General features: G+C 37.2%; 56 protein-coding genes and 1 other RNA gene (1 of these 57 running past the window's edge). 48 read left to right on the forward strand and 9 right to left on the reverse strand.

Going from position 1 to position 57671, the window contains the following annotated elements:
• The 16 genes from KQI94_RS02600 to KQI94_RS02675 all read left to right on the forward strand — a co-directional run.
• A partial coding sequence (locus tag KQI94_RS02600) for an NAD(P)/FAD-dependent oxidoreductase (protein WP_216454312.1) occupies positions 1–1012 on the forward strand: 1012 nt, incomplete at its 5' end.
• A 313-nt stretch (positions 1013–1325) separates the two neighbouring features.
• Positions 1326–3749 carry a DNA translocase FtsK gene (locus KQI94_RS02605; RefSeq protein ID WP_002369164.1) on the forward strand — a complete coding sequence of 808 codons (2424 nt, stop codon included), beginning with the start codon at positions 1326–1328 and terminating at the stop codon, positions 3747–3749.
• A gap of 130 nt (positions 3750–3879) precedes the next feature.
• Positions 3880–4581: a GntR family transcriptional regulator gene (locus KQI94_RS02610; protein WP_002356983.1), complete on the forward strand. Its 702-nt coding sequence runs from the start codon at positions 3880–3882 to the stop codon at positions 4579–4581.
• Positions 4582–4698: 117 nt separating this feature from the next.
• The gene (locus KQI94_RS02615) at positions 4699–5448 is read left to right on the forward strand and encodes an ABC transporter ATP-binding protein (RefSeq protein WP_002381711.1); all 750 of its coding nucleotides are present in this window, start codon (positions 4699–4701) and stop codon (positions 5446–5448) included.
• Positions 5438–7267, forward strand: a complete 1830-nt coding sequence (locus tag KQI94_RS02620; protein ID WP_002390372.1) for an ABC transporter permease — start codon at positions 5438–5440, stop codon at positions 7265–7267. Before KQI94_RS02615 ends, KQI94_RS02620 begins: the two co-directional genes overlap by 11 nt.
• Before the next feature lie 124 nt (positions 7268–7391).
• Positions 7392–8465, forward strand: coding sequence for a 23S rRNA (adenine(2503)-C(2))-methyltransferase RlmN (gene rlmN / locus KQI94_RS02625; RefSeq protein ID WP_002356987.1), 1074 nt, complete (start codon positions 7392–7394; stop codon positions 8463–8465).
• A 289-nt stretch (positions 8466–8754) separates the two neighbouring features.
• Complete coding sequence (locus tag KQI94_RS02630; RefSeq protein WP_002360022.1) at positions 8755–10083, forward strand: amino acid permease; 1329 nt, start codon at positions 8755–8757, stop codon at positions 10081–10083.
• A 240-nt stretch (positions 10084–10323) separates the two neighbouring features.
• A complete protein-coding gene (gene comGA / locus KQI94_RS02635; RefSeq protein WP_002369168.1) occupies positions 10324–11292 on the forward strand; it encodes a competence type IV pilus ATPase ComGA in 969 nt (322 codons plus the stop codon).
• Entirely contained in the window at positions 11249–12295 is a 1047-nt protein-coding gene (gene comGB, locus KQI94_RS02640) for a competence type IV pilus assembly protein ComGB (protein ID WP_002369171.1), read from the forward strand. Before comGA ends, comGB begins: the two co-directional genes overlap by 44 nt.
• Complete coding sequence (gene comGC, locus KQI94_RS02645) at positions 12295–12570, forward strand: competence type IV pilus major pilin ComGC (protein ID WP_002356991.1); 276 nt, start codon at positions 12295–12297, stop codon at positions 12568–12570. Before comGB ends, comGC begins: the two co-directional genes overlap by 1 nt.
• On the forward strand, positions 12567–13013 hold the full coding sequence (comGD, locus tag KQI94_RS02650) for a competence type IV pilus minor pilin ComGD (RefSeq protein ID WP_002360025.1): 447 nt from the start codon (positions 12567–12569) through the stop codon (positions 13011–13013). Before comGC ends, comGD begins: the two co-directional genes overlap by 4 nt.
• Entirely contained in the window at positions 12979–13305 is a 327-nt protein-coding gene (locus KQI94_RS02655; protein WP_002390369.1) for a type II secretion system protein, read from the forward strand. The genes comGD and KQI94_RS02655 overlap by 35 nt, the downstream gene beginning before the upstream one ends.
• Positions 13295–13729: a competence type IV pilus minor pilin ComGF gene (gene comGF / locus KQI94_RS02660; protein ID WP_002362055.1), complete on the forward strand. Its 435-nt coding sequence runs from the start codon at positions 13295–13297 to the stop codon at positions 13727–13729. The genes KQI94_RS02655 and comGF overlap by 11 nt, the downstream gene beginning before the upstream one ends.
• On the forward strand, positions 13729–14082 hold the full coding sequence (comGG, locus tag KQI94_RS02665; RefSeq protein ID WP_002369174.1) for a competence type IV pilus minor pilin ComGG: 354 nt from the start codon (positions 13729–13731) through the stop codon (positions 14080–14082). The genes comGF and comGG overlap by 1 nt, the downstream gene beginning before the upstream one ends.
• 128 nt (positions 14083–14210) lie before the next feature.
• The gene (locus tag KQI94_RS02670) at positions 14211–15218 is read left to right on the forward strand and encodes a class I SAM-dependent methyltransferase (protein ID WP_002357063.1); all 1008 of its coding nucleotides are present in this window, start codon (positions 14211–14213) and stop codon (positions 15216–15218) included.
• Positions 15219–15242: 24 nt separating this feature from the next.
• The gene (locus KQI94_RS02675) at positions 15243–16430 is read left to right on the forward strand and encodes an acetate kinase (RefSeq protein WP_002357064.1); all 1188 of its coding nucleotides are present in this window, start codon (positions 15243–15245) and stop codon (positions 16428–16430) included.
• A 111-nt stretch (positions 16431–16541) separates the two neighbouring features.
• Here the strand turns inward: KQI94_RS02675 and KQI94_RS02680 are convergent, their stop codons facing one another.
• From KQI94_RS02680 to KQI94_RS02695, 4 genes are all read right to left on the reverse strand, one after another.
• Positions 16542–17015 carry a universal stress protein gene (locus KQI94_RS02680; protein ID WP_002357065.1) on the reverse strand — a complete coding sequence of 158 codons (474 nt, stop codon included), beginning with the start codon at positions 17013–17015 and terminating at the stop codon, positions 16542–16544.
• A gap of 316 nt (positions 17016–17331) precedes the next feature.
• Positions 17332–17664: a hypothetical protein gene (locus KQI94_RS02685; protein ID WP_002357068.1), complete on the reverse strand. Its 333-nt coding sequence runs from the start codon at positions 17662–17664 to the stop codon at positions 17332–17334.
• Between the two features lie 7 nt (positions 17665–17671).
• Positions 17672–17865: non-coding RNA, 6S RNA (ssrS, locus tag KQI94_RS02690), on the reverse strand.
• A 72-nt stretch (positions 17866–17937) separates the two neighbouring features.
• Positions 17938–19215: a replication-associated recombination protein A gene (locus KQI94_RS02695; RefSeq protein ID WP_002360030.1), complete on the reverse strand. Its 1278-nt coding sequence runs from the start codon at positions 19213–19215 to the stop codon at positions 17938–17940.
• A 128-nt stretch (positions 19216–19343) separates the two neighbouring features.
• Here KQI94_RS02695 and KQI94_RS02700 point away from each other — a divergent pair, with 128 nt between their 5' ends.
• From KQI94_RS02700 to KQI94_RS02830, 29 genes are all read left to right on the forward strand, one after another.
• A complete protein-coding gene (locus tag KQI94_RS02700) occupies positions 19344–20021 on the forward strand; it encodes a DNA-3-methyladenine glycosylase (protein ID WP_002364174.1) in 678 nt (225 codons plus the stop codon).
• Positions 19978–20463 carry a DUF3013 family protein gene (locus KQI94_RS02705; protein ID WP_024041449.1) on the forward strand — a complete coding sequence of 162 codons (486 nt, stop codon included), beginning with the start codon at positions 19978–19980 and terminating at the stop codon, positions 20461–20463. The genes KQI94_RS02700 and KQI94_RS02705 overlap by 44 nt, the downstream gene beginning before the upstream one ends.
• 15 nt (positions 20464–20478) lie before the next feature.
• Positions 20479–21426, forward strand: a complete 948-nt coding sequence (gene prmA, locus KQI94_RS02710; protein ID WP_002357075.1) for a 50S ribosomal protein L11 methyltransferase — start codon at positions 20479–20481, stop codon at positions 21424–21426.
• 1 nt (position 21427) lies between these two features.
• The gene (locus tag KQI94_RS02715) at positions 21428–22180 is read left to right on the forward strand and encodes a 16S rRNA (uracil(1498)-N(3))-methyltransferase (protein ID WP_002369176.1); all 753 of its coding nucleotides are present in this window, start codon (positions 21428–21430) and stop codon (positions 22178–22180) included.
• Between the two features lie 214 nt (positions 22181–22394).
• Positions 22395–24608, forward strand: a complete 2214-nt coding sequence (locus KQI94_RS02720; RefSeq protein WP_002369177.1) for a bifunctional (p)ppGpp synthetase/guanosine-3',5'-bis(diphosphate) 3'-pyrophosphohydrolase — start codon at positions 22395–22397, stop codon at positions 24606–24608.
• Between the two features lie 23 nt (positions 24609–24631).
• On the forward strand, positions 24632–25078 hold the full coding sequence (gene dtd, locus KQI94_RS02725) for a D-aminoacyl-tRNA deacylase (RefSeq protein ID WP_002369178.1): 447 nt from the start codon (positions 24632–24634) through the stop codon (positions 25076–25078).
• A 139-nt stretch (positions 25079–25217) separates the two neighbouring features.
• On the forward strand, positions 25218–25439 hold the full coding sequence (locus KQI94_RS16465) for a hypothetical protein (RefSeq protein WP_002383130.1): 222 nt from the start codon (positions 25218–25220) through the stop codon (positions 25437–25439).
• Positions 25436–26737, forward strand: coding sequence for a histidine--tRNA ligase (gene hisS / locus KQI94_RS02730; RefSeq protein WP_002360033.1), 1302 nt, complete (start codon positions 25436–25438; stop codon positions 26735–26737). The genes KQI94_RS16465 and hisS overlap by 4 nt, the downstream gene beginning before the upstream one ends.
• A gap of 17 nt (positions 26738–26754) precedes the next feature.
• Complete coding sequence (gene aspS / locus KQI94_RS02735; protein ID WP_002369179.1) at positions 26755–28524, forward strand: aspartate--tRNA ligase; 1770 nt, start codon at positions 26755–26757, stop codon at positions 28522–28524.
• A gap of 153 nt (positions 28525–28677) precedes the next feature.
• On the forward strand, positions 28678–29514 hold the full coding sequence (locus tag KQI94_RS02740; protein WP_002385835.1) for a bifunctional hydroxymethylpyrimidine kinase/phosphomethylpyrimidine kinase: 837 nt from the start codon (positions 28678–28680) through the stop codon (positions 29512–29514).
• On the forward strand, positions 29498–30004 hold the full coding sequence (locus tag KQI94_RS02745; protein ID WP_002357086.1) for an ECF transporter S component: 507 nt from the start codon (positions 29498–29500) through the stop codon (positions 30002–30004). The genes KQI94_RS02740 and KQI94_RS02745 overlap by 17 nt, the downstream gene beginning before the upstream one ends.
• On the forward strand, positions 30001–30570 hold the full coding sequence (locus tag KQI94_RS02750) for a TIGR01440 family protein (RefSeq protein ID WP_002365825.1): 570 nt from the start codon (positions 30001–30003) through the stop codon (positions 30568–30570). The genes KQI94_RS02745 and KQI94_RS02750 overlap by 4 nt, the downstream gene beginning before the upstream one ends.
• 142 nt (positions 30571–30712) lie before the next feature.
• Complete coding sequence (locus tag KQI94_RS02755) at positions 30713–31591, forward strand: YitT family protein (protein ID WP_002357090.1); 879 nt, start codon at positions 30713–30715, stop codon at positions 31589–31591.
• A gap of 419 nt (positions 31592–32010) precedes the next feature.
• Positions 32011–33048, forward strand: a complete 1038-nt coding sequence (locus tag KQI94_RS02760) for a sugar-binding domain-containing protein (protein ID WP_002357092.1) — start codon at positions 32011–32013, stop codon at positions 33046–33048.
• A gap of 39 nt (positions 33049–33087) precedes the next feature.
• Positions 33088–34089, forward strand: a complete 1002-nt coding sequence (gene gap / locus KQI94_RS02765; RefSeq protein WP_002357093.1) for a type I glyceraldehyde-3-phosphate dehydrogenase — start codon at positions 33088–33090, stop codon at positions 34087–34089.
• A 126-nt stretch (positions 34090–34215) separates the two neighbouring features.
• Complete coding sequence (locus KQI94_RS02770) at positions 34216–35409, forward strand: phosphoglycerate kinase (protein ID WP_002357094.1); 1194 nt, start codon at positions 34216–34218, stop codon at positions 35407–35409.
• A 48-nt stretch (positions 35410–35457) separates the two neighbouring features.
• On the forward strand, positions 35458–36213 hold the full coding sequence (gene tpiA, locus KQI94_RS02775) for a triose-phosphate isomerase (RefSeq protein WP_002360035.1): 756 nt from the start codon (positions 35458–35460) through the stop codon (positions 36211–36213).
• Positions 36214–36344: 131 nt separating this feature from the next.
• Positions 36345–37643: a phosphopyruvate hydratase gene (gene eno, locus KQI94_RS02780; RefSeq protein ID WP_002357098.1), complete on the forward strand. Its 1299-nt coding sequence runs from the start codon at positions 36345–36347 to the stop codon at positions 37641–37643.
• A 353-nt stretch (positions 37644–37996) separates the two neighbouring features.
• Positions 37997–38821: a toll/interleukin-1 receptor domain-containing protein gene (locus KQI94_RS02785; RefSeq protein WP_002360036.1), complete on the forward strand. Its 825-nt coding sequence runs from the start codon at positions 37997–37999 to the stop codon at positions 38819–38821.
• 16 nt (positions 38822–38837) lie between these two features.
• Entirely contained in the window at positions 38838–40205 is a 1368-nt protein-coding gene (locus tag KQI94_RS02790) for a deoxyguanosinetriphosphate triphosphohydrolase (protein WP_002369181.1), read from the forward strand.
• 211 nt (positions 40206–40416) lie between these two features.
• A complete protein-coding gene (locus tag KQI94_RS16470; protein WP_002357102.1) occupies positions 40417–40632 on the forward strand; it encodes a hypothetical protein in 216 nt (71 codons plus the stop codon).
• A 143-nt stretch (positions 40633–40775) separates the two neighbouring features.
• On the forward strand, positions 40776–43547 hold the full coding sequence (locus tag KQI94_RS02795) for a sigma-54-dependent transcriptional regulator (protein WP_063855894.1): 2772 nt from the start codon (positions 40776–40778) through the stop codon (positions 43545–43547).
• 71 nt (positions 43548–43618) lie between these two features.
• On the forward strand, positions 43619–44038 hold the full coding sequence (locus tag KQI94_RS02800) for a PTS mannose transporter subunit IIA (protein ID WP_346011720.1): 420 nt from the start codon (positions 43619–43621) through the stop codon (positions 44036–44038).
• 11 nt (positions 44039–44049) lie between these two features.
• Positions 44050–44520 carry a PTS sugar transporter subunit IIB gene (locus tag KQI94_RS02805; protein WP_002369184.1) on the forward strand — a complete coding sequence of 157 codons (471 nt, stop codon included), beginning with the start codon at positions 44050–44052 and terminating at the stop codon, positions 44518–44520.
• A gap of 15 nt (positions 44521–44535) precedes the next feature.
• Positions 44536–45327: a PTS mannose/fructose/sorbose/N-acetylgalactosamine transporter subunit IIC gene (locus KQI94_RS02810; protein ID WP_002357107.1), complete on the forward strand. Its 792-nt coding sequence runs from the start codon at positions 44536–44538 to the stop codon at positions 45325–45327.
• Positions 45308–46141 (forward strand): PTS system mannose/fructose/sorbose family transporter subunit IID, encoded by an 834-nt coding sequence (locus KQI94_RS02815; RefSeq protein WP_002390010.1) that lies wholly within the window; start codon positions 45308–45310, stop codon positions 46139–46141. Before KQI94_RS02810 ends, KQI94_RS02815 begins: the two co-directional genes overlap by 20 nt.
• Before the next feature lie 10 nt (positions 46142–46151).
• Complete coding sequence (locus tag KQI94_RS02820; protein ID WP_002369187.1) at positions 46152–47228, forward strand: SIS domain-containing protein; 1077 nt, start codon at positions 46152–46154, stop codon at positions 47226–47228.
• Positions 47222–48226, forward strand: coding sequence for an SIS domain-containing protein (locus KQI94_RS02825; RefSeq protein WP_002369188.1), 1005 nt, complete (start codon positions 47222–47224; stop codon positions 48224–48226). Before KQI94_RS02820 ends, KQI94_RS02825 begins: the two co-directional genes overlap by 7 nt.
• A gap of 73 nt (positions 48227–48299) precedes the next feature.
• Positions 48300–48650, forward strand: coding sequence for a DUF2200 domain-containing protein (locus KQI94_RS02830; RefSeq protein ID WP_002369189.1), 351 nt, complete (start codon positions 48300–48302; stop codon positions 48648–48650).
• Between the two features lie 146 nt (positions 48651–48796).
• On the opposite strand, the gene KQI94_RS02835 is transcribed toward KQI94_RS02830, so the two are convergent.
• Together KQI94_RS02835 and KQI94_RS02840 are read right to left on the reverse strand one after the other, a co-directional pair.
• Entirely contained in the window at positions 48797–49156 is a 360-nt protein-coding gene (locus tag KQI94_RS02835) for a DUF1801 domain-containing protein (RefSeq protein WP_002364154.1), read from the reverse strand.
• 150 nt (positions 49157–49306) lie between these two features.
• Positions 49307–49456, reverse strand: a complete 150-nt coding sequence (locus KQI94_RS02840; protein ID WP_002357118.1) for a hypothetical protein — start codon at positions 49454–49456, stop codon at positions 49307–49309.
• A 208-nt stretch (positions 49457–49664) separates the two neighbouring features.
• Here KQI94_RS02840 and KQI94_RS02845 point away from each other — a divergent pair, with 208 nt between their 5' ends.
• Positions 49665–51500, forward strand: coding sequence for an alkaline phosphatase family protein (locus KQI94_RS02845; protein ID WP_024041452.1), 1836 nt, complete (start codon positions 49665–49667; stop codon positions 51498–51500).
• A gap of 36 nt (positions 51501–51536) precedes the next feature.
• Here KQI94_RS02845 and KQI94_RS02850 read toward each other — a convergent pair whose 3' ends face one another.
• The 3 genes from KQI94_RS02850 to yeiL form a co-directional block, all read right to left on the reverse strand.
• A complete protein-coding gene (locus KQI94_RS02850) occupies positions 51537–52718 on the reverse strand; it encodes a multidrug effflux MFS transporter (protein WP_002365813.1) in 1182 nt (393 codons plus the stop codon).
• 109 nt (positions 52719–52827) lie between these two features.
• The gene (locus tag KQI94_RS02855) at positions 52828–53223 is read right to left on the reverse strand and encodes a DUF3224 domain-containing protein (protein ID WP_002369192.1); all 396 of its coding nucleotides are present in this window, start codon (positions 53221–53223) and stop codon (positions 52828–52830) included.
• Positions 53224–53294: 71 nt separating this feature from the next.
• Positions 53295–53960 (reverse strand): transcriptional regulator YeiL, encoded by a 666-nt coding sequence (yeiL, locus tag KQI94_RS02860; protein ID WP_002369194.1) that lies wholly within the window; start codon positions 53958–53960, stop codon positions 53295–53297.
• A gap of 88 nt (positions 53961–54048) precedes the next feature.
• Here yeiL and KQI94_RS02865 point away from each other — a divergent pair, with 88 nt between their 5' ends.
• A complete protein-coding gene (locus tag KQI94_RS02865) occupies positions 54049–54699 on the forward strand; it encodes a membrane protein (RefSeq protein ID WP_002390307.1) in 651 nt (216 codons plus the stop codon).
• 317 nt (positions 54700–55016) lie between these two features.
• Positions 55017–57671 carry the 5' portion of a cation-translocating P-type ATPase gene (locus KQI94_RS02870; protein WP_002390306.1) on the forward strand. 51 nt of this gene lie beyond the right edge of the window, so only the first 2655 of its 2706 coding nucleotides appear in the window; it begins with the start codon at positions 55017–55019; the stop codon falls past the right edge of the window.

Consider the following 57671-nt stretch of genomic DNA (forward strand, 5'->3'; position numbering starts at 1 on the left):
CGATGAAAAAATGACCACCTTTATCCAAGGAACAGTTAAAACAATTGATGCTGCAACACAAACAGTTGCTTTAGAAGATGGCCAAACAATCAATTATGATTACTTAGTTGTTTCTCTTGGGTTTGAATCAGAATCATTTGGTATCCCTGGTGTGCAAGAACATGCTCTACAAATGGTAGATGTGAAAACGGCTTTAAACGTGTATGAACATATCCAAGAACAAATGCGTCAATACAAAGCAACTCAAAACGAAGAATTCTTAAAAATTGTTGTCTGCGGAGCAGGCTTTACAGGGATTGAATTATTAGGTTCTCTTGTTGAAAACAAACCAAAATTTGCTGAAATCGCAGGTGTCTCAGCAGATCAAATCCAAATTTATTGTGTCGAAGCAGTTACTCGCCTATTGCCGATGTTTAACGAAAAACTTGCGAACTATGGTGTGCAATTATTAAAAGATTCAGCTATTCATTTATTATTAGGTAAACCGATTAAAGAAATCAAACCAGGCGCAGTTGTTTATCAAGATAACGAAGCAGGCGACTTGGCAGAACTTTCTGCTAAAACAATTATTTGGACAACGGGTGTTAGTGGAAGCCACGTTGTAGGCGATTCTGGATTTGAAGCTCGTCGTGGTCGTGTCATGGTTCAACCAGATTTAACAGATGCGAACCATAGCAACGTCTATATTATTGGTGACTGCTCAGCAGTTATGGATACAGAAACCAATCGACCTTACCCAACAACAGCACAAATCGCCTTGAAGATGGGCGCTCATGCTGCTAAAAATATTCAAGCACAATTGAAAGGGGAAGCAACTAAACCTTTCAGCTTTAAATCACAAGGTTCTGTTTGTTCTGTCGGAAATACACGTGCTTTAGGAATTGTTGGTAAAACAGACATTAAAGGATACCCAGCTTCATTCATGAAAAAAATCATCATGAACAAAGCGCTCTTTGAAACAGGTGGTACCAAAGAAATGATGGCTAAAGGTCGTTTCGACTTATACCATTAAGAATCAGCAAAATAAGAAATAATGAGGTCGGGACAGAACCGTTTAGCTCCGAGAAATAAGAAGAAATTTCCGAAAATTGCTCTTTAATTTTTGGAGAATTTCGGCTTATTTCCGAAGGTGTTGGTTCTGTTCCCGCCGTTTATCAGTTTTTGAGCGTGGAGCAAAAATCCAAAGTGATTTTTGTCCCACGCTCATTTTTCTTAAATGAAAGTTTTAAAAAAATTTCCATGATTTTTCAAGTAAAATGAGGTGGGCACTTTTGTTCGATTCCATTTTTATGTATAATGAGAAGTGATGGAAAGAGGGAAGTTAAATGGCACAAAAAAGAGCAACAAATAAGAAAAAAAGTACGACAAAGAAAAAGACCAAAAAACAACAGCAACAACAAGAACGTTTAAATTATATGTTTCTTGGCCTGATTTTTATTTTATTCGGTGTCTTTGGACTCTTTCGCTTAGGGTTTTTAGGCACGTTATTAGCGAATTGTTTACGCTTAGTTGTAGGTAATACCTTTCCATTTGCAGCGATTTTACTAATCCTGTATGGCTTATTAGTCATGATTTATGGGAAAGATTTTCCGTTAAAAAGAGGGCGCCCTATTTTTGGGGCTGTTCTGATTTATATTAGTGTTTTGTTATTTTTCCATGCCTTTATGTTTCGAAATGTTAGTGGCAGTCAACCAGATATTTTAGGTAACACTTGGGAATTTTTGCAAAGCGATTTAAAAGCCAACCAAGTGACGCAAAACGTAGGGGGCGGTATGATTGGCGCGCTGCTTTATCAAGGAACGTACTTTTTGGTGGCACAATTTGGCAGCTATTTAATTGCTACATTGCTATTGTTAGCGGGTATTTTCTTGATGAGTATGTGGGATTTTCAGCAAATTGTTGATCATTTCCAAAGTATTCAAGATCGCCTAAGTCATGTTTCGGCAAAATCACAGGCGCGACAAGAAGAAAAAGAGGCGAAGCGAGCAGCGAAGAAAGAAGCCAAAGCTGCAGAACGCCAAGCAAAAATTGAAGCCGCTGCCCAACAAAAATTACAAGAGCGGGAACGTATGGAACAAGCGGCAGCCGAGCGCTTAACAAAAACACCAGTTGAAACCCACCAACCAATGGTGGAAGAACCGGCCGCACCAACGCCTGTTCAAATTGATTCATTTCAACAGCAAAATCAGGCGATGCCTGTACCACCAATTGCAGCAACAAAACCGCAACGAGAGCAGGAAGAAGAGGCGGCAGATGAAGCTGGTGTTCTCGAATTTGAAATTTCTGAAGAAGCGGAAGATCGTGATTATCAACTACCACCAACTGATTTGTTAGATACAATTCAAGCAACGGATCAAAGTGGTGAATATGAAAAAATCGAAAAAAATATTGGCGTCTTAGAACAAACCTTCAAGAGTTTTGGTGTTGATGCTAAAGTAGTCAAAGCTAGTTTAGGACCATCTGTCACAAAATTTGAAGTTCAACCCGCTGTGGGGGTAAAAGTTAGCAAAATTGTTAACTTGACGGATGACATTGCTTTAGCGCTTGCGGCCAAAGACGTTCGTATGGAGGCTCCGATTCCTGGGAAATCACTAATCGGGATTGAAGTTCCTAATAGTGCAATTAGTACAGTATCCTTTAGAGATATTGTTGAGGCACAACCAAGTCATCCAGATAAACTATTAGAAGTACCTTTAGGTCGAGATATTTCAGGGATGGTTCAAACTGCAGATCTATCAAAAATGCCGCATTTATTAATTGCGGGATCGACAGGGAGTGGGAAATCGGTTGCTATCAATGGCATCATCACAGGTATTTTGATGCAAGCGAAACCTCATGAAGTAAAATTAATGATGATTGACCCGAAAATGGTAGAATTGAATGTGTATAACGGGATTCCTCATTTATTAACGCCAGTGGTTACTAATCCGAGAAAAGCGGCACAAGCCCTGCAAAAAGTAGTTCAAGAAATGGAATTTCGTTATGAAAAATTTGCAGCAACAGGCGTCCGAAATATCACTGGTTACAATCAACTAATTCAACAGAAAAATGCGGAAGATGGCGAAAATCGTCCGATTCTGCCATTTATTGTTGTCATTGTTGATGAGTTAGCTGATTTAATGATGGTGGCAAGTAACGAAGTAGAAGATGCGATTATCCGCTTAGCCCAAATGGCACGGGCAGCAGGCATTCATATGATTTTAGCGACACAACGGCCAAGTGTGGATGTCATTACAGGAATCATCAAAGCAAATGTCCCTTCTCGAATGGCTTTTGCGGTCTCAAGCGGGACAGACTCGCGTACCATTATTGATACCAACGGGGCGGAGAAACTATTAGGTCGAGGCGATATGCTCTTCTTACCAATGGGAGAAAATAAACCAATTCGTATCCAAGGGGCCTTTATCTCTGATCAAGAAGTCGAACGAGTGGTTGCGTTTGTAACGGACCAACAAGAAGCTGAATATCAAGAAAGCATGATGCCAACAGATGAACCGACCACTTCAGGCGGTGGCGAAGCTCCTCAAGATGAGTTGTTTGAAGAAGCGAAAAACTTGGTGGTTGAAATGCAAACAGCTAGTATTTCATTGCTACAAAGACGTTTTAGAATTGGCTATAATCGTGCGGCTCGCTTAGTAGATGAATTGGAAGCACACGGAGTTATTGGACCATCAGAAGGTAGCAAACCAAGAAAAGTCTTTCTACAAGCGGAATCAGAAGAGGCAGCACCTGAAACACCAGAACAATAAACAAAAAGAACAAAAATAGATAAATTTATCTATTTTTGTTCTTTTTTTATAATTTCAGCAAAGCATCATGTTATAATCATCATTTTCTGGTAAAATAGAAAGGAATAGTGCGGTTGGGAGGGAGCGTATCATGAGAAGAAAGAGCGTGCTTTATTTAGAAGTAGCAGATCAGATTAAAGAAGATATTTTGAGTGGCAAGTATCCAGTAGGAACGTTTTTACCAACAGAAACAGAATTGGAAGAGATGTTTAACGTTAGTAAAATTACGATTCGGCGGGCAATCGAAATGTTAGCAACAGAAGAATTTGTTGAGAAAAAAAGTGGCCGAGGCACAACTGTGTTAAGCAATCGTCCCTATAATAAACTATCAAAAGCAGGGACATTCACTGAATTTTTGAATGAATCAGGTCAGAAAGTAACTAAAAAAGTTTTACAAGTTGAAAACTTGACGTTGTCAAAAGAGATGCCGGCTTATCAATTTTTAGGAGAAGAAGTGGTTCACCTTTCACGGTTATATCTAATCGATGAACAACCCTATATTTATTTTAATTACTATTTGCCAGCTGCCATGAAAGACGTATCATTGACTGAATACAAAGAAGAATCCTTGTATCGTTTGATGGATCGACATGCCATTGAAATTTATAAATTTGAAGACCGTTTTGAAGTTGCAACTTTGACAGAAGCAGAGCAAAAGATGTTGCAAACAACTGAAACAACGGGCTTAAAAAGAATTCGGCGTTCGTTAAGCCCAACAGGTCGTTGCGTAGAATATTCAGAAGCTATTTATAATACGAAGATTCATCCTTATGTGATTGAATATGAAGCATAACTTTTAAAAGAATAACAGTGCACTTACAGTAATGTAAGTTCATTGTTATTCTTTTCTATTGTCGTTTTTTTTCGTTTTCGATACACTAAATGAGTGAGAAGAATAGGAGTGGAAAATATGTTAGAAGTACAAAATTTGAAAAAAGTTTACGGAAACGAAATTAAATATGAAGCTTTAAAAGGGATTAATTTAACTGTCCAAGATGGTGAATTTATTGGTATTATGGGACCTTCTGGAAGTGGGAAAAGTACACTTTTAAATTTATTGGCAACAATCGATAGTCCAACAGACGGTGAAATACTTTTAAATGGAAAAAATCCAAACAATTTGAATCAAGAACAAATTGCTAAATTCCGTCGTACAGAATTAGGATTTGTTTTTCAAAGCTTTAATTTAATGCCAACATTAACTGTTGAAGAAAATATTATTTTGCCATTGACGCTTGATGGAGAAAAAGTCTCTGTAATGAAACGACAATTAGCAGAATTAAGTGAGCGTTTAGGTATCAATCATCTGTTGAAAAAACGAATTGCAGAAATTTCTGGTGGACAAGCACAACGGGTCGCCGTTGCTCGGGCAATGATTCATCATCCACAATTATTATTGGCTGATGAACCAACAGGAAACTTAGATACGAAATCATCTAAGGATGTGATGGGCTTGTTACAACAATTAAACGAAGAAGAAGCGGCGACTATTTTAATGGTAACCCATGATCCGCTAGCCGCAAGTTATTGCAAGCGCATCGTCTTTATTAAAGATGGTGAATTAATTGATGAAATTGTCCAAAATGGCAATCAAAAAGAGTTCTACGATTTAATCATGGTGAAACTGGCTGAGATTGAAGGTGTCGATAATGAATTTTAATCAGTTTGTTATAAGAAACACGATTCGAAATAAGCATTTATACTTGGCTTATTTCCTAAGTACAATGTTTTCTGTGATGATCTTTTTTACGTTCACTGGTTTTGTCTTTCACCCAGCCTTAGCTAATGGTTTAAATCCTAAAGCACAAATGGGAATGACGGCTGCGGCTATTATAATCTATGGTTTCTCTTTCTTATTCGTTTTATACTCGATGGATGTCTTTATCCAATCTCGGAAAAAAGAGTTTGGAACCTTGATGATTCAAGGGATGAGTCCAAAACAGTTAAAGAAAATGATTTTTATTGAAAACTTAGTGATTGGTTTCTTTGCTACAATTTTTGGTAGTATTTTAGGTGTTGGATTTTCACAGTTTATTTTATGGATTAGCAATTTATTGATGCATCTAGGTTTAGGTTTTTATTTGCCAGTGATGCCGTTTATCATTACTGTCATTTCATTTGCGGTCTTGTTCTTAGTAATTTCTTTCTTTATTCAATTCCGCTTGCCAAAAGCGACACTTCAAGAGCTATTAAAAGCAGGGGAAATGGGTAAAGGTGAAATCAAAAGCTCTAAAGTTAAATCTTTCTTAGCCGTGTTGCTTTTAGTTGTCGGTTATGGAATTGCTTTAGTTGCTAAGGGACAGTTAGTTTTAATGGTGATGTTCCCAGTGATTTTCTTAGTTATTTTAGGGACAAAATTCTTATTTGACCAATTGAGTGTTTCTGTCATTGAACGTTTAAAACGGAAACCAAAAATCTTTTGGAAAAAAACCAATATGGTCGTTTTATCAGATTTAGCATTCCGCATGAAAGATAATGCACGTTCGTTCTTCTTGGTTTCGGTGATATCAACGGTTGCTTTTGCTGCCATTGGAACGTTATACGGCGTGAATGAGATGATTTTTAAAGGAATAAGTTCTGTACCGTACGAACTGACATTGTCTGATTCGACCAACCCAGAAAATCAAGAAATGAAACAATTTGCGACAAAAACATTCCAAGAAAAAAATATTCAGTTTGATCAGATTGATTACACAATGTACAAAACAAGTGCCGGTATCCAATTAATCAAAACATCTGAATATAATAAACTCGCAAAATTTATAGATGAACCAACTTTAATAGGTGAGAAAGTAGTTAATTTATCACAAAAAGATGCTCCTTCTGCTGCATCAGTAGATGTCAAATCTGTTCAATTGGCAAATGATCAAGTTTTAAACATTGATAAAACAGAAGAAACCAATGTATTACCGACTTTTGGCGGTGTGGTTGTTATCCCAGATAGTACCTCAACAGATGGAATCAAAGCGGAAACAGAAACAATTTGGCAACCAAAAGAAGGCACAGATAAAGAAACCTTAATTGATGCTGAAAATATTATTGGTGAAAAATACCCAATGTTACTAGGAACCGCGGCTACAGTTGCAGGTATTACGCAATTTTATACGCCAGTTCTTTTTGTCGGACTATTTATCGGTATCGTGTTCTTTGTTTCGGCGGGTAGTTTCTTATACTTCCGTTTATATAGTGATATGAATACGGACGTTGAAAAATTCAAGATGATTTACAAACTTGGCTTGACGAAAAAAGAATTGAAGAAAATGATTTACCAACAAGTAGGTATTTTATTCTTTACCCCAATTGTTGTTTCATTTATTCATGGAGCTGTTGCTTTGAAAGCAATGTATGCCGTGTTAGATCAGCCAATGCAATTAGCTGGCTGGCAAGTTTTAGGCGTTTTCTTATTGATTCAGGTCGTTTACTATTTAATTGCCAGAACGTTCTACTTCAAAAAAGTTTATCACTTAGTGAAAGATTAATTATAAAAAATCGTTAAGCATGAACGCTTAACGATTTTTTTTGAGGCTCTTCGTGATATTGCATTCAAAGTGAGAATACGTTATAGTTATGAAGCGAATGTAATAGCAGAAATGAGGAAAAGAAATGCAGAAAGAATCCATTTATGGACTGACGAGAGAACAGCTTGTGGACTGGTTTTTAGCCCATGGCGAGAAGAAATTTCGTGCAACACAAGTGTGGGAATGGTTGTATACAAAACGTGTTGCTTCATTTAGTGAAATGTCGAACATTTCTAAATCGTTGATGACTTTATTAGAAGAAAATTTTTCATTAAATCCATTAAAACAAGTCATTGTGCAAGAAGCACAAGATGGTACCGTAAAATATTTATTTGAATTACCAGATAAAAATATGATTGAAACAGTCTTGATGCGTCAAGAATATGGATTATCTGTTTGTGTGACCACTCAAGTTGGCTGCAATATTGGGTGTACATTTTGTGCTAGTGGGCTATTAAAAAAACAAAGAGATTTAACTGCTGGCGAGATTGTTGCCCAAATTATGTGGGTGCAACATTATTTCGATGAACGTGGGTTGGATGAACGTGTTAGCCATGTCGTTGTGATGGGAATTGGTGAACCATTTGATAATTATGCCAATGTCATGAACTTTTTACGAACGATTAATGATGATAAAGGCTTGGCTATTGGTGCCCGCCATATTACAGTTTCAACAAGTGGTTTAGTGCCAAAAATTCGTGAATTTGCAGACAGTGGACTACAAGTAAACTTAGCAATCTCATTACATGCTCCTAACAACGAAGTCCGTACATCAATTATGCGGATTAATCGTAGTTTTCCAATTGAAAAATTAATGGCAGCAATTGATGAATACATTGAAAAAACCAACCGACGTGTTACATTTGAATATATTATGTTGAGTCAAGTGAACGACCGACCAGAACATGCTCAACAATTAGCAGATTTACTACGGAATAAGAAAAAACTTTCTTATGTTAATCTGATTCCGTATAACCCAGTGAGTGAACACGATCAATATAGCCGAAGCTCTAAAGAAGCGGTTTTAAAATTTTATGATGTACTCAAAAAGAATGGCATCAATTGTGTTATTCGTAAAGAACACGGAACAGATATTGATGCGGCTTGCGGACAATTACGCAGCAAACAAATGAAAAAAGAAAAAGTCAAAAACCAATAACGTAGTTAAAATCGGATCAGAAAGGTTTCTTTTTGATTCGATTTTTCGTTTATTTAATAAAAAATCGTCGGTTTTTCAATTCTTGTTTATAAACAAAAGATGAATGCTCTAAAACTTTTATGACAAATTTTCTTTTTGTGGTTTTCAAACTTGAAATTCTAAAAGAAATAGCTATACTGAAAAGAGATCGTCACAGAATTTTTCATGAAAACAGCTATTATTTTCGTTATCTTTTCAAGAAAGTGAAATTTTGTTACGCTTTTTTAGTTTAAATGAAATGAGGGAGTCTATGGAGAAAAAGCAATTAAAAAGAGAGATAACAACGTTTGGTGCGTTATCCACGGTAATGGGTACGGTGATTGGCGCTGGTGTTTTCTTTAAAGCTGCGAGTGTCGTTGGACACGCACAGTCAGCTAGTTTAGCTATCTTTGCTTGGGTGTTAGGTGGTGCCTTAACCATTTGTGCAGGATTAACCAGCGCCGAACTTGCTACAGCAATCCCTGAAACAGGTGGCGCAGTGAAGTATATTGAATATACATATGGTAAATTAGCTGGTTTTCTTTTAGGGTGGGCACAAAGTATCATTTATTATCCTGCCAACATTTCGGCATTATCCATTATTTTTAGTACACAACTAATCAATTTGTTTCATCTATCGGCAAATTTATTGATCCCGATTGCCATTCTTGCGGGAACTAGTATCACCGTAATTAATTTATTAGGAACAAAAATTGCTTCTTTGGTCCAATCCACGACATTGGTAGTAAAACTGATTCCAATTGCCTTGATTTCTTTAGTAGGATTATTTACTCCCGGACAGGTAGCTGTTTCACTTTTTCCTGTTGAAACAACAGCGAATACTGGCTTTTTAGTTGCTTTTAGTGGCGCCTTAGTCGCCACCATGTTTGCTTATGATGGCTGGCTAGGTGTGGGTAACGTGGCTGGTGAAATGAAGCGACCAGAAAGAGACTTGCCTAAAGCCATTATTTTTGGTTTGTTATTGATTACTTTAATTTATGCTTTAATTAATTTTGTATTTCTAAAAACATTACCAATTGAGCAAATCGCTGGGAATTTGAATGCAGCTTCGGATGCTTCTGTGGCTATTTTTGGACCAATTGGCGGCAAAATCGTAACTATTGGGATTTTAATCTCTGTATATGGTGCGTTAAACGGCTACACAATGACAGGGATTCGGATTCCTTATGCCTTAGCCTTAGATAATCTGATGCCTTTTAGTCGTCAGTTTCAAAAGTTGTCTAAACGCTTTGTTGTTCCTTACGTTGCTGGAATTTTCCAGTTAGCTGTAGCCATTATCATGATGTTTTTCGGAACCTTCGATTTATTGACGGATATGTTAGTTTTTGTTATGTGGCTGTTTAATCTATTAATTTTCTTAGCTGTTTTTATTTTAAGAAAACGAGAACCTGAATTAAAACGACCGTATAAAGTTCCTGGCTATCCAATTATTCCAATTATCGCAAGTCTAGGTGGTATCTTCATCTTGGTTACAACGAGTATTACACAGCCTATTCTAGCATTGATTGGTATAGGGATTACGCTTCTAGGAATTCCAGTTTATTTAGTTAATAAACAAAAAACGAAGCCAAAAACGTAAACGATCCAATCGGATTATCATAGTTTTTCTCAAAAATTTTGTGATTCAGAGAAATTTTTGAAAACTAAACGCAAGATTTTTTTAGTATAATACTAAGTGTCTAGGAAGTTCCACTATTTTGGGGAAGATAGATGGACAGCGCAAACTTCAAAAAAAGAACCTTCATCTTATTGGTGGAGGTTCTTTTTTTGCTGAAATCATAAAATAAATGCGTAGTTTATTAGTGAGAGGAGGAAATGAATGACTGAAAATGTAAAAAAATTAGCTCATCAATTAATTGAATGGGGCGTCCTTCATGGGGCGCAAGACGTTTATTTTTTACCCAATGATACCGAAATAGCCATCTCTTTTCGGACAGGGATGCAACGGACACTTTACACACAAGTTTCCGCAGAAATAGGCGAAAAGTTAATTTTCCACTTTAAATTTATAGGCGGCATGGATGTCGGAGAAAGACGAAAAGCACAATTAGGCGCGACAACTTATCTAATTGGCGAGACGAAGCAACGCTTGCGTTTATCATCTGTGGGAGATTTTCAGAATCGAGAGAGCTTGGTAATTCGTTTTTTGCACCGATTTGGTGAACAAGCTGAACATTTTTTCTTTCCCCACCAGCTGAATGAAATTGAAGCATCTTGTCAGAAACGAGGACTTTATTTATTCAGTGGGCCAGTTGGTTCTGGGAAAACAACAACCATGTATCGTGTGGCTAAAAAAAGAAGTGGCGAACAACAAGTGATAGCGATTGAGGATCCTGTTGAAATTGAGGAAAAGCGGTTTTTACAGTTGCAAACAAATGAAAAAATTCAGTTAACGTACGAAGCCTTGATAAAAGTTTGCTTACGCCATCATCCTGATATTTTGATTATTGGTGAAATTCGTGATGGCGAGACGGCTCAAGCAGTTATTCGAGCCGCCTTAACGGGTCATACTATTTTTGCGACAATTCACGCCCGTAACTTATTGGGGGTGCAACGGCGTTTGATAGAATTAGGTGGCCCAGAGCATGAATTGGCTGAATGCTTGCAAGGTATCATTTATCAACAGATTTTGACAACCACGATTAATAAGGAACAAGTAGCGGGAATTCTTTATGATTATTTCTTCTTTAAGGAAGCCGTTATAAAGAGTAGTTGGCAAAAGAATCTAAGAAAGGCGTGGGCGTATGGGTTTATTACAGAAAAAACGTATTTTCAAGCCATCGAATAAATTAACGAAAAAACAACAGCAGCTTTTTCTGAAACTATTAGCGGATTTGCTTGCAAATGGTTTTAATATACAAGAAAGTTTTTCCTTCATGAAAAAATCAAACGCCTTACCTCAGCACAGTATAACTTTTTTAGTTGAAGGCTTTTCCTCAGGCATTGCCTTACAAGCTTTAGTCGAAGAATTAGGATTTTCAACAATGGTCTCGGCACAATTGTCGTTTGCTACTGCACACGGGGATTTGGTAGGGACACTACAAGCGATTTCCGAACATTTTTTTCAAACGGAAAAATATCGGCAACAGTTCTATAAAATAATTAGTTATCCGCTGCTCCTGATTGTTTTTTTGATTCTCGTCATTGTTGGTATTCGGCAATTTTTATTGCCCCAATTAATGGAAAATGATGCCAATAGTTATTCTAAAAATATTGGGATTCTTCTGATTGTTTACAGTCCATATATTCTGGTTACCTTAGTTTTTGTCCTCTCATTTAGTTTCTTCATTTTAAACCGTTATTTGAAGCATCAATCTGCTATTCAGCGGGCCTTCGTATATCTGAAACTGCCAATTATCCGTGGCCTTTATCGGGAATACGTCAGTGCTTTTTTTGCACTAGAATGGGGGAAGTTGCTTGCGCAAGGATTAGAAATGAAAGAGGTCATCGATTTGATGCGCCATACAACCAATTACCCCTTAATGAAAGAATTAGCTGGAGCAATTAGTGAAGGACTGCTAGTTGGTGAAACCTTACATAGACAATTAGCTGCTTATCCTTTTTTTACGAAAGCATTGGGTTTAATGATTCAACAAGGGGAAGTAAAAGGAAAATTAGGCAAGGAGTTGATGGTTTATAGTAATGTCTGTTTCCAAGGTTTTTTCAAAAAAATTGAACGAGTCATTACCCTTGTTCAACCATTTATTTTTATCATAATTGCTTGTTTAATTATCGGTGTCTATGGGGCAATGTTGCTGCCTATTTATGGCAATATGGAAGGAGTTTTATAATGAAAAAGAAACAAAAATACGCAGGGTTTACATTATTAGAAATGTTGATTGTCTTATTGATTATTTCCGTATTGATTTTACTTTTTGTTCCTAACTTAGCGAAACATAAAGAAACAGTTGATAAAAAAGGCAATGAAGCAATCGTAAAAATTGTAGAATCACAAATCGAGCTCTACACACTAGAAAAAAATAAGACGCCTTCTTTAAATGAATTAGTCAACGAAGGCTACATTACTAAAGAGCAGTTAGATAAATATACAGCAGAAAAGCAATGAACAAGTCAGCAGGATTCACATTAATGGAAACACTTGCTAGTTTGACGATTGTTTGCTTTATGACTATGCTCCCAACACTCGCTATTCACCGCTGGCAAGAAACATTAAAAATTGAACAGTTTCTTGCTACGGTAGAAAAACAACTTCGTTTTGCGCAACAGCAAGCAATTGTTTTAGAGGAAACACAAGAAGTTTGGTTTTTTGAAGAACAACAAAGCTTTTCATTTCCTGATAAATTGAACCAATCAGCTGGAAGGACTTCGCTAGCTGTACCTGAAAAAATGACAGTGAGTGGCCCAAGCAAACTCAGTTTTCTTCATTCGTCAGGGAACAATGGCCGTTTAGTGAAATATATTTTTACTTGGACTGAAAAGAAACAGCAACTTATTTTACAATTTCAGATGGGGAGTGGCAAATATACGAAGAAAATTAACTATTTATAGCGGTTTTATTTTATTAGAGAGTCTCGTTAGTTTTAGTATTGTATGTGTGATAGCAGGGATATTCTCCCTGACTATTACACAATTAATTCAGCAAAATTATCAACGGGAGCAAGAATTAACGCGCACTCGTCTAGGATACGAAGCAATTTTATTTTTAGAGCAGACGGGTGATTTACGTTTCAAAGAGCTGATATATCAAGGAGAAACTTACCGATTTTCTTTGATGGAGAACGATGGAAGAAGGATACTAAAAGTCACAGATTCAAGAGGAGCGATTTTGATTGGTCAATAAAAAATATGCGGGTTTTACGATGTTAGAGTGTTTAGTAGCACTAGTCGTTTTAAGTTGTATGTGTCAATTGTTTCAGTTGATGATTCAACAAAGTTTTATCGGAAATCAATATTTGAAAAACAATGATTCGAAATCCTGGCATATTTTTTTAATTCAATTAGAAAAAGAATGTCAAAAGCTCGTTTTCCAAACAGGCTCTGCTCAAGAGATTTCTTTCCTCGACTCAGAAACAAACAAGACTATTTCAATTCAAATCAAAGAAGATAAAATTATTAAGCGAGTCAATGGTAAAGGCTATCAACCGCTGTTAATTGGTATCAAAAATGGACAGTTTAAAAATGAAGGACAATCGTTTACTTTGGAAGTTACTTTTACTTCTGAAAAAACATTTGATAGTTTTTTTCCGATAAAGGGAGAATTTTAATGAGGCAAAAATATTCAGGAAACTTATTGTTCACGGCCATGGCCTTTGTTTATTTGATGAGTTTTCTCGCCCTTCAGTTACTAGAAGAACGTCAGTTAACACAAAAATTTACGCAAGCTACCCAGGAATACTATGCAGGGAAAAGTATCTTTCATTTATTTCTTGCAGATGTTAAACAAAATAGACGAAAGTTAAAAACAGAAGAAAGGCTCGTATACGCGCAAGTGACCCTCGATTATACATATAAAAATGAACAATTAAGAATAACTGTTTTATTAAACAAATCTGGTCGAAAATACCAATATCAAGAGAGAGTTTCTCATCAAAAAAAAGCGGAAACAATGCTGGAATAGCGTTGTTTTTCTACAAATTATTAGATTTTAGAAGAAAGACAGTAAAGGCATTGATTATTCTTTCTTTTTTCGTTAAAATAAAACAGGTATGGAAGTTGTTACATTTTGAATAGAATAGAGGTGCTAATTTGTTCCCAGAAAAAATTGAAGAGGCTTTCGAGCCAATGGAACAAGCAATCCAGTTATTGCAACAGTCATTGGATACTTCTTTTTTAGATGCGTATATTGAAAATGGTGAAAATATTTTAGATGATTTTCAAGTACGAGTACTTGACGGAGTACCTAATCCAGAGACAGTGAAACAATTAGAAACGCTGTATCATACGATTAAAAAAATTGATTTAGCTCCTGAAGATGTGCGACGCTTGTCCCAATTACTTTTGTTAAAAGGAACGAGAAAAGAGCAGCTTCAAGCAAATCATCAATTGACGCCAGACGGTATTGGCTTTTTGTTTGTTTATTTAGTAGAACAATTAACAAATAAATCAGAGCCATTAAAAATTTTAGATCCTGCTTCAGGAATGGGAAATTTACTGTTAACGGTTCTGCTGAACCTTGAAACAGCTGGTTACAAAGTTTCTGGTTATGGTGTGGATATCGATGAAACACTTTTGGCAGTATCTTCTGTGAACAATGCTTGGTCACAAGCCAATATTCAGTTGTTCCATCAAGACGGATTGCAAGATTTGTTATTGGATCCAGTTGATTTAGCATTAAGTGACTTGCCGATTGGCTATTATCCAAATGATGAGCGAGCAAAGGGATTTGCTGCTGCTGCTGAGGAAGGCCATAGTTATGCGCATCATTTATTAATGGAACAAGCCATGAAATACGTGAAGCCAGCAGGGTTTGGCTTATTCTTAATCCCGACCAATATTTTAGAGACTGAGCAAAGTGAATTCTTTAAAAATTGGTTGACAAAAAATGTCTATTTACAAGGAATGATACAGTTACCTGATGAATTGTTTAAGTCAGAACAATCACGTAAAAGTATCTTGCTTGTTCAAAACAAGGGTGCAGATGCTGAGCAAGTGAAGGAAGTTTTGTTAGCAAAACTTGCCTCTTTGAAAGATATCAATAAAGTAACGGAGTTCTTTAAACAATTTGAAGCTTGGAAAGCTTCAAATTTAAAATAAAATAGTAACGAAGAGGAGAAAATTATGTCTAAAACAATTGCAATTAATGCAGGTAGTTCAAGTTTAAAATGGCAATTATACCAAATGCCAAATGAAGAAGTGATCGCTAAAGGAATCGTTGAACGTATTGGCTTAAAAGATTCTATCTTCACAATTAAATATGGTGAAGGACAAAAATATGAAGTAATTGTTGATATTGATAACCATGAAGTGGCAGTAAAAATGTTACTAGACCAATTAATCGACTTAAACATTTTAGGTTCTTATGATGAAATTACTGGTGTTGGTCACCGTGTAGTTGCTGGTGGAGAAGAATTTAAAGATTCTGTTGTTATTACAGACGAAGTATTAGAAAAAATTGAAGCTTTATCTGAATTAGCACCTTTACACAACCCAGCGAATGCAATGGGGATTAAAGCATTTAAACATATCTTACCAGAAATCATTAGCGTGGCAGTCTTTGATACGTCGTTCCACACAACAATGCCAGAACACAACTATTTATATAGTGTACCTCGTGAATACTATGAAAAATTTGCTGCACGTAAATATGGGGCACATGGAACAAGTCATCGTTATGTCTCTCAACGTGCTGCAGAAATGTTAGGTCGTCCAATTGAAGACTTGAAAATTATCACTTGTCACTTAGGAAATGGTGCTTCAATCACTGCAGTTGATGGTGGTAAATCAGTCGATACATCAATGGGCTTCACTCCTCTTGCTGGCGTTACAATGGGGACTCGTTCAGGGGATGTTGATGCGTCACTATTGCCTTATTTAATGACAAAACTTGGCTTGACTGATGTACAAGACATGGTTGATATTTTAAACAAAAAATCTGGTTTATTAGGTTTAACAAATGGTTTATCAAGCGACATGCGCGATATTCAATCAAACTTAGATAAACCTGAAGTTCAAACAGCATACAACATTTTTATCGATCGTATTCGTAAATACATTGGTAGCTATGTCACTGTTATGAATGGCGTTGATGCGATTGTCTTTACTGCTGGAATCGGTGAAAATGCAGTTGGCGTTCGTAAAGATATTATTGATGGCATGACTTGGTTTGGTTGTGAAATCGATGATGACAAAAATAATGTACACGGTGAAGAAGCAGTTATCTCAACTGATGATTCAAAAATCAAGCTTCTATTAGTACCAACTGATGAAGAGTTAATGATTGCCCGTGACGTAGAACGTCTAAAATAATTAAACGAACACACCTTGTGAGACGCTCTCACAAGGTGTGCTTAATAGGTAAATAAGAAAAAACTGAGCCAACTATCAAAAGTGATAGTTGGCTCAGTTTTTTCTTATTTTTTATTTTTCTTCATTTTTTGGTAATTTGTTGTCTAAATCCGTCCGTACAACGAGAACATCGCAGCTAGCGTTACGGATAACTGATTCAGAGACAGAGCCAATAAATAAACGCTCAACGGCATTTAATCCAGTTGCTCCTAACATAATTAAATCAATGTTGTATTCTTTTGGTAATTCTTTGGCAATGATATTCTTAGGAGAACCATAGGCTAGAACGCTAGAGACTTTTGTTTGTCCCATATCCACCGCTTGTTGTTGGTAGGTGTCTAAGGTTTCTTTTGCCATTGACATTGCTTCTTCTGCTAGCGCACCATCAAAAGAGGACACTGATTGGAAAGAGCGCGTATCAACAACATGTGCTAATAGTAATTCAGCATCGTTTCGTTTAGCGACGTTGACCGCTTTTTTAAAGGCTAAGTCTGCTTCGTCAGAACCATCGATTGCTATCATAATTTTTTGATATTGTTGTAACATAATAACCGCTCCTTTCAGCGTAAAAAAATCATTAATTGTTTCTATAATAATTGTAAAACAAACAAAGAAAAAAAGAAACTGAAACCGCTTCTTTTTTTTCTGAATATTGGCATTTTTTTTGTAAAAAAAGAACCTGGGACAAAAATCACTTTGGATTTTTGTCCCAGGCTTAAAAATTGATAAACGGCGGAAACAGAAGCAACTCCTTCGGAAATAAGCCGAAATTCTCCAAAAATTAAAGAACAATTTTCGGAAATTCCTTCTTATTTCTCGGAGTTAAACACTTCTGTCCCGACCTCTTTAAATTCATCGTCTTTTATGACATTTTTTTTGCAAAAGTTAAACTAAACAACGTTGAAAGTAATAAAACAAAAAAGATAAAACCAATTGACAATAACGGGCGATTAAAAATAGCCGCTAGAACACCTAGAATGGCGATAATCAAGTAATAACGCCCAAAACGTTCGATAAACTGTTGACTTTCTGTTGCAGTTTCTTTTTTTAAGAGTGGTAAAAAAGCTGCACTTTTCTTCATCAAATAATAACTGGCTACGCCTGTGACAACGGCGAGTAATAGTACGAGTATACGAATCATCTTGTCCTCCAAAAAAAAACAACTTGCCAGAGCAAATTGTTTAGAAATCTTCATAAAAATGGTAAAATCCGTCGATGCCGGTAATCGTCCTAGAGTATTGAACCCGCAAGATAAGCAGGTGGGTTCCTCGATCGCAGTATTGAACTACCAAAAGAAAAGGCATGTTACCAACTTTGATACAAGCAGGATCCCTAGATATCAATAAAAATGTTCGGTCAACACAGTGAAAGGACAACGCGTACATCACAGATTTACCATCTTTATAATAGCATACTCTCTCAAAATCGGCAACGAGATTGTTTCTTTTTTTGAAAGCGTATTATTTTGTTATTTTTTCTGTTTCCATTCTTGGATACGCTTGAGTTGCTGATGTAAGGCTTGTTCATATTTACCAATATCAATCGGTTCGTAATAACGTGCCTCTTTTAATTTGTCAGGTAAGTATTGCTGATTGACCCAACCGTTTTCAAAATTATGTGGGTATTGATAACCAATACCACGGTTTAATTCTTTGGCTCCAGCATAGTGGGCATCACGCAAATGATCAGGAACGTCTCCCACAGAGCCTTGTCGAATATCTGCCAAAGCAGCATCAATCGCTGTGACTGCAGAATTTGATTTTGGCGATAAACATAAATCAATGACGACACTAGCTAGAGGAATCCTAGCTTCTGGAAACCCTAGCTTTTCGGCGGCTTGAACAGCGGTGACTGTCCGAGCGGCGGCCGCAGGATTCCCAAGACCGATATCCTCATAAGCAATGACCATTAAACGACGACAAATAATCGGTAAATCACCTGCTTCAACTAAGCGACCCAAATAATGAAGTGCAGCATCTACATCGCTTCCTCGGATCGACTTTTGGAAAGCGGAAATCACGTCATAATGGGCATCGCCATCTTTATCATGGGTTAAGGCTTTTCGTTGCACGCACTCTTCAATAATCGGTAAGGTGATCTTAATTTCGCCTTGTTCATTTTTGGGTGTTGATTTAACAGCTAATTCTAGTCCATTTAGCGCACTACGTAAGTCACCGTTCGTTGCGCGTGTCAAATGTTGTAATGCTTTTTCTTCTAAGTGGACGGGATAATCGCCTAAGCCACGTGTGCTATCGGTTAAGGCTTCTTGAATCGCTTGCTGAATGTCTGTTTCTGTTAAGGGCTTTACTTCAAAAATTTGCGTGCGACTACGAATCGCAGGGTTAATTGTAATATATGGATTTTCGGTAGTGGCTCCAATCATAATAATTCGTCCGTTTTCTAAATGAGGGAGCAAAAAATCTTGTTTTGTTTTATCTAATCGGTGAATTTCATCAAGCAGTAAAATCACTGTGCCACTCATTTTGGCTTCTTCAGCAACGATTTGTAAATCTTTTTTGGTGTCTGTGGCCGCGTTCAACATGCGAAAGGCATAATTTGTTGAACCAGCGATTGCGCTGGCAATACTGGTTTTACCAGTACCAGGCGGCCCATAAAGAATCATCGATGAAAGCATTTTGGCTTCGACCATCCGACGAATAATTTTACCAGGGCCGACTAAATGTTGTTGACCAACTACTTCGTCTAAGTGACGAGGTCGCATTCGATAGGCTAAAGGTTGTTGCATAAAAGGACCTCCTTTTTCATAATCATCTTATTATAACATAAAGAACGTACATTCGCTTTTTGGTGGTTTTTTGGGTTTTAGATGGATATAGCGGAAGGTTTCGTGTATGATAGGGAGTGGTGAAAGAAATGAAAGAAACGATAAATATCTTTAACACAAAAACAACTGAAGAAGTGGCACAATACTTGTTAGGGATGTATTTAGAGCACGAAACAGCAACAGGCGTTTTAGGTGGGTACATTGTGGATGCAGAAGCTTATTTAGGTCCTGATGATGAGGCGGCCCATAGCTTTGGCTTGAGAAAAACGCCACGCTTACAAGCCATGTATGACAAACCAGGCACGATTTATTTATATACTATGCACACGCATTTAATTTTAAATATGGTGACACAAGAGCAAGGCAAACCACAAGGGGTGATGATCCGCGCGATTGAACCTGTTGAAGGTGTCGACAAAATGATTGAAAATCGCCAAGGACGTCAAGGCGTGGAATTGACCAATGGACCAGGTAAATTAGTTGCAGCCTTAGGAATTGATAAGCAATTATATGGGCAGTCGATTTTTTCTAGTTCGTTACGGCTCGTGCCAGAAAAACGAAAATTCCCGAAAAAAATTGAGGCACTACCACGAATTGGAATTCCCAATAAAGGTCGTTGGACAGAGTTGCCTTTAAGATACGTCGTGGCTGGCAATCCATATATTTCTAAACAAAAAAGAACAGCAGTAGACCAAATAGATTTTGGCTGGAAGGATGAAGAAAATGAAAAAAGCAACAATGCTCACATACTTAGAGGAACGACTTGAAAAACACTTAGGAGATTACGAAGTAGGCCTTGATTGGGATCGCAAAAACCATACCATCGAAGTCATTGTTCGTTTATATGCAGAAAACAATGAGCAAGTGGCGATTGATGATGTTGATGGTACGCTTTCAGAAGAAGAATTCATTGAATTTGAAGATGGTTTGTTATTTTACAATCCGCAAAAGTCTGTCGTTGATGACGAAGAGTATTTAGTCACAATTCCTTATGAAGGAAAAAAAGGGCTACGCAAAGCAGTTTTAGACGGATTCATTCACTATTTAAAAGTGGTTTTAGATGAAGGGCAAAGTGATTTGTTAGACTTTTTATCAGATGAAACAGCGGAAGTTTTTGAATTGCATTGGGAGCCAGCAGATTTTGAAGCGATGATTAAAAAAGTGGCAGAAACAGAAAAAGAACAATGGATTGCGTATCCAAGTTATTAATTTAGAGGTGAGAACATGAAGTGGACAGAAGTAAAAGTAGAAACGGCTAGCGAAGCAGTTGAAGCAATTTCAAACATTATGATGGAAGCTGGCGCAAGTGGTGTGGCCATTGAAGATGCGTTGGACATTGAAAATTTTGAAAGTGATCTGTATGGGGAAATTTTAGATAAAGAGCAATTCACCCACATTAAAGAAGGGGCGATTGTGATGGCTTATTTTCCTGAAACAACCTTCTTACCAGAAATTTTACCATTTATGAAAGAAAATATTTTACGCTTGCCTGAGTACGGCTTATCCATTGGTAAAAACGAAATGACAATTAGTGAAGTAGCAGAAAGCGACTGGGCAACTGCTTGGAAAAAATATTATCATCCTGTCCGTGTCACACGATTCTTAACGATTGTGCCAAGTTGGGAAGCCTATCACGCACAAGATGAAGCAGAAAAAATTATCACATTGGATCCGGGCATGGCTTTCGGTACAGGCACGCATCCAACGACTCGTTTAACCTTGCAAGCTTTAGAAACTGTTTTACGTGGTGGCGAAACAGTTCTAGATGTAGGAACGGGTTCTGGTGTTTTGAGTATTGCAAGTCGCTATTTAGGGGCTAAAGACGTCTACGCATATGATTTAGATGAAGTAGCAGTTGCAGCGGCAAAAGAAAATATGGATTTAAATCCCATTGCGGCCGATGTTCATGTGTCAGCCAATGATTTACTAAAAGGGATTGACCATTCTGCTGATGTAATCGTCGCAAATATTTTGGCAGATATTATTGTGTTAATGATTGAAGATGCTTGGCGTTTGCTAAAACAAGACGGTACCTTCATTATTTCTGGAATTATTGAAGATAAAAAAGCAATGGTTTTAGAAGCACTAACGAAAGTCGGTTTTGTGGTGGACCAACTCTTTAATCAAGGCGATTGGTATGCGATTATCTTGAAGAAACCAGAGGAAGAGTAAAATGCAACGGTATTTCATGAAAGAAGATTATCAAGAAAAAGATTTGTATAAAGTCGCAGATGAAAACTATCATCATATTGTGCGAGTTATGCGAATGACGCCGAATGATCATTGTTATTTAGTATTTCAAAATAAAACTGCCATTTTAGCTGAGATTGTGGAAATTGATTCAACATCTGTTTACTTTAAAGAAATTAGTAAAGAAGAAATGGACAAAGAATTGCCAATTGAAGTGACGATTGCGTGTGGGTTACCAAAAGGGGACAAGTTAGAATGGATTGTTCAAAAAGGTACGGAGCTAGGTGGCAATCAGTTTATCGGCTTTCCTGCGAAAACTTCCGTTGTCAAATGGGACCACAAAAAAAGAGCAGCCAAAGAAAAAAGATTACAAAAAATTGCCACAGAAGCGGCGGAGCAATCGCATCGGCAGCAGACACCAAGTGTTTCTTTGGTGGAAAAAACACAAGAAATCATTGCACAATTTGACTCATATGACACAGTCTTGGTTGCGTATGAAGAATCAGCAAAACAAGGAGAAAAAAGTCAATTAGCACAAGTATTATCCACTTGCCAGCCAGGCGCACGTTTGTGTGTGCTCTTTGGACCTGAAGGTGGCTTTGCACCGCAAGAAATTGAACAATTTCTGCAGGCTGGGGCGAAACTTTGCGGGTTGGGTCCGAGAATTTTACGAGCAGAAACAGCACCGTTGTATCTTTTAAGTGCGGTTAGCTACCAAATGGAACTTTTAAATTAAACGAAAGCCCGCCTGTAAAATTCTTGTAGGCATTCTCTTTGAATAAACAGAGAGTAAAAAAGCGACAGTGATTGAAATTTAAGGGAAATTTAGTATAATAGAGTTGTTGAAAGTGCTACTGTTTCAAGTGGTACTTTTCTTTTTTATTAAAATAGATAAAACGTGAACGAAGTGTTCTTTATCCAAAGGTCACCTTCATAGAGGAGTGAATACCATGCCAAAAGAAGAAATACTGACAGGCCCAGCGGTCATCAAAATTGTAAGTACCTATATGGGACCAGAACATGTTGAGTTGGTTCAAAAAGCATTAACTTATGCTGAAAAAGCACACGAAGGTCAAGTCCGACAATCAGGTGAACCTTACATCATCCATCCGATTCAAGTGGCAGGCATTCTGGCTGAATTACATATGGATCCCCATACTGTAGCAACAGGATTTTTACATGATGTTGTCGAAGATACGGACGTAACACTGGACGATTTAAAAGAAGAATTTGGCGAAGACATCGCGATGTTAGTCGATGGCGTAACGAAACTAGGAAAAATTAAATATAAATCTCATGAAGAACAATTAGCCGAAAACCATCGGAAAATGTTATTGGCAATGGCGCAAGATTTACGGGTCATTATGGTGAAACTAGCCGATCGTTTGCACAATATGCGCACATTAAAACATTTACGTGAAGATAAGCAACGACGGATTGCGCAAGAAACTTTAGAAATTTATGCGCCTTTAGCACATCGCTTAGGGATTAGTCGAATTAAATGGGAATTAGAAGATACGGCCTTACGTTATATTAACCCCAACCAATACTATCGAATTGTTAATTTGATGCAAAGCAAACGCGATGAACGTGAAGCTTATGTGGCAGAAGCAGTCGAAGATATTCGTTTAGCTACGGAAGATTTAGAAATTTACGCAGAAATATATGGTCGACCAAAACATATTTATTCAATCTATCGTAAAATGAAGGACCAAAAGAAACAGTTTAATGAAATCTATGACTTATTAGCCATTCGTGTTATTGTCGATTCCATTAAAGATTGCTATGCCGTGTTAGGGGCGATTCATACACGTTGGACACCAATGCCAGGTCGCTTTAAAGATTATATTGCTATGCCAAAAGCGAATATGTATCAATCTATCCATACGACAGTTATTGGACCAAAAGGGAATCCAGTAGAGGTCCAAATTCGGACCCATGAGATGCACCAAATCGCCGAATTTGGGGTGGCGGCTCACTGGGCCTATAAAGAAGGCAAAGCGGAAAAAATTGAAACAGATGAACTGACGAAGCAAGTCGATTGGTTCCATGAAATTATTGAATTACAAGATGAAAGCTATGATGCTTCTGAATTTATGCAAGGTGTGAAAGAAGACATTTTTAGTGACAAAGTCTATGTCTTTACGCCAAGTGGAGATGTAACCGAACTGCCAAAAGGCTCCGGACCACTAGATTTTGCTTACAGTATCCATACTGAAATTGGGAATAAAACAACCGGTGCGAAGGTCAACGGCAAAATGGTACAGTTAGACTATGTCCTAAAAAATGGGGATATTATTGAAGTCTTAACATCACCGAATTCTTTCGGACCTAGTCGCGACTGGCTGAAAATGGTTAAAACAAGTAAAGCCAAAAATAAAATCAAACGTTTCTTTAAAGAACAAGACCGTGAAGATAACATTATTAAAGGGCATGATGCTGTCATTAAATACATGGCAGAAATCGGCTTTACACCGAAAGAATTTTTAACGAAGAATAAAATGGCGGAAGTGCTAGATAAATTTAAATTTCAAACGGAAGATGATTTATTTGCGGCAGTAGGTTATGGCGAAGTAAGTGCGCAAGTAGTGTGCAATCGTTTAACAGAAAAAGAACGCCGCGAACAAGAGTTGGAACGCCAACGTCAAGAAGCAGAAGAGTTGTTAAATCAGCCAGCTAAAAAAGAATCAGAAAAAATGAAAGTTCGTCATGAAGGCGGCATCGTGATTCAAGGGGTGGACAACCTATTGATTCGTTTAAGCCGCTGTTGTAATCCAGTGCCTGGTGATGAAATCGTTGGTTACATTACCAAAGGACGTGGCGTTTCAATTCATCGTGCGGACTGTCCTAACGTACAACATCAAGAAGAACTAGCACAACGTCTAATTGAAGTTGAGTGGGAAGATACCGAGCACAGTCGCAAAGAATACGCTGCCGATTTGGAGATTTACGGCTATGATCGTAGTGGCTTACTGAGTGATGTTTTACAAGTCATTAGTTCGATGACAAAAAATTTAGTTGGCGTTGAAGCTCGTCCATCCAAAGATAAGATGGCCCAGATTCATGTCACTGTGAAAATTCAAAACCTTTCTCATTTAAAAACCATCGTTGACAAAATTAAAAGTGTACCAGATGTTTATAGTGTTCGTCGAACCAATGGGTAAGTGTTAAAAGTGAGGCAAAAAAGATGAAAGTAGTTATTCAAAGAGTCAGTCAAGCACAAGTTGCGATAGAAGAGCAGATAGTGGGACAAATCAAACAAGGCTTCATGGTGCTGGTGGGCATTCATCAAGAAGACACGCCAGAAGATGTGGCTTATATTGTTGGCAAAATCAGTAAATTACGTGTTTTTGAAGATGACGAAGGAAAAATGAATCGCAGTATTCAAGAGATTGAAGGATCAATTTTGAGTATCTCTCAATTTACCCTCTATGCAAAAACTAAAAAAGGCAATCGTCCCAGTTTTATTGAAGCGGCTCGTCCAGATGTGGCGATTCCTTTGTATGAATTATTTAATCAACAATTAGAAGCAGAAGGAATAGCGGTAGCCACAGGAGAATTTGGCGCGGATATGCAAGTGTCGTTGACCAATGATGGTCCAGTGACCATTGTGATCGATACACGAGAAAAATAATTGATTTTCCTGTCGGAACCACTTGACTTTCTAAGAGAACTTTAGTAGTTTATAGATAATATTAAAAATCTACGAAGGAACGAGTAAGTTTCATCTGTCTGCGAAGAGAGAGTTGCCGTGGCTGAGAGCAACTTCAACAGTGAAAGTGAAAGACATTCTGGAGATGGACGGAAGAAAAGCCGTCCCGTTACGAGCGTTAATCGTTGAGGAAAGAGTAAAATCTTTCAAAACTAGGTGGTACCGTGTAAAAGAGACTTTTACGCCCTTGTATGTTCAACATACAAGGGCTTTTTTCATTTTTAGAAAAAAGAAAATGGCGCACACATTTTTGTGGAATGATAGAAGGAGAGAAAGACAATGAGTTATCAAAAACCAAAAGGAACAAACGATATTTTGCCAGGAACTTCTGAAAAATGGCAATTTGTGGAAGAAACAGCTCGTTTGATTTTTAAAGATTATCAATACCAAGAAATCAGAACCCCGATTTTTGAACATTATGAAGTAATATCTCGCAGTGTTGGCGATACTACAGATATTGTTTCAAAAGAAATGTATGATTTTTATGATAAAGGAGACCGTCACGTGACGCTCCGTCCTGAGGGGACAGCGCCAATTGTTCGGGCCTTCGTTGAAAATAAATTATATGGTCCGGAATATACGAAACCATATAAAACCTATTACATGGGGCCGATGTTCCGCTATGAACGCCCACAAGCTGGTCGTTTGCGTCAATTCCATCAAATTGGTGTGGAAGCATTTGGTAGTGAAAACCCAGCATTGGATGTTGAAATCATGGCTATGGCTTTGGACTTCTTCAAACAATTAGGCATCCAACAAATCAAATTAGTTATTAATTCCTTGGGGGATAAAGAAACACGTGCTACGTACCGTCAAGCATTAATCGATTATTTAGAGCCCCATATGGCAGAATTAAGTGAGGATTCACAACGTCGCTTACACGAAAATCCATTGCGGGTGTTAGACAGCAAAGATAAAAAAGACAAGGTGATTGTCGCGGAAGCGCCCTCCATTTTAGATTATTTAAATGAACCATCTAAAGCACATTTTGAAGCAGTAACTGATATGTTAGATTTACTAGAAATTCCTTATGAAATTGATAGTAATATGGTTCGCGGTCTGGATTATTACACACACACAATTTTTGAAATTATGAGTGAAGCGCCTAAAATGGGGGCGCAATCAACTATTTGTGCAGGGGGCCGATACAATGGTTTAGTTGAAGAATTAGGCGGCCCAGACACACCAGGTTTTGGTTTTGGTATGGGCATTGAGCGAGTGTTGTTAACAATGGAAGCTGAAGAAGTTGTGATTCCAGCGTTATCTGAATTAGACGCATATGTGGTTGGGATTGGTTCAGAAACCAACATCGCAGCTTTGCAACTTGTTCAAAGCATTCGTAACTTTGGTTTCTCAGCTGATCGTGATTACATGAATCGCAAACCAAAAGCGCAATTTAAAACGGCCGATAAATTACAAGCAAAATTAGTTTTAACAATCGGTGAAAATGAATTGAATGAAGGCATTGTCAACGTAAAATCAATGGCAACACGCGAAGAAAAAGCCTTCCCGTTAAGTGCTATCCATGATTCATTTGATGAAGTGTATGACGAAATGATGACAAAAATGATTGAAGAATAAAAAGGAGAGATTGAGAAATGGCAAAACGCACAACCTATTGCGGCAATGTATCTGCCGAATTTATTGAAAAAGAAGTTGTATTAAAAGGATGGGTTCAAAAACGTCGTGACTTAGGAGGGGTTATCTTTATTGATTTACGTGACCGTGAAGGAATCGTCCAAGTGGTCTTTAACCCAGAAAAGTCAAAAGAAGCATGGGAAATTGCTGATAAATGTCGTAGTGAATACGTCATCGAAGTTAAAGGTCAAGTCGTTTATCGTGATAAAGAAGCGATTAATCCCAAAATGAAAACTGGCGAGTTTGAAGTGATGGCGACTGACATTACGATTTTAAATACTGCGAAAACAACGCCATTTACCATTGAAGATGACAATAACGTTAATGACGAATTGCGCATGAAATATCGTTATTTAGATTTGCGTCGTCCATCAATGACAAACAACATTAAATTACGTCACCAAGTAACGAAAACAATCCGTCACTATTTAGATAATCATGACTTTTTAGACATTGAAACTCCTTATTTAGGCAAATCAACACCAGAAGGCGCTCGCGATTATTTGGTTCCTTCTCGTGTCCATGCCGGTCATTTTTATGCTTTACCACAATCACCACAACTCTTTAAACAATTATTAATGGGGGCAGGCTTCGATCGCTATTACCAAATCGTTCGTTGTTTCCGTGATGAAGATTTACGAGGCGACCGTCAGCCAGAATTTACACAAATCGATATTGAAACGACCTTTTTAACACCAGAAGAAATTCAAACATATACAGAAAATATGTTGGCTGAAGTGATGAAAGAGACAAAAGGAATTGAGATTTCTGTTCCGTTTCCACGAATGAGATATGACGAAGCGATGGCACGCTATGGTAGCGATAAACCCGACACTCGTTTTGCTATGGAATTAATTGATGTTGCAGATGTAGTGAAAGACGTAGACTTCAAAGTTTTCCAAGCAGCGTTGGAAAATGGCGGACATGTGAAGGCTTTAAATGCAAAAGGCGCCGCAGATAAGTATTCTCGTAAAGATATGGATAACTTAGGTAAGTATGTGAGTCAATTTGGCGCAAAAGGCTTAGCTTGGTTAAAAGTTGAAGAAGATGGCTTAAAAGGACCAATTGCTAAATTCTTAACAGAAGTTAGTGATGAATTAATTGCTGCTACCAATGCAGAAGTCGGTGATATTTTAATGTTTGGTGCCGATAAACCTGAAATCGTAGCCGCTGCTTTAGGTGCGGTACGTACACGTTTAGGTAAAGAATTAGGTTTAATTGATGAATCGAAATTCAATTTCTTATGGATTGTGGATTGGCCGTTGTTTGAATATGATGAAGAAGCTGGCCGCTATGTTTCTGCTCATCATCCATTTACACAACCAAAAGCAGAGGATGTGGCCCGCTTAGCAACAGACCCAGCCTCTGTGTATGCGGAAGCTTACGATGTTGTCTTAAACGGCTACGAATTAGGTGGCGGCTCATTACGGATCCATACACGAGAATTACAAGAAAAAATGTTTGAAACGTTAGGTTTTACAAAAGAAGAAGCACAAGACCAATTTGGTTTCTTGCTAGACGCATTAGATTACGGCTTCCCGCCACATGGAGGGATTGCTTTAGGGCTAGACCGCTTAGCAATGCTATTGGCTGGGGAAGAAAATATTCGTGAAGTGATTGCCTTCCCTAAAAACGGGAAAGCAATTGACCCAATGAACAACGCACCAAGTTTAGTTTCTCCATTACAATTGTTTGAATTAAACATTGATGTAACAGCCATTGACGAATAAGTGTTAAATCCAAAGAAAGAGTGACTTCATTGACGGATGAGGTCACTCTTTCTTTGGGAAGGAAAAAGATAACGAAAGACTTAAAAAGTGGCTGAGCTAAAAATCTGCCAATTGGCTGTTTTTTCTTTTTAGAAAACTTTGTATGATAACTGAGTGTATAAAGGAGCGAAACAAATGACAAAAATAATTTTAACAATTGGCGGTTCCGATCCTTTTTCAGGTGGCGGGATTCAAACAGATTTAAAAACGTTTGAAAATCATCAAGTCTTTGGCTTATCAACTTTAACTTGCCTTGCTACAGCCCCCAAGAATCATTTTCAGATTCATGACCTTGAGACTTCTTTGGTGAAAGAGCAACTCGCTTCCATACCTGCCGGGAGTTTAGACGGCATCAAGATTGGCTTGATTCACAGTGAAGAAAGTATGCTACAAATTGCAACCTTTTTGAAAAAGCACGCAGGTCTGCCGGTGGTGTTGGATCCTGTCTTGGCTTTTAAAGAAACGACTTCAGTTTATGAAAAAAGATACATGCAGTTATTGATTGAAAAACTTTTTCCATTCGCAACGATTATAACGCCTAATTTAAAAGAAGCAGAATTACTCATTGGCAGAAAATTAACAACCGTCGAAGAAGTCCAACAAGCGGCGGAAGAGTTAAACTCTTTAGGAGCGGCAACGGTGGTGATTAAAGGTGGTAATCGTTGGCTTGGCCAAGAAGCACGTGACTTTTTTTATGATGGACAACAACATATTCAATTGGTCAAAGAAAAAGTAATGGCCCACACCATTGATGGCGCTGGTTGTTCCTTTGCTTCTGCAATTGGTGCGAATTTAGTTAAAGGATATCCGTTAATTGAAGCAGTTGATTTAGCAAAAACATACGTTCATGAAGCCATTGTTTCTGGGGTCCAGCTAAATGCAGCTTTTGGAAGTGTGTGGCATGAAGGATTACTAGCAGGAGGTGTGGCGGATAATGACAAGAAAAATTAGTCTATATGCAGTAATTACCGCTTTAACAGTGGCTGTGTCAATGGTCTTTATTATCCCCGTCCCAGCAACAAATGGCTTTGTTACATTGGCGGATGCAGGGATTTACATTGCTAGTTTACTTTTTGGTCCGATTGGTGGCTTGACAGTCGGAGCTTTAAGCGGTGGTTTAATTGATTTATTGTCAGGCTATCCACAATGGTTCGTTTTTTCGTTATTGATTCATGGCGGACAAGGTTGGTTAGCAGGGCACTTCTTTAATAAAAATAAAAAGATGCAAACGCTAGGATTACTTTTAGCCAGTCTCCTCATGATTAGCGGGTATGCTTTAGCGACTAGCTGGCTTTACGGCGTGGGTGCGGGGATTGCCTCATTACCAGGGAATATCATTCAATCCTTATTTGGGGTGATTGTAGCATTGCCTCTTAGTCAAACATTAAAACGTGTGTTACCAAAAAATGGTCGTTTAGAAGAAAGAAGGATGAACAAATGACTATCGATGAAAAAATGTTAAAAGAACAGTTAGTGACAATTACAGAAGAAGTCATTACAGCAGGAAATTTACAAAAAGGGGACCTATTTGTTTTAGGTTGTACCACCAGCGAGGTAGTAGGTGGCGTCATTGGTAAAAATTCCAGTGCCGAAGTAGGACAATGGATTGTCTCAACCTTAATTGAACAATTAGATAAAAAAGGCATCTCTTTGGCTGTCCAAGGATGCGAACATATTAATCGTGCTTTAGCGATGGAACGTCGTGTGGCTGAAGAAAAAGGCTTTGAAATTGTCTCGGTAGTACCACAATTACATGCTGGCGGTTCTTGTTCAGTGGCTGCCTTTGAAAAATTTGATGAACCTGTGGAAGTGGAGCATATTGTTGCTCAAGCAGGGATTGACATTGGCGATACATCTATCGGTATGCATGTAAAACATGTGCAAGTTCCTCTTCGCTTGAGCATTCGAACGTTAGGTGCGGCTCATGTTACAGCATTATATTCTCGTCCTAAATATATTGGTGGACCAAGAGCCCATTATGAAACAACCCAAGAACGAAATCGTTAAGATTTCGTTCTTTTTTCATTTCTATAAACATTTGATGAATCTTCCGTAATTATTATAGGAATCTCTTTTTTTCTCTCGGTAAACCACGTATAATATGAAAAGAAATGTAATTTATTGAAAACCTGAAACGAGGCTATTATTTATGAAAAAAATTTATGACGGACTGCCAGTTCATGACTATACAACAAAATTTTCTGTGTCGATTGTCTATGCTATTCTTGCATCAATTGCCATGAACTTTTTCTATCAACCAGGAAATATTTATTCCAGTGGCTTAACAGGCTTGGCACAAATTTTAACAACCCTCTCAACAAAAATTGTGGGTTTTAATGTGCCTGTCTCCATTACATTGTATCTTTTAAATGTACCGTTATTCTTTATTGCGTGGAAAAAAATAGGTAAGAAGTTTACAATTTTTACTTTCATTACAGTGACTTTAACTTCATTATTTATGCATATTGTTCCGCAAACGGTGATGACCCAAGATCCAATTATCTGTGCTATTTTTGGTGGGGCGATTTCTGGATCAGGAATTGGTTTTGTCTTAAAAAACGGGGTTTCTTCTGGGGGATTAGATATTCTAAGCATTACCATTCGGAAAAAAACGGGGCGTTCTGTTGGCTCGATTTCAATTTATTTTAACGCACTAATTGTCTTCGTTGCAGGTTATTTATTTGGCTGGCAGTACATGTTCTACAGTGCGTTATCAATTTTTGTAAGTGGGAAGGTCACAGATGCTGTTTATACTAAGCAAAAGAAAATGCAAGTTATGATTGTCACCAAGAACCCAGATCGAGTCGTGGATGAGATTCAAAAGAAAATGCGCCGCGGTATTACAATTATTCATGAAGCGGAAGGGGCATATCGCCACGACCGCCAAACTGTTTTGCTCACTATTGTGACACGCTTTGAGTTGCCAAGTTTAGAAGCAGCCATGAAAGAAAGTGATCCGAATGCCTTTGTCAGCATCTCAGATAATGTCAAAATTTTAGGACGTTTTTACGAAGAAGATTACAAATAAAAGGGTATGAAGCAACGAGAGAATGGCTGTGTCTATTCTTTCGTTGCTTTTTTTGAAAAATAAGTAAAAAATGCTTTGTGTGAGGACCTGAAATTCCCATTTAAACAAGAAGTTAATTGAAAGACGTTCGTGAATTCCTTTGCTTTTGGTTTAATTAAATCTAATTATTCGGGAATAAGTCGCTATTGTTTCTCGCAAACGAATGCTTTGTTTGGATTTGAAAGAAAACGATGAAAAAAGAATCATTTTTATTGAAAAGACCTAAAAAAACTGGTACACTAAGTGTGTAATTGATAAGTACTTTTAATACTGTTATGAATAAATAGTAGGAAAAACGAACATCAATTCTATTTTTTTAAAGTTCATAGGTCGTTTTCAGTCTTACTTGGACATATTTCGACCCACAAAAGGAGCGCATCATGTTAAAAGAATTTAAAATGATTGAAGCAGTTGCTCCAGATATGCTCGATGTATTACAAGAAAGATTCCAAATTCTTCGCAATATTTATTGGATGCAACCTATTGGACGTAGAAGTTTATCAGAAACGATGGGAATTACAGAGCGAGTCTTGCGTACAGAAACAGATGTTTTGAAGCAGCTCAACCTGATTGAACCTTCAAAAAGCGGAATGACATTAACAGAACGCGGTTTGGAAGTCTACCAAGGCTTAGAATTAGTCATGAATCAATTGCTTGGCATGCACCAAATCGAAAAAGAAATGACACAGTACTTTGGCATTCAACGTTGTATCGTTGTTGCAGGAGATAGTGATATCCAAAAGAAAGTTCTTTCGGACTTTGGAGATGTCTTAACCAATACGCTGAATTTACTCTTACCAAATGGTGAGAATACAATTGCGGTTATGGGTGGGACAACAATGGCCATGGTGGCCGAAAATATGGGATCACTAGAAACTGAAAAACGTCATAATTTGTTTGTTCCAGCCAGAGGAGGGATTGGTGAAGCAGTTTCTGTCCAAGCCAATTCAATTAGTGCTGTAATGGCCAACAAAACGGGTGGTAACTACCGGGCGTTATATGTCCCAGAGCAATTGAGTCGTGAAACGTATAATAGTTTATTACAAGAACCCTCGATTCAAGAAGTTCTTACGTTAATTAGTCATGCCAACTGTGTGGTGCACAGTATTGGTCGAGCGTTGCACATGGCGGCACGCCGAAAAATGTCTGATGACGAAATGGTTATGCTCAAACAAAAAAATGCCGTGGCAGAATCGTTTGGTTATTTCTTTGATGAAGAAGGAAAAGTGGTCTATAAAATTCCACGAATTGGCCTTCAATTAAAAAACTTACAAGAAATTCCCTATGTCGTCGCAATTGCGGGCGGCAAAACGAAAGCCAAAGCCATTCGCGCATATATGAAAAATGCACCAAAACAAACGTGGCTCATCACAGATGAAGCTGCTGCAAACGAGATTTTAAAAGGGGTAACCCTTTAAAATAAAAAATTTTTGATTTTCATAAGGAGGAAATCTTTAATGACAGTTAAAGTAGGTATTAATGGATTTGGACGTATCGGACGCTTAGCTTTCCGTCGTATCCAAGATGTAGAAGGAATCGAAGTAGTTGCAATCAACGACTTAACAGATGCTAAAATGTTAGCACACTTGTTAAAATATGACACAACTCAAGGCCGTTTCAACGGTACAGTTGAAGTTCACGAAGGTTCATTCAACGTTAATGGCAAAGAAATCAAAGTTTTAGCTAACCGTAACCCTGAAGAATTACCATGGGGCGAATTAGGCGTAGACATCGTTTTAGAATGTACTGGTTTCTTTACTTCTAAAGAAGCTGCTGAAAAACATTTAACTGCTGGTGCAAAACGTGTAGTTATTTCAGCTCCTGGTGGTAACGATGTACCAACAATCGTTTACAACACAAACCATGAAACATTAACTGGAGAAGAAACTGTAATTTCAGGCGCTTCTTGTACTACAAACTGCTTAGCTCCAATGGCTAAAGCTTTACATGACAACTTTGGTGTTGTTGAAGGTTTAATGACAACTATCCACGCTTACACAGGTGACCAAATGACATTAGACGGACCACATCCTAAAGGCGACTTCCGTCGTGCGCGCGCTGCTGCTGCAAACATCGTACCTAACTCAACTGGTGCTGCTAAAGCAATCGGCTTAGTAATCCCAGAATTGAACGGTAAATTAGATGGCGCTGCTCAACGTGTTCCTGTAGCAACTGGTTCATTAACTGAATTAGTTACTGTATTAGACAAAGAAGTTACTGTTGATGAAGTAAATGCAGTAATGGAAAAAGCTGCTAACGAATCTTATGGTTATAACACAGACGAAATCGTTTCTTCTGATATCGTAGGTATGACTTACGGTTCATTATTCGATGCAACTCAAACAAAAGTGATGACAGTTGGCGACAAACAATTAGTTAAAACTGTTGCTTGGTATGACAACGAAATGTCATACACTGCTCAATTAGTTCGTACTTTAGAATACTTCGCTAACTTATAAGATTCATTCTTATCATTAGTGAAATTTGAACAATTGTGAAATAATAAGCGGGGAAGCAACGCGCTTCTCCGCTTTCTTTTTTTAAAAAAGAAAAATCCTAAAATTGACAATACAGGAGGTCTACTCATGGCTAAAAAGACAATTAAAGATGTAGATTTAAAAGACAAAAAAGTCCTTGTCCGTGTTGACTTTAACGTTCCGTTAAAAGATGGCGTGATCACAAACGATAATCGTATCGTAGCGGCTTTACCAACAATCAAATACGTGATTGAAAATGGCGGAAAAGCAATTCTTTTCTCTCATTTAGGTCGTGTAAAAACAGAAGAAGACAAAGCTGGCAAATCATTAAAACCAGTGGCTGAACGTTTAAGCGAATTACTAGGTCAACCAGTTACTTTTGTTCCAGAAACACGTGGTAAAGAATTAGAAGACGCTGTTAACAATATGAAAGATGGCGACGTTTTAGTATTTGAAAACACTCGTTTTGAAGATGTTGACGGCAAAAAAGAAAGCGGCAATGACGCTGAATTGGGTAAATACTGGGCTTCTTTAGGCGATGTATTTGTCAATGATGCTTTTGGTACTGCACACCGTGCACATGCCTCAAACGTTGGAATTGCTTCAACTGGTATCCCAACAGTTGCTGGTTTCTTAATGGAAAAAGAAATTAAATTCATCGGCGAAGCTGTTGAAAATCCAAAACGTCCATTCGTAGCAATCTTGGGTGGCGCTAAAGTTTCTGACAAAATCGCTGTCATTGAAAACCTAATTGAAAAAGCCGATAAAATTTTAATCGGTGGCGGTATGGCTTACACATTCATGAAAGCACAAGGCTATAGTGTTGGTTTATCTTTACTTGAAGAAGATAAAGTGGACTTAGCGAAAAGCTTAATGGAAAAAGCTGGCGACAAATTAGTTTTACCGGTTGATACAGTTGTCTCTAAAGAGTTCAGCAATGACGCTCCTTTCCACACGGTTCCTTCAACTGAAATCCCAGATGATGAAGAAGGCTTGGATATTGGTGAAAAAACAATTGAATTATTTGCTAACGAATTACAAGGTGCGAAAACAGTTGTTTGGAATGGACCAATGGGCGTATTTGAAATGAGTAACTTTGCCAAAGGAACAATTGGTGTTTGTGAAGCGATTGCTAATTTAGAAGACGCAACAACAATCATCGGTGGCGGGGACTCTGCTGCTGCAGCAATTCAATTAGGCTACGAAAACAAATTCTCTCACATCTCAACAGGTGGCGGAGCAAGTTTAGAATTATTAGAAGGCAAAACTTTACCAGGTTTAGCTTCTATTAACGATAAATAATCAGTTTAAAAGACAATATTTTTAAAAAAAGAAAAGGATGTGCTTTTCATGCGCAAACCAATTATCGCTGGTAACTGGAAAATGAACAAAACTTTAAGCGAAGCACAAAGCTTTGCAGAAGCAGTAAAAAATGCTGTTCCATCAAACGACGTTGTTGACGCTGTGATTGGATCTCCAGCATTATTCTTAGCTCCTTTAGCTTGGAACCTAAAAGATTCTGAAGTGAAATTAGCTGCACAAAACTGCTACTGGGAAAACGCTGGTGCCTTCACTGGTGAAAACTCACCAGCTGCAATTGCAGATTTAGGTGTAGACTATGTGATTATCGGACACTCTGAACGTCGCGAATATTTCCACGAAACAGATGAAGATATCAATAAAAAAGCCAAAGCAATCTTTGCAAATGGTATGACACCAATCTTCTGTTGTGGTGAAACTTTAGAAACGTATGAAGCTGGTAAAACAGCGGAATGGATCGAAGGTCAAATCACTAACGGCTTAGTTGGTTTATCAAACGAACAAGTTGCTTCAATGGTTATCGCTTACGAACCAATCTGGGCAATCGGAACTGGTAAATCTGCAGATGCTAATATTGCAGATGAAATCTGTGGTGTTGTTCGTTCAACAGTTGAAAAATTATACGGCAAAGAAGTTTCTGAAGCTGTTCGTATTCAATACGGTGGTTCTGTTAAACCAGAAAACATCGCTGAATATATGGCAAAAGAAAACGTTGACGGTGCTTTAGTCGGCGGCGCAAGCTTAGAAGCAGACTCATTCCTAGCTTTATTAGATGCTGTAAAATAAGAAATCACTAACGGTAACGTTTTCTCAATGACTTTTGCAAAAAAATGTTTGCATAGTTTGCGAGAATTAACTACAATCATACATGAGGGAATCCCCTTAGTATAAATACAAACTCAAAGGAGAGACAAAACATGTCAATTATTACTGATATTTACGCACGCGAAGTCTTAGACTCACGCGGTAACCCAACAATCGAAGTAGAAGTTTACACTGAAAGCGGAGCTTTCGGCCGTGGAATGGTTCCTTCAGGAGCTTCAACTGGTGAATACGAAGCAGTTGAATTACGTGATGGCGACAAAGCTCGTTACTTAGGTAAAGGTGTTACTAAAGCTGTAGATAACGTAAACAACATCATTGCTGAAGCAATCATCGGTTACGATGTACGCGATCAAATGGCTATCGATAAAGCAATGATCGATTTAGATGGAACTCCTAACAAAGGTAAATTAGGTGCTAACGCTATTCTTGGTGTGTCTATCGCCGTAGCTCGTGCTGCTGCTGATTACCTAGAAGTGCCTTTATATCATTACTTAGGCGGATTCAATACAAAAGTATTACCAACTCCAATGATGAACATCATCAATGGTGGATCACATGCTGACAACAGTATTGACTTCCAAGAATTCATGATCATGCCTGTAGGTGCGCCTACATTCAAAGAAGCTTTACGTATGGGTGCAGAAGTATTCCACGCATTAGCTTCAATCTTAAAAGGTCGCGGCTTAGCTACTTCAGTAGGTGACGAAGGTGGTTTCGCTCCTAACTTAGGTTCAAACGAAGAAGGTTTCGAAGTAATCATCGAAGCTATCGAAAAAGCTGGCTATGTTCCTGGTAAAGACGTTGTTCTTGCTATGGATGCTGCTTCTTCAGAATTCTACGACAAAGAAAAAGGTGTTTACGTTTTAGCTGACTCAGGCGAAGGCGAAAAAACAACTGAAGAAATGATCGCATTCTACGAAGAATTAGTTTCTAAATACCCAATCATTTCAATCGAAGACGGCTTAGACGAAAACGACTGGGACGGATTCAAAAAATTAACTGAAGTATTAGGCGACAAAGTTCAATTAGTTGGTGACGATTTATTCGTAACAAACACAACTAAATTAGCTGAAGGTATCGAAAAAGGTATCGCTAACTCAATCCTAATCAAAGTTAACCAAATCGGTACTTTAACTGAAACATTTGAAGCAATCGAAATGGCTAAAGAAGCTGGCTACACTGCAGTTGTATCTCACCGTTCTGGTGAAACAGAAGATTCAACAATCTCTGATATCGCTGTTGCAACAAACGCTGGCCAAATCAAAACTGGTTCATTAAGCCGTACTGACCGTATTGCTAAATACAACCAATTATTACGTATTGAAGATCAATTAGGCGATGTAGCTGAATACAAAGGCTTAAAATCTTTCTACAACTTAAAAAACAAATAATTCATTTAATGAATAACGCTTAAAGGGACAATTGGTTAATGAACCAATTCTCCTTATACTCGGACGTAAAAACACGCCTTTCTGCAAAGAAAGGCGTGTTTTTTTATATTTATAAAAATATTGAAAAAAATAGATTAGAAATAACTTCAACCGTACATCGCTCTATAATCACTTGTTTAAAAATAACAAAACATTAAAAAAACAACATTATATAAAAATTTAATAAAACAAAATAATTGTTATTTTATAATTTTAGTATTGACTGGTTTCAGATAACGCTGTACGCTTAAAGAAATAGTATAGAATTTCACAAAAAAATGAAAACACAAATTTAACTTGGAGGATGTTGAGTAGTGAGCAATGGGAAAAAGATTTTTATTAGTCATAGTTCAAAGGATCAAGAATATGTGGATGCGTTTATCCAATTATTGAAAAAGTTTGGGTTTCGAACACAGGATATTTTTTATAGTTCCACTATTGAAACAGGTGTACAGCCAGGAGAATTAATTTTTGACACGATTAAAAGGGAGCTAACTAATCAACCTGTCATGCTGTATTTTTTATCTGATCATTATTATCAGAGTATTCCATGTTTAAACGAAATGGGTGCTTCTTGGATGCTATCAGATAAACACTATCCAATTGCGTTAAATAATTTTTCTATGAAAGATATGAAAGGTGTTATTAGTAGTGAGCGTTTGGCGATTGCGTTTAATGATAAGACAAGTACTAATGAAATAAACTGCTTATTAAAAAAGTTATCTCATGACACAGATGTACAAGCTGAGCCAGATTTTGAACTAAACGTTGAAAAAAATATTCAGCCATTCCAAAATAAACTGACACAACTGATTCGGCAAGCAAGTTATTTAAAACCTGATGAAAAGGGATATTTTGAAACGACTCTTAGCACTCATCGTCCTGTGTATGGCACAGCAAAAGGGGTGTATGACTGTTTTAAATTACCTAGCTTAATTGAGCCTAAAAGTTTAGGTTTAGACACGCTATCAGAGGATGAAAGCCATTGGCTATTCTTTTTTCTTACGTGGGGAACTTTTCAAGAAGGCGAAAAAGTGCGGTTTAAATTGAAAAAGGATAAGGCGTATAACAATCGGGAATTTAGTGATATTGGTAAATGTAAAAATATTTACGTCTCTTATTTAGAGAAGGTAGAGTAATTGGAGGAGGTAATAAATGAAAATGAATTGGCGTCAGTTGGTTGGTACATATCGTATTTCTGATAATGGTAAACAATATCAAAATGACTGGTTAAATAAGCAAGTTGATTTAGCCACAGAACTTCGTAAATCTTTTGATAGTGACTATCGTAGAGTAAGAGTAATTAAAAGTGATGCATTTAGACGTTTACAAGACAAAACACAAGTCTTTCCTTTAGAACGTAATGATTTTGTAAGAACGCGTTTAACACATAGCTTAGAAGTAGCAATGCATAGCAGGGATATACTTAGATTAGTTATTTCACAGTTGAACGAACGAAACATTGAGGTTATGGAATTATCAGAATGCTATCGGTTGTTAGAAACAGCTGCATTAATCCATGATATCGGCAATCCCCCTTTTGGACATTTTGGGGAAGAAGCCATTCGTATTTGGTTTGAAAAAAATGGTCCTTTGTATGCTTGTTGGTCTGATTTTTCGGAGCAACAACAAAATGATTTTCTTAACTTTGAAGGAAACGCTCAAACCATCCGACTTTTAACAAAACTGCATCATGATAATGGGACTTCTAAAGCAGGAATGAAACTAACCGCCACGACATTAGATACAGTTATCAAATATACGGCATCTTCAGATCAATTAAATAAGCAACAGCTTTTGTCTAAAAAAGTTGGCTATTTTTACTCGGAAAAACAAGTGTTTAACGCCATTAAATTTGCGACAGGAACACAAAATAAGCGACACCCATTAGTCTTTTTGTTAGAAGCTTCAGATGATATCGCCTATACTTTTTCAGATATCGAAGATGCCTATAATTATGGTTTATACAGCTATCAAGATTTAAAGCAGTTTGTTGATGGGCAAACAGGAACAAAAAAATTTTTAATGTTAGAAAAAGATAAAACAGAAGAAGCTACCTTACAAGAATTTTTGAGAAAGACACAAAGAGCTGTTTGTCAAAGCGTAGCGAAAAATTTTGCTAATCATTATGACTTAATTATGAGAGGTATCTATCATAATGAAATTATCATTGAAGATTGTGATGAAGTGAAATGCTTTCAGGCATTAAAAAACTTTTCTAGAGCCTATGTTTTTCAAACAAAAACAATTTTGGATCAAGAGGTATTGGGCTTCAATATCATCAATCGTTTACTAGATGAATTTGTTCCAGTCGTACTAAAATACGAAAAAGTTTCCATGAATAAGTATGAGGAGCGAATCTTTAATAATATTTCGGAAAGCGCGAAAGCGTTGTATAGAAGAGAAGCAAAGAACGCTACAGAAGCAGAAAAAGACTATTATCGTTTGAAAATGGCGGTGGACTTTGTATGTAATATGACGGATGGATATGCCAAAAAAGTTTATGATACATTATTCACTTAAAATTTGAGAAAAAGCTTCTCAGCGGTTGCCGCCGCTGAAGAAAACTAGTTCATTGCACAGGCTGATCGTTTCAGTAAAAATTTTAAAGATGCTAGTAATTTCACTGAAAATCGGGTACACTAAAATTAGCTAGTGTAACTAGCAAAAAAGGCAACTGGAATAGATAGGTTGTGCTGTCTATGAAGGGCTTTGTTTGTCAGGTGGTGCTGACATGCAAAGTGCCTTTTTTCTTTTTCTCAACATTTTAAGGACAAAAAACGATTGCAACATGTCACAATCGCTAACCTCGGAGAAAAAGGAATTTTTCTCCAATGGCCATTTCGATAACCTGTTGTGTGTTTCGAAACATTCAGAACGGTGGTGCGTTCTTTCAGTGCCTAATTATCCAATTCGTTTCTTGTTCCTCTATTTACAGTATACTGAATGAAAACCTATTCTGCAATGATAGAATCAGGTTCCTGTGATTAAATAACATAAAAAATGGGCTCCTTATATAAAGAAAAATAACAAAAAAAATTTTGAATATTGACGTTTTTTTTAGGTACGTTATGATAAATGAGAGGTGATTTTATGTTAAAAATGCAAATTGTTGATTATTTACGCAATCAAACAGCTTTTTTTGAACCATCTTTAGTCAGTGAAATTTTCACAGCAAGCAATATTGCAACGACATTTTCTATCAAACGAAATACAGCTAGTCACTATTTAAATCAGTTAAACGAAGAAGGGATTCTAGTTAAGATCAATACACGGCCAGTTTACTTTTTTCATAAAGAAGCGTTTCAACAACAAAACTATCTTTTAAAAAGAACTGTTTATCAAAGTTTCCAAGAAATGATCGATGAACAGCCTGTTTTTGATCGCAAAAGTGATTTTTTTCAGTCGGTCATTGGTTATCGCGGTAGTTTAGCCCAGACCATCGAACAATTAAAAATGGCAGCGCTTTATCCTGGTGGTGGATTGCCTGTCTTAATTACAGGTGAAAGTGGTACGGGTAAAAGTTTTTTAGCATCCTTATATTATCAGTTTTGTCTTTCAAAAGAACTACTTGACGATTCAGCACCTTTTGTGACAGTTAATTGTGCGCAATATGCCAACAATCCAGAGCTTTTAACTAGTCAATTATTTGGGCATCTTAAAGGCGCTTTTACGGGAGCAGATTCCGATAAAATTGGAGCCTTTCAAAGTGCAGAAGGGGGCGTTTTATTTTTAGATGAAGTTCATCGTTTGAGTCCTGAAGGGCAGGAAAAATTGTTTACATTTTTAGATCAGGGTATCATTTATCGGATGGGTGAAACCAATCGGCCCATTCCTGTTACGTGTCGGTTGTGCTTTGCCACAACTGAAGAAATTTCTAGCACCTTTTTAACGACATTTTTAAGACGAATTCCTATTCAAATTAAAATCCCAAGTCTTGCTGAACGCACTCAAGCGGAAAGAAAACAATTAATTATGCGAGCATTTTATGAGGAACAGCAAGCTATTCAAAAAGTAGTTACTATCACGCCACAAGTTATCCAACTTTTAGAAAATCACCATTATGTAGGCAATGTAGGTGAATTAAGAAATAATATAAAAATTATTACTGCACGCAGCTTTGCCGTCAATCTTGACAAACATGTTATTCCAATCACTTTACACGATCTACCGAAAGAATTTTTGGATCAATCAATCAAACTAACTCCTGATGAAAATGAATTGCCTATTCGTTTAGATGAGCAAACAAATCTGGTTAGTTTGTTAGAGGAAACAGAGCTTGCGCAAAGAAAAATTATCCAGAGTTATGAACGAATCCTTCGTCTTTATGTCTCTCACCATCATCATCTTTCCACTGCCAATAACGACATCTCGAAAGAAATTGAACGCTTATTCGATGATTTATTATTTGAAAAGAAGCGAGAGAAAAATCACGAAATGCTATTGTTTATTACGCAAAATATCCGTCAATTATTGGAAACGATTGAATCGTCTTATCAAATTCGGTTTAATGGCAGTTTAGTCTATGCATTAAGCACCTATCTGTTTCAACGAAGATGTATTGATTGGTTTCCAGAAAAAGAACCTACAACAGTCATTGACGAACTTTTAACAGAAGTTCAAACCAAATTAGCAACTAGTTATGGCTACGCTGAACAACTGTTAACTTTAGTGAAACGTTCATTAGATATTGAACTATCCCAGATGGATCGAATTATTGTCACCATTTATCTTCACTATTCGGGTTCAGTAAAGGAAAGTCACTATCCGAAAGCGGTGATTGTTGCCCACGGATATGCCACAGCAAGTAGTATTGCGAATGTTGCAAATCGGCTGTTAAATGTGCCAATTTTTCAATCGTTTGACATGCCGTTAAATGTTACTCCCAAAAAAATTTCCGAACACTTAATTCACTATATGGAACGTCAAGAAACGAGGAATGGTTTAGTAATTCTTTTTGATATGGGTTCATTGAAAGAAATTTATCAGTATTTTCCGGCAGAAGAAGAAGGTCCTTTTTTATTAATGAATAATGTAACAACAAGCTTAGCTCTGTCTATAGGAGAAGCCATTAAAGACGAAGTTTCTTTTGAAGAATTGCCCCAAAAAGCGTTAACAGTTCATCCAAATGAATGGGAAATCATATTACCTGAAAATAAAACGGAACGTGTCATTTTAACAACGTGTAGTACCGGAATTGGCACAGCCGTTAAAATTAGAGATTTACTTGAAAAAAGTTTACCTGCGGAAGCACAATTAAAGATTATTCCTTGTGAGTATAATCAATTACGTAATGCAGAGTCGATCAAAGAAAGTTTTACAGAATATGAGATTGTCGGCATCATCGGTACAAACAACCCGTCTTCAAATGACCTCCCGTACATCTCTTTAGAAGAGTTGATTGCAGGAAAAGGAATTACGACCCTTTTAGAATGGACAAAGAGAGAATTAACTAAAGATATGCTGTCCTATGTAAATCATGAGTTGATTCGGAACTTTTCATTAGATCGGGTCATTCAATCAGTGACGATTTTAGATACAGAAAAAATTATTCGACAAGTAGAAGTCTTTTTAATTCAATTAGAAGAGCGGTGGCAACAAACAATTCAAAATGATCGTAAATTAGCGGTATATGTCCATGTCAGTTGTTTAATTGAACGATTAATCCGGAATGAACCTATTGAAAATTATAATGGCGCCGAACAACTAAAGCAGTGTCAAAGAACGGTCTTGCAAGAGTTAAAAGAGGCGTTTAGTGTCATTGAAAAAGTTTATAGTGTCAATATACCTGAATCGGAGCTTTTTTATGTCTATGATGTGTTGTTTGGAAAAACGGAGTTTAACAACGCAGAAAGCGATTTTTAAAATAAAAAGGAGGGAGTGCCACTTTTTTGGCACTCTTTTTGCTATATAAAGAAGTAAGTGAGGTGAAGAAAATGGAACGTAAAATTATTCTGGCAACACATGGTAATTTCGCTGCAGGGATTCAGACATCATTAGCTTTAATTTGTGGTGAAACAAAGAATGTGGAATGTCTTTGCGCTTATATGGAACAACCTTATGATTTAATCAAGACGGTCAAAGACATTTTAAAGAACAATCAACAAAATGAATTAATTGTGATTACAGACCTATTTGGCGGAAGCGTGAATAACGAATTCTTTAATTATGTGGGGAAACAAGCAATGCATTTAATTTCAGGATTAAATTTAGCAACGTTAATTGAAATATATACCCAAATAAATACTGTTGATTCATTAGTTGATTTAGTAAAACGTGCCGTTGAAAACGGACAAGAAAGTCTTTGTTATTGTAACGAGTTATCTAGTAAAGAAATTTTAGAAGAAGAATTTTAGGAGGAAATGAAATGATTAAATTGTTAAGAGTCGATCATCGCTTGTTACATGGTCAAGTGGCTTTTTCATGGACCCAAGGCTTAGGCGCCGATTGTATTTTAATCGCAAATGATGACGTACCTAAAAATGATATTCGAAAAACAACTATTAAGCTAGCTAAACCAGCAGGAGTAAAACTGGTCATTAAAACGATTGAAGATGCGATTGCCGCACTAAAAAGTGGTGTTACAGAAAAATACAAACTTTTTATTGTAGTTGAAAGTGTGGAAGATGCTTATCGATTGGCTACTGCTTATCCAGAAATAAAAGAAATTAACTTAGGAGGGATGAAAGTAAGGGAAAATACTCGAAACATTTCTAAAGCAATTAATATCACACCGGATGAAGAAAAAATGGTTAAAGAATTGGTCGCAAATGGTTGTGAAGTTGAAATTCGACAAGTCCCAAATGACAAAAAAGTAGCAGTATTAAATGTCTTGTAGAAAGGAGAAATACAAATGATAGGACAAGCGATTCTTTTAGGTTGCATCGCTTTTATTGCGCAGTCGGAATATGCTTTAGGAACCTCGTTGCTTTCAAGACCAATTGTAACCGGTTTATTTGTCGGAATTGTATTAGGTGATGTCAAAACGGGCGTAATCATGGGCGCGACCTTAGAGTTAGCTTTCATCGGTTCTTTTTCAGTGGGCGCATCAATCCCACCTGATGTAGTGACTGGTGGGATTCTTGGTACAGCGTTTGCTATTACTGCTGGCGCAGGAACAGAAACAGCCTTAGTCTTAGGCTTGCCAATCGCAACGTTAACGTTGATTCTTAAAAATATTTATTTGGGTTTGCTCATCCCAATCATGAGTCAAAAAGCTGATCAGTATGCTGAAGAAGGAGCATATAAAGGGGTGGAGCGCATGCATTTACTTGCAGGCTTTGGCTTATCGTTCATGCTAGCGCTCATTGTAACTATTTCATTTGCCGTGGGCAGCAACACCATTAAAGGCTTACTTGATCTGATCCCTGAATTTATTCAACATGGGTTGTCTGTTGCAACGGGGATTATTCCAGCGCTAGGATTTGCGATGCTTGCACGCTTACTGATTAACAAACAAGTGGCGCCATATTTCTTTTTAGGCTTCGTCTTAATGGCCTACTTTAAGTTACCTGTAACAGGAGTAGCAATTTTGGGTGCCATTACAGCAGTAATTGTTGTGAATATCATGAATTATGCCAAAGGAAAGAATGAAACAATACAAACAACAAGTGGGGAGGTAATTGATGATGACGAAGACTTCTAAAACTAAGACAGAAAACTTAATTACAAAAAAAGAACTTAATCAAGTCTTTTTGCGTTCATTTCAAATGGAATTTTCATGGAATTATGAACGTCAGATGAATATGGCTTATGTCTATGCCATGATCCCTATTTTAAAGAAATTATATCCTCAAAAAGAAGAGATGGCGGCAGCTTTAAAACGGCATCTTGCTTTCTTTAATACCACGCCGCATATCGTGACGTTTATTTTAGGAATTAATGCTGCAATGGAAGAAGAAAATGTTCTGGACGAAAATTTTGAAGTTGGAACAATCGATAGTATTAAAACCTCGTTAATGGGACCTTTAGCTGGTTTAGGTGATTCCTTTTTCTGGGGAACCTTACGCTTGATTGCAACAGGTGTTGGAACTTCGTTAGCTTTACAAGGGAATTTGTTAGGGCCAATTCTATTTTTACTCATTTTTAACGTCCCCCATGTGATTGTTCGTTATTTACTAAATCGTTGGGGCTATAAATTAGGAACTGGTTTTCTCAAAAAAATTCAAGCAAATGGCATGATGGAAAGTCTCACATTAGGCGCTTCAATAATTGGCTTGATGGTGGTAGGTGCTATGACCGCCTCCATGATTGATTTAACTATCCCGATTACAATCAGCGGAAGTGGGAAAAATGCAGTCACGGTTCAAAGTATCTTTGACGATATCATGCCTAAATTATTACCGCTTGCATCTTTTGGTTTTGTTTTTTATTTATTGAAAAAAGAAGTAAAACCTTTAGCGATTTTAGGTGGCATGGCAATTGTCGGAATTCTTGGCTCATTAATTGGTCTATTTTAGGAGGCAAAATATGAAAACGATGCTGGATTATATAAATGAGGAGCAAGCAGCTCTAACTCAGATTCTTAACCAATTTCAATTAACTGATACAGACGTTTCAAAGGTCACGCACTGTCTAATTTTAGCAACTGGCTCGTCACATAACGCTTGTCAGGCGGCTAAAGTTTACCTTGAAGAAGTGGCGCCTATTTATGTGGAAATCCAAGAGCCGTTCAATTTTGCTCATTATGGCAAAGTGGATGATCGGTTTGATCTGGTCGTAGCGGTTTCGCAAAGTGGTAAAAGTGCTTCAACAATTGATGCCATTGCAAAAATTAAAAACCAAACGTCTGTAAAAACAGTGGCCTTGACAAGTGATGTCACCAGCCCGATTACGGAGGTTGTGGATGAAGTCCTGGATTTAAAAATGGGGCTTGAAACAGTTGGTTTTGTCACAAAAGGCTATACGGCAACACTTTTAAATTTATTTCTATTTGGATTGAAACTGGGCTATCAAAAGCATCAATTAACAAAAGCAGAGGTTGAAGAAGAATTAGCAAAACTTGCCAAAGCAATTCAGGAAATCGATTCGGTGATTTATAAAACCGAACAATTTTGGCAAAAAACGAAAAAAGAATTAACAGAGGGGACACGATTTATCGCAATTGGTTATGGGCCCAATATTGGTACGGCGAAAGAGTTTGAGACGAAGTTTACAGAAACAGTTCGCTTACCTTCCCAAGGATTTGAAGTCGAAGCCTATATGCATGGGCCTTATCTTGAAGCGGATACTACACATCTTTTGTTTTTTATTGAAAATCAAAGTCCTATTCAAGCACGTAGCCAAGCCTTGAAAAATTATCTAGCCAGTTATGTTGGCCAATGTTACACAATTACAACGCGTTCAACGAGAGCATCAAATACGTTAGATTTAGCAAGTGATGTCGAAGAAAAAATTAGTCCTTTATTGTTAGTTATTCCATTTCAATATTTGGCGTATCAAGTAGCTACAAGTAAAGGAATTGATTTATCTCAACGGATTTTTGATGATTTTGATTGTGTCCTAAAAAGTAAAATAGCAAAGAAAGAGGGAAATCAGTCATGTTAAAATTTAATGAAGAACAACAAATCAAAGACATACGAGGTGCCTTAGCCTTGCGTTCAGATGTTGAAAAAGTTGTTGATCAAGTTTGGACGAAAGGATTTGATGCGGTTTATTATTTAGGAATCGGCGGTACTTATGCTTCAGCCATGCAAGCAGTTACTTATGCGAATGGAAAAAGTAATTTACCAATCTATGTTCAACATGCTGCTGAGTATTACACAACAGGCAATAAACGTTTAACAGAAAAATCATTCGTCATCTTGTCTTCCGTTACTGGGACAACACAAGAAGTGGTGCAAGCCGTTCAAGAAATCAAAAAGGTCGGCGCAACGCTATTTGGTTTTATTGATGCAAAAGATAGTCTTTTAGCAGATTTATGTGATTATGTGGTGACTTATCCAGCCCCAGGAACTGAGCAAATCAAGTTCTTTATGGTAGCTGATCGTTTAATGCAAAAAAACAACGAATTTACAGATTACGAAAATTATTACCAAGAATTGGAAGAATATTTGCCTACAGGTTTAGCTGAAGCTGAAAAAAGTGCCGATGCGTTTGGCTTAGCTTTTGCGGAAAAACATCGTCATGATAGCATTCACTATTTTATTGGCGCAGGGAACCAATGGGGAGCGGTCTATTCTTATGCAATGTGCTATTGGGAAGAGCAAAGTTGGCTTCGCTCAAAATCAATTCATGCAGCAGAGTTCTTACATGGGACGCTAGAAATTGTAGATGAAACTACACCAGTAACGTTGTTTATCGGAGAAGACGAGCAACGACCATTGGCAGAACGAGTAGCAAAATTATTGCCGAAAATCTGTGCCAATTATACAATTATTGATTCGAAAGCGTATGAACTTCCAGGAATTAGTGAAAAATATCGTGGCCGAGTTGTTTCATTTCTCCTAATGCATGCGGTAACGCAACGCATTGATGCGCATGTAGAAAAATTAAATTGTCACCCATTAGAGATTCGTCGTTATTATCGTCAATTTGATTACTAAGACAAAATAGCCTCTTTTTCCAGTAAGCCTGTGGTAGACTGAAGAGAGAATACTTCAGAAAGTAGGAAAACCAATGACAAAACCGAAAATCTATACAATGACCTTTGCCAGTGTTTATCCGCTATACATCCAAAAAGCAGAACGTAAAAATCAAACGCAAGCGGAGGTTGACGAAATTATTTACTGGTTAACTGGTTATGATGAAAAAGGCTTGCAACAACAATTGGCTCAAAAAGTAACGATGGAAACATTTTTTGAAGAAGCACCCAATTTTAATGAAAACGCCCAATTGATCAAAGGCGTAATTTGTGGCTATCGCGTGGAAGAAATTGAAGATCCTTTAATGCAAAAAATCCGTTACCTAGATAAATTAATCGACGAATTGGCCAAGGGAAAAGCGATGGAAAAAATTTTAAGAACATGAAGAGGTCGGGACAGAAGTGTTTAACTCCGAGAAATAAGAAGGAATTTCCGAAAATTGTTCTTTAATTTTTGGAGAATTTCGGCTTATTTCCGAAGGAGTTGCTTCTGTTCCCGCCGTTTATCAGTTTTTGAGCGTGGGACAAAAATTCAAAGTGATTTTTGTCCCACGCTCTTCATGTTTTCTTGTACACGGAATTTAACTATTTCCTGTATTAATGAAAGAGGTAACTCTTGCGTGTAGGGAAATTGAATGGCACCTTTTGAGGTTTTAAAAGGGCGTAATTCTTTGCTGAAACGTTGGATGGCTGATGGCGTAGGATAGAAACCTAAATGTTGCTTGGCCGCCGCAAAATGCACTAAATTGCCATTTAAGTAAAAGGTCGGCATTCCATAAGCGATTTTTTCAGTAGTCTCCTGAGGAACAACCGCTAAAATTGCTTGGTAGATTTCTGTTAACTGTGTTTGATGTTGGGGTTGCTGGCGAATATAGTTTGCAATGATGGTCATATAAAAACACCTCCGTTTGTTTCAGTATACTATGTAAAAAATAAAAGGCGAAGAGGATACAAAAAAACCGTCTAGTATTTTTTCTTTACTAAACGGCTTTTAGCTTAAATAACTACCTAAAGGGTCTTGCATGGAAATGTTTGTCACTCCTTAGTTTAATTGTTTTAAGTGTGCAATTGCTTCTTCAATTGTGTGACCAGTTGCTGTTTTACTTTCATTTTTTGCATCAAAAACAATGAAAATATTTTTGTCTGTGTCTAATTGAATACGATATTGAATGTTTTTTACTTTGTAAGTCATAGTTATTCTCCTTTCATAAAGTACTCTAAAAAGGCGACGATAACTGATAACGAAATTCCATTGTTACTATACCACTGGAAAATTATTTTTGCAACAAATAACATTTTTTCTTTACCATTCCTTAGACTTCTTTGCTAGCTACTTCTTTACATTCTTTTTCAAGAAGCATAAAATAAATACATTACTAGTTTTTGAATAGGAGATCGATGTGAAAAAGAGAGTTGAGAAATTTAGACGATGGCCCTACCGCTACCTTTTGTATGGAATCGGGTTCATCTTATTAATTATTTTTAGTAATTTATATTTGCAATGGTGTCAGAATAACTTGTCTGTTGATTTAGCCTTCAAGTTTGCTTTTTCGTGGCATACGGAAAAGTTTTTCTTAGGTTGTTTTGTGCTAAGCGTTTTTTTACTTTTTTTATGTAGTTTGGCAGGTTCATTAGGAGTTGGCTCTCTTTTATATAGTGTCATAATAGGTGTTTTAGGATTTGCGGACTATCAAAAGATGTTTTATCGTGTCGAACCTATTTACCCAGACGACTTAAAAATGATCACAGAAGTTAGTTTATTAAAAGAAATGGTTGGTTTATGGCCGTTTATTTTTGTGGTAGCGTTAGGTTGTGTAGCACTTTTTTTCTTAGGAAAAGCCTTTTATAAAAGTTTCTTTTTATCGAAGAAAAAACAAACGATTCGTGTGTTAAGTCTTGTTCTTTCGATTGGTCTATTTTCATATATTGGTGATTTTAACAATCCGCAAAATTTGTTACGTAAAGCCTATAATAAAACCGCGTTATGGATTCCTTACAGCCAAAAAATGAATTACTACAATACAGGATTTATTGGTGGTTTTCTATATAATTTAAAAGTAGAGGCTATGGACCAACCAAAGGGTTATTCAAAAGAAGCTATTTCAGAAATTACTCAGAAATATCAAAAGTTGGCCGAGGCGAAAACAGTGCCGAGCAATGAGCAACCAAATATTGTGTTTGTCATGAGTGAAAGTTTTTCAAATCCAGATCATCTGAAAGGTTTGTCCATTATTGGTAACCCTTTAGCTGATTATCAGCAAATCGCTGATAAAACTTACAGTGGCCAGATGCTTTCACAAAACTACGGGGGCGGAACTGCGAATATTGAATTTGAAGCCCTAACAAGTTTTTCGATGGAATTATTGAATGCCCAAATGACTACACCTTATACGATGATGATTCCTAAGATGACGGAATTGCCTTCCATTGTTTCATTACTTAAGGAACAAAAGTACCAAACAACGGCTATTCATCCGTACAATACATCTATGTATAAACGAAAAGATGTGTATAAAATTTTAGGTTTTGATCAATTTATCAATGAAAAAACAATGAACTATACGGATAAACTAGAAAATAATCCTTACATTTCAGATCAAGCAGCGTATCAGGAAGTGACGACACTACTTAAAGAAAAAGAGCAACCGCAATTCATTCATTTAGTTACTATGCAAACACATATGCCTTATGAAAATAAATACACAACGTCCAATTATTTTTCTCAAGGAAACGGCAATCAAGTCGCGCTCAATAATTACTTGCAAGATATTGCCTACAGTAGCGAAGCTTTGAAAAATTTCCTACAAGAAATCGAAAAAATGCCCAAACGCACATTAGTCGTTTTTTGGGGAGATCACTTACCAAGTATTTATGATGAAAACATTCAAGCGTTGAATGAAGGGGCAGCCCTTCACCAGACAGAATTTCTAATGTATGATACGGCGAACCAGTTAACAGAAAAAAATCAGCATCAAGCAACCATTAGTCCATTTTATTTTGCTCCCTCACTTTTCCAACAAAGTGGCTTACCGCAATCGGGATTTTACGCTATGCTAAATGAGGTACAAGAACAATTGCCTGCTTTTGAAAAGGGGAATTACTATCTCGGTGGGGAATGGAAAAAAACAGTAGAAATGAATAAAAAGCAAGAACAACTATATGAGGAATACCGACTGATTCAATATGACATTGTTTCAGGGAAGCAATATAGTTTAGAAAATCAATTTTTTAGCTAAAAAAAACACACGAAATATTCGTGTGTTTTTTGATTTTTATTTTAAAGTTTTACGATAAACAATGACATAATAGCTGAAAGCTAACAGACAAGCAAAACTTAAAAAGTAAAGCGGCAAGACCCAAATGGTACCATTGTGAAAGTAACTAATCAAATAGGTAAAGAAACTAACAAACAAGTAATAGACAAAACTAAAAATTCCACTGGCAGTACCAATTACAGATTCATAGCCTTTTAAGGCCATACTTAAGGCATTGGGCAAAGTAATATTAATCCCTAAGAAAAAGAGAAAAATAAACAAAATAAGACCAATGATTGTTTCAAATTGTGTCATTATTAATAAACAGCAAGCCGCAAAGATACTTAGCAGCAAACCAGCAAAGGCAATTTTTTCCGCTGACCAATATCCTAGCAACCAATTGATAAGAACCGCAGCAAGAATACTAGACACAGCTAAAACTAAACCAAGAAAGCCATATTGGACACTGCTAAAGCCAAAGTGATTGATGAAAATAAACGGAGCTTCTGCATAGTAGCTAAACAATAAACCATTAATGCCCCCAATCAATAAGCCGTAGCACCAAACTTTCGAGTCGAAGGAAAGGCGTTTCGCCACGGACCAAAAAGGCGCTTTCGTTAAGGTATTTCCTAAGTGAAAGGTTTCTGGTAAACGATAAAAACTATAGAAAAGTAATAGAACAGCCATGACAATTAAGGTGCTAAAGACATGCTGATAGCCAAAATAGGTTTGAACAAGTCCGCCGACTAAGGGTCCGATGGCAGGAGATAGCGATAGGGCAGCGCTTGTTTGAGCAAAAATTTTCCCTCTTTGAAGATCGTTAAAGCTTTCCCGCATCATCGATTGGGTAATAACAGAACCAACACTTGCACCAAATGCTTGAATTAAACGGAAGAATAACAGCCAAGGAAATGTCGGACTCAAAAAAAGGCCAATATTTCCAATTAAATAGCATAAAATTCCTAATAACATAGCTGGGCGACGTCCAATCGTATCGGATAGAATTCCCCAGAATAAAACGCCAACGGCAAAGGCAACAAAATAAATACTCATGGTTAATTGTGCCACGCTATCGTGAATGTTAAAAGCAGAACTAAGCGCTGGTAAAATAGGTGTGAAAATCGACTCGCTGATTTGTGGAAATCCCACAAGCAAAATAATAATTAGTAATGATGGGACGGTGTTTCGGGTGTTTTTCATGATTTTTCTCCTTAAAAGTTTAATCTAATCAAAAACACCCATTGTCTTTTACAACCGCCAAATTTAAAATAAGTAAAATAATGTCACCAACTTTCCTTGAAATTTTTTATTATACAAAGTCTAAATGAAGAAGCGCTTCTTCTTGACTAAATTCATAAGTGTAGCGACCGGATAAACCGGCAAGCTCATCTGATGCTTGAAATAGTTCACCTGGGCAGTCTAAAAGACCCTGTGTAAACGTCCCTTTTTCGCAAGCAGTAAAGGTGCCTTTTTTTCCTAAATAAGTTCCTTCGAAATGTAGGAAACCGACCACTTGAGCCACAGCTTCAAGCCCATCTGCCATTGAAGAGCCTTGATAAGTCATTAAGTATTCCACAGAAGCTGTCCCAGATAAGGCGCCCGACAATTGATAAGTAGCGCTCGCTTGATTCACTGGGAAATTTTCATTAAGATTGTCAATCGGTTGTTCTTGCCAACTAGATACAGTAAATGATGCTTGCTCCATTGCTGTCCCTTCTTTCTTATTAATAAGAATAGGGTAGCGGGAAGCGCACTATTTGTCAACAATCCACCACTTTAACTCTTCATTTTTTGCACAAAAGAATGTAACGCTAAGCGGTTGATGTGATAAGTAGTTCCTTGTTTTTGAATAAAGCCGCGCTCTCGAAATTGTTTGAAGGTATAAATAAGATGGCGATAACTAACCCCTAAGTATTCGGCAATCTCAGTATGTTTTTCTTTATAAACATCTTCGTGATTAGCGGCAACCAATAGCAATTCCGCTAGCCGATAACTTAGTTCATAGGTCTGATTCGTTGTAAAGTGGTCCACCCGTTGGAGCATTTTTTTTCCTAGATAATGGCTGAGTTGCTGCATAAAAAGCACCTTTTTTTTTAAAACAGTTTCTGCGTAAGCTAAAGGTACAGCCAAACAACAGGTTTCACCTAAGGCGATAACGTCCTTGGTTATCGTTTCCGCTTGAACTAATGTTAAATCGCCAATTAAATCACCTGTCGTTAAAAACTGAACAATGGATTGGCGGCCATTGCGTTCTGTTTTTAAAATTTTCGCTTTTCCTTTGATTAAATAAAAAAGATAATTTAATGGCTCTGCTTGGTGATGAATGAATTCTTGATTTTCAAAATCGATAATAAAACTGTGTTTTAAATCAGTTTCATTAAAAAAAGGCGTATTTTTAGCTAATTCTTGTTTCGGTGATCTTTGGTAGGCTGTTTTAAGCATTTTTTCTCCTTGTAATAGGAGATATCTCCTATTTGTTTCTTCTATTGTAGCACATAATAGACGTATCAAGAGTAGAGGAGTTTTTATAATGTGGAAGAAAAAAATTGTGCTATCGTTTCTTTTTTATTTAATTAGTGCATTGGGCATCAGTTTGACAATTCAAGCAGGCGTTGGAGTTAGTAGTTTTAATGCATTTAATGTGACCTTTGCAACACTTACTCATTTAAAAGTCGGGACGGTTACCACAGCTATCAATTTCGCTTTTTTAGGCACGTGTTGGTTGTTAGATCAGCAGCGTAAAATTCAGGACTATTTGATTATTTTGGTGGCGTTAATTGGCTTTGGTTTTGTCATTAATTTTTTCTTATATCAATTATTTGGTTCGCTTGTTTTTCAAAATTATTTGGTTAAAATTGTTCTATTTATTTTAGGGACAATCATAGCAGGAATCGGGACAGGACAGGTAGTTGCGCTAGGTATTTTGCAATTTCCCATTGAAAAATTTTGTACACTTATTTCTGAAAGAACGCGCTATAGTTTTCAGTTTTATCGTTATTTAGTTGATATTTTTTGTGTCAGTTTAGCACTAGGATTGTCCATTAGTTATCATTTGCCGATTTTTGTTCGTGAGGGAACCGTGATTAGTCTTTTCTTACTTTCTTGGGTTATTAGTTGGTCGCGAAAGCGGGGGCAACAGCGTATTTTACGAATACAAATCAAGAAACTGGAATCCGAATGAAAGGATTTCAGTTTTTTTCAAATGAGCAGAACTTTTATTTGAAAAAAAGAGTGGAAAACGGTATACTAATTAAGTAATTATTCATAACATTGGTTCTCCAATCAATGTTAAATAGTTTTTTCATGAGGGAGTAACTGACAGTATTTATGCTGTGACAACATCACCAACTCCGAAAGCAATTTCTGGTGTTGTCTTAAACGGTGAGACTTATGTATGTTCGACGAAGTAGCATACACAAGTCTATTTTTTTTCATTTATTTTTGATGAAATGTAAAATAGTACTTGAAGGATGCTGCAAAAAATAGAGGAGGAAGAACATGTCAGAAGAAAAGAAAACACAATTGTCTGAAGCGTTTTACGCACAAGACGACACAGTTGTTTTGGAGAAAATGAACACAACAACTGATGGATTAAGTGCACAGGAGGCTCAAAAGCGTTTAGAAACGTACGGGGAAAATGTGCTAGATGAAGGGAAGAAAAAATCACTTGCCGTGAAATTCTTTGAGCAATTCAAAGATTTTATGATTATTGTTTTATTAGCGGCAGCGGTCATTTCAGCCGTCTTTTCCCATGATGTGGTAGACTCGATTATCATCTTAGTGGTTGTTATCTTGAATGCCATCTTTGGGGTCATCCAAGAAGCCAAAGCGGAACAAGCCATTGAAGCATTAAAAGAAATGTCTTCACCAAATGCGAATGTTCGCCGTGATGGACACGTCATTACTGTTAAAAGCGATGAATTAGTGCCAGGTGACATTGTTTTATTAGAAGCAGGGGATGTCGTTCCAGCCGATTTACGTTTATTGGAAGCGAATAGCTTAAAAATTGAAGAAGCAGCGTTAACCGGTGAATCTGTTCCAGTTGAAAAAGAAGTAACCATCTTAGAGGGAACCGATATTGGTATCGGTGACCGAATCAATATGGCTTATTCCAATAGTAATGTGACGTATGGACGTGGTCTTGGCGTTGTGGTTGGCACAGGGATGAATACAGAAGTCGGTAAAATTGCTGGCATGCTAGCAAGCGAACAAGAAACGGAAACGCCTTTAAAACAAAACTTAAACCAATTGGGTAAAATGTTAACAATTGCCATTTTAGTCATTGCAGCGGTGATGTTTGTGGTAGGAATGATGAATGGTCGTTCATGGATTGACATGTTATTAACGTCAATTTCGTTAGCTGTAGCGGCAATTCCAGAAGGATTACCAGCGATTGTCACGATTATTTTGGCTTTAGGTACCCAAAAAATGGCCAAGAAAAATGCGATTGTCCGTAAGTTACCAGCCGTTGAAACATTAGGAAGTACAGATATTATCTGTTCAGATAAAACAGGTACGTTAACCTTAAATCAAATGACCGTTGAAGCGTTGTATACAGATGGTCAAGTTTTATCTGCTTCCACAGAAATCCCTGCCGATAATATGGCTTTAAAAATCATGAACTTTACGAATGATACAAAAATCGCTCAAGATGGTTCATTAATTGGTGACCCAACAGAAACTGCCTTAGTACAATTTGGTTTAGATCATGCGTTTAACGTAACCGAAAAAGTAGCAGCTGAACCTCGTGTGGCAGAGATTCCTTTTGACTCTGATCGTAAATTAATGACTACTGTTCATGAATTAAAAACAGGTGGCTTCCTAGTTTCTGTCAAAGGTGCACCAGATGAATTATTGAAACGTTGTACGGAAATCTTATCAAATGGAGAAACAAGTCCATTAGATGAAACAAAACGTCAAGAAATTTTGAAAACAAACACCTCATTAGCGAAACAAGCCTTACGTGTTTTAGGAATGGCTTATAAATATGTTGAGACGATTCCAGCCGAAATGAGTTCTGAACTTGTGGAAAAAGATTTAACATTTGCTGGTTTAGTCGGTATGATTGACCCAGAAAGAAAAGAAGCTGCAGATGCTGTAAAAGTCGCGAAAGAAGCGGGTATTCGTCCAATTATGATTACGGGTGACCACCGTGATACAGCAGAAGCAATTGCGGCACGTTTAGGCATCATCAAAGAAGGCGACGACGATGCAGTCATTACAGGCGCTGAATTAAATGAATTGTCAGATGAAAAATTCGCACAAGTCGTGGGACACTACTCTGTCTATGCTCGTGTTTCACCAGAACACAAGGTTCGGATTGTTAAAGCGTGGCAACAAGAAGGAAAAGTGGTTGCTATGACTGGTGATGGCGTAAATGATGCCCCAGCCTTAAAAGCTGCTGACATCGGGATTGGTATGGGAATTACCGGAACAGAAGTATCAAAAGGTGCTTCAGATATGGTCCTTGCCGATGATAACTTTTCAACAATTATTGTGGCAGTAGAAGAAGGACGTAAAGTTTTCTCAAATATCCAAAAAACGATTCAATATTTACTTTCAGCTAACTTAGGGGAAGTATTAACCTTGTTTATTGCAACAATGCTCAATTGGGATACCTTGTTACCTGTTCACTTATTGTGGATTAATTTAGTAACGGATACTTTCCCAGCGATTGCGTTAGGTGTGGAACCAGCAGAACGTGATGTGATGAGCCATGAACCTCGTGGTAAAAAATCGAACTTCTTCTCTGGCGGCGTTTTAAGCAGTGTTGTTTATCAAGGGATTACGCAAGGGGCATTGACTTTGATTGTGTACAAAATGTCAATTATGTTCCCAGCACATACCGTAGCTAACACAAACTTATCGGCGCAAGCGTTGTATGATTTACAACACGGCGATGCTTTAACCATGGCCTTCGCTACTTTGGGATTAATTCAATTGTTCCATGCCTTTAATGTGAAGTCGATTTATCAATCAATTTTCAAAGTTGGCTTATTCCGCAACAAATCATTTAACTATGGGATTCTTGTTTCGTTCTTGCTATTAGCTGCAACGATTGTTATTCCAGGATTTAATGATTTATTCAGCGTCACACATTTAGATGCATATCAATGGGCAATTGTAGCAGGTACTTCTTTTGCTATCATCCCA

It is taken from the genome of Enterococcus sp. S183_ASV_20, assembly GCF_018919685.1.
GTDB lineage: Bacteria > Bacillota > Bacilli > Lactobacillales > Enterococcaceae > Enterococcus > Enterococcus faecalis.

Excerpts from the sequence above, each read along its gene's own strand:
- KQI94_RS02605 (WP_002369164.1), top strand. The coding sequence starts at position 1,326 with ATGGCACAAAAAAGAGCAACAAATAAGAAAAAAAGTACGACAAAGAAA.
- KQI94_RS02610 (WP_002356983.1), top strand. The coding sequence starts at position 3,880 with ATGAGAAGAAAGAGCGTGCTTTATTTAGAAGTAGCAGATCAGATTAAA.
- KQI94_RS02615 (WP_002381711.1), top strand. The coding sequence starts at position 4,699 with ATGTTAGAAGTACAAAATTTGAAAAAAGTTTACGGAAACGAAATTAAA.
- KQI94_RS02620 (WP_002390372.1), top strand. The coding sequence starts at position 5,438 with ATGAATTTTAATCAGTTTGTTATAAGAAACACGATTCGAAATAAGCAT.
- rlmN (WP_002356987.1), top strand. The coding sequence starts at position 7,392 with ATGCAGAAAGAATCCATTTATGGACTGACGAGAGAACAGCTTGTGGAC.
- KQI94_RS02630 (WP_002360022.1), top strand. The coding sequence starts at position 8,755 with ATGGAGAAAAAGCAATTAAAAAGAGAGATAACAACGTTTGGTGCGTTA.
- comGA (WP_002369168.1), top strand. The coding sequence starts at position 10,324 with ATGACTGAAAATGTAAAAAAATTAGCTCATCAATTAATTGAATGGGGC.
- comGB (WP_002369171.1), top strand. The coding sequence starts at position 11,249 with ATGGGTTTATTACAGAAAAAACGTATTTTCAAGCCATCGAATAAATTA.
- comGC (WP_002356991.1), top strand. The coding sequence starts at position 12,295 with ATGAAAAAGAAACAAAAATACGCAGGGTTTACATTATTAGAAATGTTG.
- comGD (WP_002360025.1), top strand. The coding sequence starts at position 12,567 with ATGAACAAGTCAGCAGGATTCACATTAATGGAAACACTTGCTAGTTTG.
- comGG (WP_002369174.1), top strand. The coding sequence starts at position 13,729 with ATGAGGCAAAAATATTCAGGAAACTTATTGTTCACGGCCATGGCCTTT.
- KQI94_RS02675 (WP_002357064.1), top strand. The coding sequence starts at position 15,243 with ATGTCTAAAACAATTGCAATTAATGCAGGTAGTTCAAGTTTAAAATGG.
- KQI94_RS02680 (WP_002357065.1), bottom strand. The coding sequence starts at position 17,015 with ATGTTACAACAATATCAAAAAATTATGATAGCAATCGATGGTTCTGAC.
- KQI94_RS02685 (WP_002357068.1), bottom strand. The coding sequence starts at position 17,664 with ATGAAGATTTCTAAACAATTTGCTCTGGCAAGTTGTTTTTTTTTGGAG.
- KQI94_RS02695 (WP_002360030.1), bottom strand. The coding sequence starts at position 19,215 with ATGCAACAACCTTTAGCCTATCGAATGCGACCTCGTCACTTAGACGAA.
- KQI94_RS02700 (WP_002364174.1), top strand. The coding sequence starts at position 19,344 with ATGAAAGAAACGATAAATATCTTTAACACAAAAACAACTGAAGAAGTG.
- KQI94_RS02705 (WP_024041449.1), top strand. The coding sequence starts at position 19,978 with ATGAAAAAAGCAACAATGCTCACATACTTAGAGGAACGACTTGAAAAA.
- prmA (WP_002357075.1), top strand. The coding sequence starts at position 20,479 with ATGAAGTGGACAGAAGTAAAAGTAGAAACGGCTAGCGAAGCAGTTGAA.
- KQI94_RS02715 (WP_002369176.1), top strand. The coding sequence starts at position 21,428 with ATGCAACGGTATTTCATGAAAGAAGATTATCAAGAAAAAGATTTGTAT.
- KQI94_RS02720 (WP_002369177.1), top strand. The coding sequence starts at position 22,395 with ATGCCAAAAGAAGAAATACTGACAGGCCCAGCGGTCATCAAAATTGTA.
- dtd (WP_002369178.1), top strand. The coding sequence starts at position 24,632 with ATGAAAGTAGTTATTCAAAGAGTCAGTCAAGCACAAGTTGCGATAGAA.
- hisS (WP_002360033.1), top strand. The coding sequence starts at position 25,436 with ATGAGTTATCAAAAACCAAAAGGAACAAACGATATTTTGCCAGGAACT.
- aspS (WP_002369179.1), top strand. The coding sequence starts at position 26,755 with ATGGCAAAACGCACAACCTATTGCGGCAATGTATCTGCCGAATTTATT.
- KQI94_RS02745 (WP_002357086.1), top strand. The coding sequence starts at position 29,498 with ATGACAAGAAAAATTAGTCTATATGCAGTAATTACCGCTTTAACAGTG.
- KQI94_RS02750 (WP_002365825.1), top strand. The coding sequence starts at position 30,001 with ATGACTATCGATGAAAAAATGTTAAAAGAACAGTTAGTGACAATTACA.
- KQI94_RS02755 (WP_002357090.1), top strand. The coding sequence starts at position 30,713 with ATGAAAAAAATTTATGACGGACTGCCAGTTCATGACTATACAACAAAA.
- KQI94_RS02760 (WP_002357092.1), top strand. The coding sequence starts at position 32,011 with ATGTTAAAAGAATTTAAAATGATTGAAGCAGTTGCTCCAGATATGCTC.
- gap (WP_002357093.1), top strand. The coding sequence starts at position 33,088 with ATGACAGTTAAAGTAGGTATTAATGGATTTGGACGTATCGGACGCTTA.
- KQI94_RS02770 (WP_002357094.1), top strand. The coding sequence starts at position 34,216 with ATGGCTAAAAAGACAATTAAAGATGTAGATTTAAAAGACAAAAAAGTC.
- tpiA (WP_002360035.1), top strand. The coding sequence starts at position 35,458 with ATGCGCAAACCAATTATCGCTGGTAACTGGAAAATGAACAAAACTTTA.
- eno (WP_002357098.1), top strand. The coding sequence starts at position 36,345 with ATGTCAATTATTACTGATATTTACGCACGCGAAGTCTTAGACTCACGC.
- KQI94_RS02790 (WP_002369181.1), top strand. The coding sequence starts at position 38,838 with ATGAAAATGAATTGGCGTCAGTTGGTTGGTACATATCGTATTTCTGAT.
- KQI94_RS16470 (WP_002357102.1), top strand. The coding sequence starts at position 40,417 with ATGCAAAGTGCCTTTTTTCTTTTTCTCAACATTTTAAGGACAAAAAAC.
- KQI94_RS02795 (WP_063855894.1), top strand. The coding sequence starts at position 40,776 with ATGTTAAAAATGCAAATTGTTGATTATTTACGCAATCAAACAGCTTTT.
- KQI94_RS02800 (WP_346011720.1), top strand. The coding sequence starts at position 43,619 with ATGGAACGTAAAATTATTCTGGCAACACATGGTAATTTCGCTGCAGGG.
- KQI94_RS02805 (WP_002369184.1), top strand. The coding sequence starts at position 44,050 with ATGATTAAATTGTTAAGAGTCGATCATCGCTTGTTACATGGTCAAGTG.
- KQI94_RS02810 (WP_002357107.1), top strand. The coding sequence starts at position 44,536 with ATGATAGGACAAGCGATTCTTTTAGGTTGCATCGCTTTTATTGCGCAG.
- KQI94_RS02815 (WP_002390010.1), top strand. The coding sequence starts at position 45,308 with ATGATGACGAAGACTTCTAAAACTAAGACAGAAAACTTAATTACAAAA.
- KQI94_RS02820 (WP_002369187.1), top strand. The coding sequence starts at position 46,152 with ATGAAAACGATGCTGGATTATATAAATGAGGAGCAAGCAGCTCTAACT.
- KQI94_RS02825 (WP_002369188.1), top strand. The coding sequence starts at position 47,222 with ATGTTAAAATTTAATGAAGAACAACAAATCAAAGACATACGAGGTGCC.
- KQI94_RS02830 (WP_002369189.1), top strand. The coding sequence starts at position 48,300 with ATGACAAAACCGAAAATCTATACAATGACCTTTGCCAGTGTTTATCCG.
- KQI94_RS02835 (WP_002364154.1), bottom strand. The coding sequence starts at position 49,156 with ATGACCATCATTGCAAACTATATTCGCCAGCAACCCCAACATCAAACA.
- KQI94_RS02840 (WP_002357118.1), bottom strand. The coding sequence starts at position 49,456 with ATGACTTACAAAGTAAAAAACATTCAATATCGTATTCAATTAGACACA.
- KQI94_RS02850 (WP_002365813.1), bottom strand. The coding sequence starts at position 52,718 with ATGAAAAACACCCGAAACACCGTCCCATCATTACTAATTATTATTTTG.
- KQI94_RS02855 (WP_002369192.1), bottom strand. The coding sequence starts at position 53,223 with ATGGAGCAAGCATCATTTACTGTATCTAGTTGGCAAGAACAACCGATT.
- yeiL (WP_002369194.1), bottom strand. The coding sequence starts at position 53,960 with ATGCTTAAAACAGCCTACCAAAGATCACCGAAACAAGAATTAGCTAAA.
- KQI94_RS02865 (WP_002390307.1), top strand. The coding sequence starts at position 54,049 with ATGTGGAAGAAAAAAATTGTGCTATCGTTTCTTTTTTATTTAATTAGT.